Below are 57,671 nucleotides of genomic sequence, written 5' to 3' on the forward strand. Positions count from 1 at the left end.
TGGTCGAGTGACGCTGCGCCGAAAATGTATCGGGGCTAAACGATTCACCGAAGCTGTGGATGCATACTTTGAGTATGCGTGGTAGGAGAGCGTTCTAACAGCGTTGAAGTCAGACCGGAAGGACTGGTGGAGCGGTTAGAAGTGAGAATGCCGGTATGAGTAGCGAAACATGGGTGAGAATCCCATGCACCGTATGACTAAGGTTTCCTGAGGAAGGCTCGTCCGCTCAGGGTTAGTCGGGACCTAAGCCGAGGCCGATAGGCGTAGGCGATGGACAACAGGTTGATATTCCTGTACCACCTCCTCACCGTTTGAGAAATGGGGGGACGCAGTAGGATAGGGTAAGCACGCCGTTGGTTGCGCGTGTTCAAGCAGTAAGGCGTGTATGTAGGCAAATCCGCATACTATAACGTTGAGCTGTGATGACGAGCTCGTATGAGCGAAGTTCCTGATTTCACACTGCCAAGAAAAGCCTCTATCGAGGTGAGAGGTGCCCGTACCGCAAACCGACACAGGTAGTCGAGGAGAGAATCCTAAGGTGTGCGAGAGAACTCTCGTTAAGGAACTCGGCAAAATGACCCCGTAACTTCGGGAGAAGGGGTGCTTCTTTGGGTGCATAGCCTAGAGAAGCCGCAGTGAATAGGCCCAGGCGACTGTTTAGCAAAAACACAGGTCTCTGCAAAACCGTAAGGTGACGTATAGGGGCTGACGCCTGCCCGGTGCTGGAAGGTTAAGAGGAGCGGTTAGCGCAAGCGAAGCTGTGAATTGAAGCCCCAGTAAACGGCGGCCGTAACTATAACGGTCCTAAGGTAGCGAAATTCCTTGTCGGGTAAGTTCCGACCCGCACGAAAGGCGTAACGATCTGGGCACTGTCTCAACGAGAGACTCGGTGAAATTATAGTACCTGTGAAGATGCAGGTTACCCGCGACAGGACGGAAAGACCCCGTGGAGCTTTACTGTAGCCTGATATTGAATTTTGGTACAACTTGTACAGGATAGGTAGGAGCCAGAGATCTCGGAGCGCCAGCTTCGAAGGAGGCGTCGGTGGGATACTACCCTGGTTGTATTGAACTTCTAACCCATGCCCCTTAGCGGGGTAGGAGACAGTGTCAGGCGGACAGTTTGACTGGGGCGGTCGCCTCCTAAAGAGTAACGGAGGCGCCCAAAGGTTCCCTCAGAATGGTTGGAAATCATTCGTAGAGTGTAAAGGCATAAGGGAGCTTGACTGCGAGACCTACAAGTCGAGCAGGGTCGAAAGACGGGCTTAGTGATCCGGTGGTTCCGCATGGAAGGGCCATCGCTCAACGGATAAAAGCTACCCCGGGGATAACAGGCTTATCTCCCCCAAGAGTCCACATCGACGGGGAGGTTTGGCACCTCGATGTCGGCTCATCGCATCCTGGGGCTGTAGTCGGTCCCAAGGGTTGGGCTGTTCGCCCATTAAAGCGGTACGCGAGCTGGGTTCAGAACGTCGTGAGACAGTTCGGTCCCTATCCGTCGTGGGCGTAGGAAATTTGAGAGGAGCTGTCCTTAGTACGAGAGGACCGGGATGGACATACCGCTGGTGTACCAGTTGTCTTGCCAAAGGCATCGCTGGGTAGCTATGTATGGACGGGATAAGTGCTGAAAGCATCTAAGCATGAAGCCCCCCTCAAGATGAGATTTCCCATTACGCAAGTAAGTAAGACCCCTGAAAGACGATCAGGTAGATAGGTTCGAGGTGGAAGTGCGGTGACGCATGCAGCTGACGAATACTAATCGGTCGAGGACTTAACCACATTTTATTGCAAAAATTCAATGAACCGTTTATCCAGTTTTGAAAGAATGAAATTTCTTTTCAAGGGTTTCAAGACACTTCGTGTATTGAAAGCCAATTAAGGAACGTCTACTAAAAGCACCACGTCCTGTGGTAACGTAGACGCCAGCACATCCATGTGCAAGTGAAGTGATGATGGCAAAGAGGTCACACCCGTTCCCATACCGAACACGGAAGTTAAGCTCTTTAGCGCCGATGGTAGTTGGGGGCTTCCCCCTGTGAGAGTAGGACGTCGCTTCGCACAATGCAAACCCACTGAGAAATCAGTGGGTTTTTTGTTTATTTTCAATTTTTGAATTCAATTTATAGAACTCTATTTTTCTTTCAAGCTTTCCTAATCTTCATTTATAAGTTTCCCCATTTTCTATCCACCCCATATTAAAACTCCAGAACTGCCCGCAAGTTATTGATATAGGACTGACTTACTGGTAATTCTACGCCGTCTTTCAGCTGTACAATAAAATTTGAAGTCAGGTCACGCGAAATTTTCTTTATAAAGCAAATATTTATAATATAGGAACGATGAATGCGAAGAAAATTATTTGGTAGTCGAGTCTGTAATTCTTTAAGTGTAACAGCTGTTTTATATTGTTCGCCTTTGGAATAAAACCACGTTCGTTTTTGCAGACTTTCAATATATGAAATTTGATCAATTGAAATAGGCACCCAATCTTCCATTTGCTTTCCGGTTAAAAACTGGTACATATCTGAACTCTTTACTTTAAATAATGGGGGCAGGACAACAACTAAAGCACCTTTTTCGCCATTTAACAAAATCGGATAGCCGATTGCATAATAGGGTGTTTCAAAAAGTGTATTCTCCATAACAGCATCCACTTTTTGATTTGTTTGAAGTACTTTATAAGCAATACTGTCTTTCGGAACATCGGATCCAACTTTCAAAGAAAAATGATGATGACCTGTACTGAAATAAATAAAGCTATTGTTTACTGCTATTGCAATCGATGCATCTTGAGGAATCCAATCTTCTAAAATAGTTTTATACTGATTTAAAATGCTCTTTTCGATTTCAATATTTTGTAATGACAATGCAAATCCACTCCTTCTGTGTTATTGCCTAAATGACAATTCATCCTCCAAATATACCCATTCGTCCTAAATTAAAGTTAATTTGTCAGAAAATAATGAAAAGTTAAACATTCTGTTATACATTATATTACAGCAAGATGTTCTGTTATGGAACAGACAATTACAAATTTTTCTAAAAGAACATCCATACACAATGGGGAAGGTGGAAAATTATTATGTCAACTCGTCAAGAAAGAATCGAAGCTTTACAAAAGGATTGGGCGGAAAATCCGCGTTGGAAAGGTATTGAGCGTGGCTATACAGCAGAAGAGGTTGTAAAGTTACAAGGTTCATTCATCCAGGAGCAAACATTAGCAAAACGAGGATCTGCTCGTTTATGGAAGTCATTACACGAAGTACCTTTCATTAATGCTTTAGGGGCTTTAACGGGGAATCAGGCAGTACAGCAAGTAAAGGCAGGTTTACAGGCAATCTACTTATCGGGGTGGCAGGTAGCTGCAGATGCAAACCTTTCTGGCCAAATGTATCCGGACCAGTCTTTATATCCGGCAAACTCTGTACCTGCAGTGGTAAAACGTATTAACCAGGCGCTTCAGCGTGCTGACCAAATCGACCATGCGGAAGGCCGCGATGATGGTTTTGACTGGTTTGCGCCGATTGTAGCTGATGCGGAAGCAGGTTTTGGTGGTCCATTAAACGTATTCGAGTTAGTTAAAGGGATGATTGAAGCAGGTGCTGCTGGTGTGCATTTAGAAGACCAGTTAGCTTCCGAGAAAAAATGCGGTCACTTAGGCGGAAAAGTATTATTACCTACGCAAAATGCTGTACGTAACTTAATTGCTGCACGTTTAGCTGCTGATGTGGCAGGCGTTGATACAATTTTAATCGCACGTACAGATGCAGATGCTGCTGACATGGTTACGTCAGATATTGACCCACGCGATGCAGAGTTCTTAACGGGTGAACGCACTCCAGAAGGATTCTACCGTACTAAACCAGGCATTAAGCAAGCAATTGCCCGCGGATTGGCTTATGCTCCATATGCAGATTTAATCTGGTGTGAGACTTCTCACCCATCATTAGAAGAAGCTCGTGAGTTTGCTGCTGCAATCCATGCTGAATTCCCTGGGAAAATGTTAGCGTATAACTGCTCGCCTTCATTCAACTGGAAAGCTAAATTATCAGATGAAGAGATTGCAGAGTATCAGCGTGAGTTAGGGAAACTTGGATATAAGTTCCAATTTATTACACTTGCTGGTTTCCATAGCTTAAACTTCGGTATGTTCGAACTTGCGCATGACTACAAAGATAACGGTATGGCTGCTTACTCTAAATTGCAGCAAGCTGAATTTGCTGCTGAAAGTAAAGGTTACACTGCTACTCGTCATCAACGTGAAGTAGGTACTGGTTACTTTGATGAAGTATCACAAACAATTTCAGGTGGTACATCTTCGACAACTGCTATGTCCGGCTCTACTGAAACAGAGCAATTTGTATAAGATTGAGGTTTAATAGGCAGTGTTATGAAGAAAATCATAAACGGGGAACTGCTTATTCGGATTAACATATTCCTTTTCTTTTATCTTACCGTTTCAAGTGACATTGGGGAATGTGCACTTAGTAAATAGACGTTATGCCGAAGCGGCTATTGAAAGAAACATAGGATGTGGAAGAGGAATAATATTTTGAACTTGAACAGCTTGACTACTATGATATAAGCTAAATCGAATTGGAACGCGGTTTAGCATGGGATGCCTCCCAACATATAAGGAAAACTAAGGGGTTTTTATAGATGAATGTCTTTTTAGCTTGGATGGGGCTAAAAAGGCATTTTCTATTTTAGAGAATTAAAGGAGTTCTAATCACTTATAGAGAATATTATATAGATAGAATATTTTTATTATTTAGAAAAGGGAGTAATACCAATGAAAAATAAAGAATTATTATTAGTACCGGGGCCGACACCGGTAATGGATGAGATTTATGATGCCTTGGCAAGTGAAACGAGAGGCCATACCGATCCTCGATTTGTTGAAACCTTTAAAAACGCGCTGACTAATACGAAAAAGCTGTTTAATACAGACGGGGAAGTGTATGTAGTAGCGGGTTCGGGTACATTGGCAATGGAAATGGCAATCGTAAATACTATTGCAAAAGGTGAACGACTGCTAGTTATTAGCCATGGCTATTTCGGTGATCGTTTTACACCACTTGCAAAGGCTTTTGGAATTGAAGTTGATGTACTGCAGTCGACATGGGGAGAACGTGTAGACGCAAAGCTTGTGGAGGAAACGGTGAAGGCTAACAATTATAAGGCCGTAACAATTACGCATGCAGATACATCTACTGGCGTTGTTTCCGATTTAGAGACGCTTGTTCCGATTATTAAAGCAGCTGGTGCACTTGTCATTGTCGATGGGGTTGTCGCAACAGCAGCATTGCAAGAGGATATGAGTAAAGCTTATGGCGAAGAAGACTACAAAATTGATATTGTGCTAACAGGATCCCAAAAAGCGATTGGTATTCCTCCAGGACTGGCGATTGTTGCTTTCAGTAAGCAGGCATTGGCTGCCCGTGAACAAATCGAGACAGTGCCGGCCTATTATGCGGATATCTATAATTGGCGTGCTATTATGGATAACCCGGCGATGTACTTTGCGACGCCTCCGGTTAACTTAATTTACGCATATGATGTTGCATTAAATATTGTATTGGAAGAGGGCATGGAAAAACGTGAAGCGCGTCATATCGCATTTGGTAAAGCAATCCGTGCGGCGCTGCGTACATACGGAATGACACCACTGGCTAATGAGGAAGTAGCAGCGCCGACATTAAGCTGTATTTTATATCCTGAAGGTATTGAAGATGGCAAGTTCCGTGCTAGCTTGGCGAACCGCGGTATTATCGTAGCAGGTTCTTTAGCCCACTTGGCAGGAAAAGCATTCCGAATTGGACATATGGGGAATACGACATCAGAAATGCTGGAGCAGGCCATTGTTGCCATTGGTGAAGCACTGCAAGAGCAACAGCTGCAAGTCGATATTGAAAAGGCAAAAAGCGTATTTGCTCAAGAAATGGAAGCAGCAACGGTACAAAGCTAAAGATTAACTGGCAATGACCGGTGGAATATTTATGAAAGGGGGACGGTGCAATTTATGAGCGTTCTCCTTTTTATATACACCACATCCTATTCCCGATCGTATTAAATTCGGTTGAATAGCGTTCAAATAAATGATCTTTTTAAATATTTATAAAGGAGCATGCAAAATGGAGCAAGTCATTGTGATGATTCCAGCGTTAAACCCTCTACCGGCCCTTCTTCGATTTGTCAGGAAACTGAGTGCATTGCAGGTTTCTCATATTATTGTCATTAATGATGGCAGTGATCAAAAATATAATGGCCTGTTTGAACAACTGCAGCAAGAAGGTTGCGAAGTTTTAACACACGACAAAAACCTGGGGAAAGGCCGCGCACTTAAAACCGGGATGGAGTATGTACTGAAAACTCGGCTGCGGGCAAAGGGAATTATTACGGTAGGAGCGCATGGCCAGCATTCGGTATTGGATGTGGAGCAGGTGTTATCGAGTACGAAAATATTTTCGGACGGGATTATACTAGGTATTCGGGATTTCAAAGATTCAGATTACCCGTTCATTAGTAAACTGCAAAACCGCGCCTATTCGATGGTGTTTGAACTGTTTATCCGTAAACGTTTGCTCGATATCCAAACAGGATTACGCTATATTCCAAGAGTACATCTTCCATGGCTTTGTAAAGTTAAGGGGGAGTCGTATCACTATGATACGAACATGCTCATTGAGGCGATAAGAAGAAAAGTGCCTGTCTACGAGGTACCGATCGGTCATGCAAAGCTCCGGAAAAATTCAATTATCTACTATGACGAAGTGTTGAATCCGACGAAAATTTTTCAGCAGCTTTGGTTGAATTTCCTACATAAAAGGCAGAATATGAAATGAATCTTTTCTTATTGCGAAAACGTATAGGATTACGAGGTGGATATTTGAGGAATAATAAAATATCAGTAAAGAAAGGAGCATGAGTATGGGCGAACATTATAATTTCGAAAAAATGATTGAAGGCCAAGACCAACATTTTTCAGATAAAAAATTCTTGCATAAACTAAAAAACTTCGGTGGGGGTTTAGGCTATAAAGCAATGCAGGCAGCTGCGACACTATACGTTGCCCTGCGTAGTCCGGACATGCCTAAATCTAGTAAACTGGTTGTTTTAGGGGCGCTGGGGTATTTCATTTTACCGTTTGATTTAGTTGTCGATTTTCTCCCTTTAGTCGGTTTGACGGATGATGCATTTATCATTTTAACGGCGCTGGGAAAAGTGTATTTATCTATTACAGATGAAATGAAGGACGAGGCAAAAGGATTAATCGATTCAAAGCTGGGAAGTAAGGAAGACGTAGCGCAATAAAGGCAGAATCCCCTTTAAGCAAATGATGCTAAAGGGGATTTTTGTCTATTTTACAGACTTGGCACCGTTTAATTCACGTAAGCCGCGATTAAAAATAGCTTCAATCGGTCTTTCTTCGCATAGCTTTAACGTTATATTAGGATGTGTTGTTTGGAGCTGTACTGTGATTAATTCAACCAGCCCGGGATTATTTTTTAAAATCCCGCCATTTAAAAACAAGGTATGGGCTTTATTAGCATATCCCGCATTTTTTAATGTCGTTGCTGCCAATAAAACGAGTTCATCCGCTGCTTTTTGCATAATTTTCTGTGCGACGGCATCGCCTGCTTCGACCGCCTGTTTTAAATAGGAACTGAAGCTGGCCAATCGGGCATTCGTATAATCCTCTGAATAAATAAGATTGAATAATTCGTCTGTGCTGCCAACTTGATGACCTGATAAAACAAGCTCTGTTAATACGGTCGGCTTGTTACGTCCATCAGCAGCACGGAAAATTGCCTTCGCAATATGTTTTCCAATCCAGTAACCGCTTCCTTCATCACCAATCCGATGTCCCCAGCCGCCGCCACGGCTAATCTTTTCATTCATAAGACTAAAGCAAATAGCCCCTGTACCTGAAATAAGAAGGCTGATATCGTTTTTCCCTAGTCCCTTAAGTGTTGCTTCAACATCATTCTCAATAATAGTTTGACCGAAAGTAAAAGGTGAGCGAGTGATACTTTCTTCTATAATTTCCTCGATAATCTTTTTGTCCTGATCGGTATCAATGCCAGAGAGTGCAAAAATTGCTACATCAATGAAAAGACCCGGTAAATGGGCTGCTGCACTCCTGAGCAGGCCGGTAAATACATGTTGGACATGTTCGATTCCTTCAGCCTGGTAATTCGATCCTGTGGAAGTTGCGGTAAATAGTTCCCGCCCATCTGTCGAACGAATGGTCATTACTGTTTTTGAAGCACCACCATCAACGGCTAATACATAACGATTACTCATTTTCCGTCCACCCCTTTAAAATTTGTTCCAAACGAGTTTCGGCTTTTAAAATTGCCTCTGTTTTTTCTCTCAGCCAATTTTCGAGATGGACAGTATCATCTTGTGCCTGTTTAAGCGACTTTCGCATTGTTGCAGGTGCAGGCCCTCCCTTTAATGTTCGTATATTAACGAAGTATTCCGGCTGGATCGCCTGATAAAAGGCTATTTCATTAATTTGAAGCGGCTTTCCTGTAACTTCCAGGCATTTTTCGCTTGCTAAGTTCCATGTAAGGCTTGCGAGCGATTCTTTATTATTTGCCATTAGTTCCCGCACACATAGGCTGACGATTTTATGTGACTGGCGGAATGAAATACCTTCGGAGCGTACGAGGGAATCGGCAAGCTCTGTTACGTTGGCAAAGCTGTTTTGCGCACGTTTCAATAAGTTTTCCTTATTCACATCCATTGTGAGGATCATACCTGCAAATAGCTTATAAATCCCGACTAAACGGTCAATTGCCCGCCATAAGTAAGGCTGCATATCATCTTCCGTATCGACAATATCCCCAAACGGTGTATTATGGACCATCTGCAATACGGTTGCCGCATCCCCGACAACCGATGAGAGCAGTGAACGTGTATGCTCAATTGATACAGGGTTGCGTTTTTGAGGCATGATGGAACTGATCTGCACATATGGACTGGCAAGCTTAAATGCATTGAATTCCTGTGTTGCCCATAGTAAAAAATCCTGAGATGTGCGTCCTAAATTTAGTGCAGCGAGCTGTACGATGCTAGCCGCTTCCGCGATATAGTCAGCACCGGCAACCGCATCCCAGGCATTTTCGATTAAATCATCAAAAGCAAGCAGTTCCTGCACTCGTTCGCGGCTAATCGGGAACCCTGTAGTTGTCAAAGCAGCCGCGCCCATACTGCTGCGGTTAATCGTATTGTATGCAGCCTGCATTCGTTTATAGTCCCTGGTAAGCTGATCAATGACAGCTTTTAAATAATGGGCAAATGTTGTCGGTTGTGCCTGCTGAGTATGTGTATAGCCAATCATGATCGTCTCTACATGCTCTTCGGCAAAGACGAGCAGTGATTGACGTAAATTCAAAAGTTCTTGCATGAGCGAGAGCATCTTTTTGCGAAGGGTCATACGGTAAATGGCGATTCCCATATCATTTCTGCTACGTCCGATATGTAAATTTCCGGAAACGTCGCCTCCTAGTTCGATTAGCTTGTTTTCAATGCGGAAAAATAAATCTTCAAACTGCGGGTTATAATCGCGGGTTTTATAATATTCCAGATCAAGTTTCTGGATTGCCTGACCGATACGGCGTGCATTTTCTGGGGTAACCAATTCCTGTTCTTCAAGCATCTTTAAATGGGCAATATGAATTTGAAGCATCGCATCCAAAAAATGCTTTCGCGCCTCATCGTAAGCGGGCTGTAAAACCATTTGACGATAACTATTGGAAGGAAATAAAATTCCTTCTTTTTCATTTATTAGATTGCGGTAATTCTGAAAGAACATGTTGAATGGGCCTCCGATCAAATGATAGAAACTACTACCTCGTAATCTCATTCTACAATTATTAGAAAATTTTATCAATTCAAATAAATTGAGCGAATTAAAGAAAAACAGCCGTCCTAAAATTAGGACAGCTGCTGTGTTTGATCAATAATACGTACTTTTTTTGAAGCAAAATAGGATGGCAATACCATTCCGAACAGTACAAGTATGATACCGAAAACTTGGAGAAATGTTAAATTTTCATTTAATACAATGACCGATACTGTAATTGCTACAGGCAGTTCCATTGCACTTAAAATCGGGACAAGTGCACCGCCGACTTTTGGCGCGGCAATCGAAAACAGTAAAATCGGCAAAATAATACCGAAGAGCCCGAGTGCAAGACCAAATTTCCAAAGACCGCCTGTCAATTGACCGTTCCATACAATTTCAGGCGACAAAAAGATAGAAACAATAATCAGTGATACAACAGATAAAATAAATGTACGTCCGATCGTCGTCACCCCTTCAACAGGCTGAGCGTTAAATTGCATGAAGGCAGCAAAAGTAAAGGCGGCCAGTAAACCTAGTGCCCATCCTTGCCATGCAATTTGAGATAAATCTACATCAATTACACCTGCTGCAAAAATCGTTCCTACAAATAAAAATATTAAAGAAATTAATTCAATACGTGTTGGCAGGCGTCTTTTAAGGAAGCAGTCCATGAACAATCCGATCCATGTAAATTGGAACAGCATAACAACCGCCAATGATGCAGGCAGATAATTAAGGGACTGACCGTAAAAAATACCGGTAACTGCTGTACATACTCCGGCTAAAATTAAAGTAATCGTACCTTTCCTTGTTAGCTTTGGTAATGTGCGTTGTGTTACAACAAAGAGAACGAGTGCAAGTAAAAATCCTACGAAATATTGGCTCGTCACGGCTTCTGCCGATGTATAGCCGTGCTGCATCGCTACTTTTACAATTGTTGATAATACTCCGTAACTACTAGCCGCTATAATGATTAACAGCGGGTAAATCCAGTTTTGTTTCATTTAGTGTTTCTTCCTATTCTAAAGCGACTTCACCATATGATGAAATGGCTCATTAATTATTGTCCAGCTTTCAATTGTACGATAGCCTATTTTTTCGTACAAGCGTCGTGCATCGTGTTTCTCTAGTTCCACATTTAGAGAAATTTTCTCGAAGCCAAGCTCTTTGCCTTTTTGCTCTGCAAATTGCAAAAGGAGCGTGCCAATGCCATGACCGCGCGCTTTTTTCGAGACGCAAAGGGTATCGATGTAATATTCATCCATATGTGCTTCGACATCCAATGTAGTCTGTCTTCCTTTTTTGGCCAGCTGCTGTTCAAGCTGGCGGTCGAGCTTGTATCCGAGACGGCCATCATAAAGCACGACAATCCCAACTATTTCCCCTTGTTGTTCCGCTACAAATGTATTCAAATAGCTGTGTCGATTTGTCGTTTCTGTGACATACTGTTCTAAAGCAGCTAAAATCTGCGAAACTTCTTCTTCACCAGTCAAATTGTTTGCAATGTCTCCGATTGCGTCATAAATTAAAGGTGCGACAGCTTTCGCGTCATTTTGCCCTGCTTGTCGAATGGTAATGGTCATCACAATCAACTCCTTACCGAACAAAGTATAACAGAAAATAAATTCATTCGCGAAGAAAGCATTAGTTTCAGAATAGTATAAAGTTTTATAAATATATCTTTTCTATGGTAAATTAGTAAGAACATACAACGTCGGAGGTTAGACAATTAATGAGCCAAATAGACAAAGAATTCATCTTAGTTTATGGAGATGCATTCGTTGATTATATTGCAAATGATCAGACCAATACTTCATTTACGAAGTATTTAGGTGGCGCAACAATTAATGTTGCAGCAGGGATTAGTCGTATTGGGGCACCGTCAGCACTTATTACAATTACAGGCGATGACGAAACATCGGAATTTTGCCGTCAGCAGATTACAAAAGAAGGTGTGAACCTTGATTTCGCTGTATTTGATGCGAAGAAGCGTGTAAGTGGTGTATATGTGCATTTAACTGAAAAATGTGAGCGAGTATTTAAAGATTATGTCGATGAGACGCCGGATTTACAAGTAACACCTGAGCAGTTACAGGAAGAGGCATTCAAACGTGCTTCGATTTTAAATGTTTGTTCAGGAACAATGTTTGAAGAAACAGCATTAAAAACAACCCGTGCCGCAGTGGATATGGCCAAGGATAAAGGAGCGATTATCGCAATTGATGCGAATATCCGTCCGCTTCGTTGGGAATCCGAGGAAATCTGCCGTGAAACGATTACATCATTCTTTGAAGATGCCGATATTTTAAAGCTTACAGATGAAGAATTATATTTCCTTACAGAAACAACAACAATTGAAGAAGGTCTACAAAAGTTGGATGAACTGTTAGTACCGATTGTGTTGGTTACAGTTGGAGCTGATGGAGCATATGCCGTATTAAACGGTGAAGTAACACATGTTCCGGTTGAACGAGTTGTTCCGGTTGATACAACAGGCGCAGGCGATGCGTTTATGGCAGGCGTACTCCGTTATGTTCACTTCAATGGTTTACCTACAGTAAAAGAAGATTTATTCAGCTGTGTCGCATTCGGCAACAAGCTGGGCGCAATGGCGGCTACTAAAGCCGGTGCATTAACGGCACTGCCAAGCTACGAGGAAATTAAGCATTTAATTAAATAAATTTTATATAGAGCAAGCCGTCTCCGAAGTGTTTTTACATTTTGGAGGCGGCTTTTTTGTTGGTGGGGGGCAGTGCTGTGCGGTTATTAGAAGATTGCGGCCGTTTATTAGAAGTAGTCGGATGGTTATTAGAACAAGTGACGGGTTTATTAGAAGATGGGCAAGAATTGCGGGGAACGGGGGCTTCATTTAGTGGAGGACAGGGGAAAAAGAAGGGCGTTATGAATTTTATTAGAACAATGATCCAGGATATTAGAAAAAGCCGGAACGATATTAGAAAATGCAGAGGAGATATTTGAACAATACAACCGGATATTAGAACAATGAACGGTTATATTAGAAAATCCCACTTTTATTAGAACAAATAAAAATATATTAGAACTTTCCCCAGTATATTAGAACATCTCACCCCGCAAACCCTAACTTCATCCCCGTACGTAACCACTAGTTGACAAAATCTCCTTTTCGAAAGAATTAGTCGCTATTAAACAGCCAACTTTCTTTTTATAATAGGTGTAAGAGGTGAGGGGGATGACGAATTTCCAATTTGCGGCCATTTTTACAGAGCGCCGCAAGCAACTGCAAGTAACACAAGAAGAAATTGCACGACATGTCGGAGTATCAAGGGCCGCTGTTTCAAAATGGGAGAAAGGGCAAAGCTATCCAGATATATCACTGTTGCCGAAGCTTGCAACATTTTTCAACATTTCAATTGATGCACTGCTCGGTTATGAGCCGCAATTGACGGATGAACGAATTTTAAAAATGTATGCGGAATTAGCACAGCGCTTTTCAAAGGAACCATTTGCTGAAGTGGATACAGCAATTGATCAACTCATAGAAGAATATTATAGTTGCTTTCCATTTTTACTGAAGATGGCGCAGCTTTACGTCAATTACTTTAATCTCGCACAGGAAAAGGAAGTCGTTGCTGATAAAATCCAGGATCTTTGTAAACGTGTGAAGGAGTTCAGTGGAGATTACCGGCTGAATAACGAAGCGAATTTACTTGAGGCATATACGTATATATTAAAAGGGGAACCTCAGCATGTGCTCGAATTATTAGGGGAGAATGCTGTCGTTCAGCTTGGGACTGAGCAGCTTATCGCTACGGCACAAACGATGCTGGGCAATATAGAAAAGGCGAAGGAAATTCATCAGGTCAATATGTATCAGCATCTGCAGTATATGATAACGAATGCGAATGAAGCGCTTAGCTTGGAAATCGGAAATGTCCCGTATTTTGAACAGTCGGTCCGCCGGATTGAAACGATAATCGATACTTTTCATTTAGATAAACTGAATATACACAACACACTGCTATTTTATTTAAAAGCATCGAGCGGCTATGCAACACAAAATAATATAGATGAAGCAATTCGCTGTATTGAGCGCTATGTGAAAATTTGTACGCAAATCAAATTTCCGCTTCAACTCACAGGAGACGATTATTTCTACTTGCTGGATGGATGGATTGCAAAGGAAGTTATGTTGAGCACTCAAACACCACGGGATGAGGAATCAATAAAAAAATCAATTTATGAAAGTATTGCTGGGAATCCGATGCTGGCAAGTGTGCAAAACGATTCGCGCTATAAAAGTTTACTCGTCAATTTAAAACATCATCTGAAAATTTAAGGGGGATTTAAAATGGATCAATTATCGAATATTCCTTGGGGACTCATTGCGCCGTTATTAGTACTGCAATTCGTGCTTGCGGCGGTAGCGATTGTAGATATTGTACGCAGTTATGAGACGCGCGGGCCGAAATGGGTATGGGTGCTCGTTTCGCTGTTTGTTAATACACTCGGACCGATTGCATACTTTCTGTTCGGACGGAAAAGCCAATGATTTGTATTGAAGTGAATGGTCTTACAAAGCAATTTGGTGCAAAGAAAGTAGTGGATGATTTATCGTTCACTTTGCCGATGCATACTTCTACAGCGCTGATCGGTCCGAATGGCGCAGGGAAAACTACGGCACTTTCGATGCTTTCCAATATACTGGAGCCGACAAGCGGCAAAATCATTATGCCGGATGTAAAGGATATACGCAGTGCAATCGGATTTTTGCCGCAATATCCCCAATATTATTCCTGGCTGACTGCTCTTGAATATATGGAGATGGTAGCCAATTTAAGCGGTCTTGAAAAGCGTTCATTAAAAAGTGAATGCAAAAAGATGCTGGAATTTGTAGGTTTGCAGGATGCGATGAATAAAAAGACCGAGACGTTTTCAGGCGGAATGAAGCAGCGTTTAGGTATTGCCCAGGCAATAGTTCATAAGCCAAAACTCCTATTGCTGGATGAACCGGTATCGGCACTTGATCCGGTTGGACGTCGGGAAGTGATGAACTTATTGAAGGAAGTGCAGCAGCAAACGACGATTTTGTACTCAACACATATTTTGAACGACGCGGAGGAAATGACCGATCAGCTGCTGTTTTTACGGGACGGCAAACTTGTCGAGCAAGGGTCATTGACAGAGGTGAAGCAAAAGTTTGAGGATCCGCGTTATAAAATAACGTTCACAACTGAGGAAGAGGCACGGCAATTTGCTAGTCAGTCTACATTAGAGGCTGTTGCTGAAGGAATAGCGGCATATGTAGAAGTTTTAGATGAACGTCCGTCGATGCAACAGCTGCTTCAGCAGTTGGCGGCATCACCATATAAAGTAGTAAAAGTGGAGCGGGAAACGGCAAGCCTGGAAGAAATCTTTATGAAGGTGGCGGGGAAGCATGCAGCAATTTAAAGCATTACTTTTAAAAGAATGGCGTGAAAGTGTTCGCAGCTTTAAGATTTTATGGATTCCGCTTGTTTTTGTACTGCTCGGAATTAGCGATCCGCTCATGAACTATTTTATGGAAGATATTTTGCAGGCGGTCGGCAATATGCCCGATGGATTTATGATGACAATGCCTGAATTCCAGCCGGCTGACCTGCTTATTGCATCAACCGGTCAATTTCAATCAATTGGACTGCTCGTATTGATTACCGCCTATATTGGGTCCGTAAGCCGGGAACGTCAAAATGGTACTGCGACCCTTCTTTATGTACGTCCGATGTCTTTTACGGCATTGTTTTTCAGTAAATGGATTGTTGCAAGCACAATTGCGATCATCAGTGCATTAGCGGGCTATGCGGGGAGCATGTATTATACGGCTCTCCTTTACGGAACAGTGGATTTAACGAAATTTTTAGCGATGCTTGGTACGTATTGCATATGGTTACTGTTTGTCATGGCACTTACTGTTGCGATGAGTGCAGCCTTCCAAACATCTGTTGCTGCTGCTGTTACAATTATTCTCATCCCAGTCGGCCTGATTATTGACACATTAATCGGCAGCTTTTGGAGTGTTACACCTTGGAAGCTTGCAAAGTACGGAACAGGTCTTCTTACCGATAGCGTATTAATGGAAAATTATTGGTATACTTTCCTTGTAGTGGTCATCCTAATTGTTGTCATAGTGATAATCGGCATTAAGATGAGTAAGAAGAATATTCGTTATTTAAAAGTATAAATAGTAAGCAGAAATCGTTGTTTTCCAATTGATTTCTGCTTTTTTCTATTAACTTTCAAGAAAATTAAGAATATAATGTAAGTTAATTGTCTTTTTCAATGATTGAATGTTAAGAAGGCGGACTGGCATTTTTTATACTTATATAGAGCGATCCATTTTCTAAAATTTGCGCATAATAAACTTTATCGATGTCATGAATATTTTTTTTTGCTAATTTTTTTCTGAGCCAGTCTTCCGTAAGCTGGAGTTCGGTTAAATTCTTTTGAATAATTTGTCCGTCCGTAATCAGTTCCATTGGCAAGTATTGCGGGGCAGGAGCAGATACTGATACGTCTTCTGTTGTTGCGGTACGGGCAAGCGGCTTTTTCAGGACACTTAGTTCTCCATTTGTTTCAAAAACGGCATAAAGTACTTCGTCAAATGAGAAAATACTCTGTTCGCGCAAAAGCATAGCAAGTTCATCTGGATGAAGCCGTGCTTTTCTCAATTCATTATTTAAAATGACACCGTTATTAATGACAATCGCCGGTTTATCGTCAAAAAGGATGCGTGCTTTTGGTGATCTGAATGAAATATAACTGACGGCAATTGTTAATACAGCCCACACTACTAAAGAAACCATACCATCTAAAAAAGGGGTTTCAACTTGAGTCGAGACTTCGGCAGCAATCGAACCAAAAGTGATACCCGTGACATAGTGGAAGAAAGTGAGCTGACTCACTTGCTTTTTACCGATAATACGAGCGAGTATTAAAATTGCGAAAAATGAAAAGCTTGCACGTAAAATCATTTCGCCAAGGTTCAGTTCTATGATAATCCCTCCTTTTAAAGGGTAGTATGAATAAAAAGTGTTAAACTATGCACCCTTAACACATTCAATAAGAGAAGTGAAATTGAGGGGGATTTTTATAATAATCTTGCTGAATTAAAAAATTGTGCGTAATGTTATTGATCTAGCAGAAAGAATGTGAAAAAATGTCGACTACAACAATAAATCAATCAAACCCTGTCTATCCAATTATGGTCTCAATAGGGGTATGTCACTTAATTAATGATACGATGCAGGCTGTTATACCGGCAATGTTCCCATTATTGGAAAGGGACTTAGGATTAACGTTTACGCAGCTTGGAATGATTTCGTTTGTCCTGAATATGGTTGCCAGCCTTCTACAGCCAGCCGTCGGATTTATGACAGACAAAAAGCCATTTCCGTATGCACTGCCGCTTGGGATGGTGAGCTCGTTTATCGGGCTGACCATGCTCATATTAGCGGGCGAATACTGGATGATTTTAGTGTCGGTGCTATTCTTGGGACTTGGTTCAGCCATTTTCCACCCGGAAGGTTCACGCGTATCGTTTATGGCTGCAGGTAATAAGCGCGGCTTAGCTCAGTCCATTTATCAGGTAGGGGGCAATAGCGGACAGGCATTAGCCCCATTGCTAAGCGCATTTATCATTTTGCCATTCGGGATGTACGGCGTTTCCGTTATTCTCATTTTTACAGCGATCGGTATCTTTTTATTAACGAAAATATCGATGTGGTATAAACGTCAGCTCGAAGCGGAAAAGAGATCAAAAATCAAAAAAATGCTGATTTCATCCTTGCCGCCTTTAACGAAAAAGCAAGTTGGAATGGCTTTACTCGTGCTGCTGTTCATTATATTTGCCCGTTCGTTTTACGTTACGAATATAACAAGTTTCTATGTCTTTTATTTAACGGAACAATATGGGATGAGTGTTGAGCGCGGTCAGCTGTTTATTTTTATCTTCATGGCAGTGGGGGTTGTAGGTACATTTTTTGGTGGTCCATTATCAGATCGCTTCGGGCGGAAAAATGTTATATTGCTGTCGGTGATTGCACCGATTCCATTTTGCCTGGCACTTCCGTTTGTTCCTTTGCCGGCTGTAATGGTTCTACTCATTATTATCGGACTCTTGATTATGGTCAGCTTTACAGTGACGGTAGTGTATGCACAGGAACTTGTCCCATCGAAAATCGGTACAATGGCCGGTTTAACAGTCGGTGTTGCATTCGGAATGGGTGCAATTGGCTCGGTTGTTATCGGAATTCTTATCGACAAGATGGGCATTCACTTCACGATGAATGCGATATCGGTACTGACATTATTGTTGCTCGTAGCATTTTTCCTGCCGCGTGATCGAGTAGGGGAATAGTACGGGAATTAAAGTTTATGTATAAATTTATAAAAAAGGACTTTAGTGATAAAAAACTAAAGTCCTTTTGTAGTTTAAATAAAAACCCATAAAAACAAAAATAAAAAAATAATTATTGTTAAAAAATTATATTATTAATTTATTTGTGTTTTATAAACACATTAATAATAAAATTGTTATTTAAACATAATTATTCTGTAAATTACGATATTTTTGTAAATTTATAGTTGAAAAATATTCAGAAAATTGTTAAATTTAAAACAACATAAACAAAGGAGAACAAAGATGCTCAAAAATATCAGTCCTTGTATATCCCCAAATTTACTTAAAATATTGATGGAAATGGGACATGGAGATGAAATTGTTATTGCTGATGGTAATTTCCCTGCTGAATCCCATGCAAAAAAATGTATTCGAGCAGACGGATTAAAGATTCCAGAATTACTACAAGGTATTTTAGATTTGATGCCATTAGATAGCTATGTAGATAAACCAGTGACTTTTATGATGCCTGATCAAGGAATAGGACGTCCAAAAATTTGGGGAATTTATGAAGAAATAATTAATAAAGAATATATGTCAAATACCCCTTTGCTTCTTGAGAGATTTAAATTTTATGAAAAAGCTAAAAATGCATATGCGATTCTGGCTACATCAGAAGACCAACTTTATGCGAACATTATTTTAAGAAAAGGTGTAATTTCATTAGAATAGGAGAATTAGAGATGTTTGCCGAAGAAAGACAACAAGAAATTATTAAAATGCTTTATGAAAATGGTGCAATTAAAGTAAATCATTTAAGTAAAACTTTTCGCGTAACTGAAGAAACGATTCGTCGTGATTTAGAAAAATTAGAAGTGGAGAATAAGCTGAAGCGTACACATGGTGGAGCCATTGTGCTTGATACTAAAAATGATGATGAAATTCCTTTTAAAGAACGTGAAGTTTTAATGGCAAAAGAAAAACAAAGCATTGCAAATGAAGCTGCAAAACTGGTAGAAGAAAATGATGTCATATTTTTAGATGCCAGTTCTACAGCCCTCTACGTCGCGAAAGCGCTTCCAAATATACAGATGAAAGTACTGACAAATTCATTGATTGTTGCATTTGAGCTTTCTAAAAAAACTAATATAGAAATTATATTAACTGGAGGGAATTTAGTCCAAAATTCATTTTCATTAATTGGTCCAACAACAATTCAGTCTCTAAAAAATTATTATGTAAATAAAATGTTTCTATCATGTAAAGGATTTGACTTTTCTCTGGGTATTAGTGATTCCAATGAACAACAGGCAGCTGTAAAAAGAACAGTAATGGAAAGATCCGAGAAAATTATTCTAATGGCCGATCATTCAAAAATTAATAAAAAATCATTCGTTCAAATAGGATCAATTGATGTTGTTGATATTATTATAGTGGACGATTATGTATCTCGAGAATATTTCTCTTTCTACGAATTTAAAGATAAAAAAATAATTTACAGTAAACTGAATTAATTGTAAGGGTGGTGCAAAAAGTGAAGTTATTAGAAATGAAAAATATTTCGAAAGGTTTTCCTGGTGTTCAAGCACTATCGGATGTCTCAATTGATTTGAATCATGGAGAAGTATTGGCACTTGTCGGAGAAAATGGTGCAGGAAAATCCACACTCATGAAAATCCTTACAGGTATTTATGAGGCAGATCAAGGGGAAATTTTTTTGAATGGTCAGTTGATTCAAGTAAAAGACCCTAAAAAAGCTAGTGAATTAGGTATTTCGATTATCCATCAAGAATTGAATTTAATGAAGGATTTGACAGTGGCAGAAAACATATTTATCGGTCGAGAACCTAAGAGGATGGGCATATTCGTAAATGATCAAAAACTCTATCAAATGACAAAAGAGCTTTTTAATAAACTATCGTTAGATTTAAATATCCGAACTAAGGTAGAATTGCTGACAATTGCCAAGCAACAAATGGTGGAAATTGCGAAAGCGCTTTCATATGAATCGAAAATTTTAATTATGGATGAACCAACAACAGCATTAACAGAAACGGAAATCGATGTGCTATTTGAAATTATTAAAGCACTTAAAAAAGAAGGAGTAGGAATTATATATATTTCTCACCGTATGGATGAGTTAAAGCGTATAACCGATCGAATTACAATTATGCGAGATGGAAAACTTATTACTACCTTAAATACGAAAGAAACAGAAATGGGTGAAGTTATACGTTTAATGGTTGGTCGTGAAGTATATATAGAGTCACAGCCTACATTGGCAAATGAAGTAAGAGAAATTGTGCTCGAATTAAAAAATGTGACTACAAATACACATATTCAAGATATTACATTTGCTTTAAGAAAAGGAGAAATATTAGGTTTTGCGGGATTAATGGGATCAGGCCGTACAGAAGTGGCAAATGCTATATTCGGTGTAGATAAAATTAAATCTGGTGAACTCTATTTACATGGAGAGCGGGTGTCCATTAACCACCCCTCACAAGCGGTCGCGAATGGAATAGGTTATTTAACGGAAGACCGAAAAAATTTAGGGCTACTTTTAGATGAAAATGTCAAAACAAATGTAGCTTTAGCATCCATGTCTTATTTTAATAAGAGTGGATTTGTCCTTAATAAAGAGATTGATAAGACAGCTAAAAGTTATGTTGAGAAATTGAAGATAAAAACCCCAACTATCAATCAGCCAGTGAGATTATTGTCCGGGGGAAATCAACAAAAGGTAGTTATCTCTAAATGGCTGCATCGGGATTGTGATATTTTAATTTTTGATGAACCAACAAGGGGAATTGATGTTGGTGCAAAAGGGGAAATTTATAAATTATTAGATGACCTTACTAAAGAGGGGAAAGCAATTATCATGATTTCTTCAGAGTTACCAGAAATTTTACGAATGAGCCATCGTATTGCAGTTATGTCAGAAGGGCGAATAACAGGGGTTTTATCGGCAAAAGAAGCAAGTCAGGAAAAAATTATGGAACTTGCGACTGCTTATCGAAATTAAAGGGGGGGAAGTTAAATGGAAATTGTTAAACCAGAAAATCTAAAAACAAAGAATTTGAAGCTAGAAAATATGAAATTTGTAAATAGCAGTTTACAGCAATTTTTAGCTTTCGGTAGTTTAGTAATCTTAATAATTTTCTTCTCTATTGCATCTCCAAATTTTATGCAATGGAGTAATGTTATCGGTATTTTATTATCCACAGCAGTTATTGGTATTTTGGCCTTGGGTGCTACATTCGTCATTATAACAGGGGGAATCGATTTATCTGTAGGAACGGTAATGACATTATCCTCAGTTTTAACAGGTCTAATTGTAGTAACGGCTGACTTACCAATTATAGTAGGCATTATCGGAGGGATTGCAACAGGGGCAATTTGTGGAATGCTGTGTGGAGTCGCAATAACAAAGTTACAAATACCTCCATTCATTGCAACACTAGCTATGATGATGATTGCAAAAGGGCTTGCTTTAGTTTTGTCAGATGCTGCTCCTATTTACTTTACAGACCATCCTTCATTCTCGAAAATTGCGATGGGCAACATTATTCCGGGTATTGAAATTCCAAACGCTATTTTTATTTTTTTCCTCTTAGGAATTCTTGCTGCAATCATTCTATCCAAAACCATTTTAGGTCGCTTTAATTTTGCAATTGGAAGTAATGAAGAAGCAACCAAGCTTTCAGGAATTAATGTAGACCGCTGGAAAATAGGGATTTACAGTTTGGCGGGAGCATTTACAGGGATTGCAGGCGTTATTATGGCTTCCCGGTTAAATTCTGCTCAACCGGCGCTTGGTCAAGGATACGAATTAGAAGCAATTGCAGCCGTAGTAATTGGTGGAACATCATTAAGCGGAGGAAAGGGAACAATTGTAGGAACAATTATTGGGGCATTAATTATGAGTGTTTTAACAAATGGACTACGTGTTCTATCTATTCCTCAAGAATGGCAAACAGTAGTTGTTGGAATTGTCATTATTTTTGCCGTATTTATGGATATTTGGAGACGTAAAAAAAGCAAATAATAGTTATTAAGCCATAGCGGCCTAATATAAAAATTGGTGGGGGGAAGGTAAATGAGAAAAAGTTGGCTTTTTAGTATCATTCTTTTAGTTGGAGTAATCTTGGTTGCTTGTAATGGTGAGGCAGACGAAGGGACTTCTGCAGATAACATTTCAGCAGATTCGAATAAACCTTATGTTGCAATCGTTTCAAAAGGATTTCAACATCAGTTTTGGCAGGCGGTAAAAAAAGGCGCAGAACAAGCAGCAGAAGAATTTGATGTACAGATTACTTTTGAAGGACCTGAAAGTGAATCTCAAGTTGATAAGCAAATTGAAATGTTGCAAGCGGTATTGGATAAAAAACCGGATGCTTTAGGTTTTGCGGCTTTGGATTCACAAGCAGCAGTGCCTTTATTAGAAAAAGCGAAATCCTCAAATATCCCCGTTATTGCTTTTGATTCAGGGGTAGAAAGTGATATTCCATTAGGGACTGCATCAACAGATAATAAAGCTGCAGCAGCATTGGCGGCCGATAAAATGGCGGAATTAATTGGTGAAGAAGGCAAAATAGCTTTAGTTGTTCATGATCAGACTTCTGTAACAGGGGTACAACGTAGAGATGGCTTCGTAAATCAAATCGAAGAGAATTATCCGAATATTGAAATAGTTGATATCCAATACGGTGGTGGAGATCATTTAAAATCAACCGACTTAGCAAAGGCAATTATGCAGGCGAACTCCGATTTAAAGGGGATATTTGGCACAAATGAAGGATCAGCAATCGGTGTAGTAAATGCTATTCAAGAAATGAATAAAGTAAACTCCCTTGTTGTAGTTGGTTTTGACTCCGGTAAGCAATTAATAGATGCAATAAAAAATGGTGTAGCAGCAGGAGCTGTAACTCAAAATCCAGTTGGAATTGGTTATGAAACAGTAAAAGCGGCCGTAGCAGCTATGAACGGGGAAAGTGTAGAAAAAAACATTGATACAGGTTTTTATTGGTATGACAAAGATAATATCGATAGTGAAGAAATCCAATCAGCAATTTACGAATAATTAATAAAGAGGGAACTGTTTTAGAGTTAAACGGTTCCCTTCAAAAAGTGAGGCAATAGAATGGTTTTACGTTGGGGAATTATTGGCGCAGCTACAATCGCAAAGGAAAAGATAATACCCGCAATTTTAAAAAATGGCGGGAGTATACAAGCAATCGCAAGCTTTTCTCGCAATATTGATGGTTGGATCAGAGAGTTCGACATAAAAGAAGTCTACAGAGAATATGAAGCATTATTGAAAAGCGAAAATATTGAGGCCGTTTATATAGCTTTACCTAATTCACTTCACTATACATGGACGATGGAAGCATTAAAACATAATAAACACGTTCTAGTAGAAAAGCCAATTGTTTTAGATGTCGAACAAATGCAAGATATCAAAAGATTAGCTGAGAAGGAAAATTTAGTAGTAATGGAAGCCTTTATGTACAGATTTCATCCGCAAATAAAAGCACTTAAAGAAATGATGAAAAACAAAGAAATCGGAGATATCGTATCGATGTCGAGCAATTTTCACTTCGTTTTAGAAAATTGGAAAAATGACATACGTATTACACCTAATTTAGGTGGAGGTGTTTTGTATGACATAGGTTGTTATTGCATTAATATTCAACAATATATTCTAGGAGAACCGGTGAAAGAAGCAAAATTTATAACCGAGCGATATTTAGATGTAGATGTAAAAATATCTGGTGTAATTCAATATATGAACGGCATCGTAGGGCATATAGATTGTAGTTTTTCAGGAGAGTTTACAAATACATTTAAAATTATAGGTTCTGAAGGGGTGATTCATTTACCTCATGCATTTCGATCAGATATTCATAACCATTTAGGGGTTATTGAAGTATATAAAGAGCAGGAGAAAAATGAATATTACTTCGAAGGTGATGCTTACCAATTACAAATTGAAAATTTTGAACAGGCTGTAAGAGGTAAGAAACAACTTTATAGTTTAGAAGAGATGTTAGCACAAACCGAAGCACTTACCAAGCTTTATAAAATAATTTAGAAAGAAGGTATTTAATGTCAAGGATAATTGCGGATTTAAAGCACTATGCGAATGAGTTAGTCACTAGCGGTCTGGTTGTTGGCGCTGGAGGAAATCTAAGTATGCGAGATGATGAGTATATGTATATTTCTCCAAGCGGCTTTGATTTAAAAGAAATTAAAGATAACCAATGGGTAAAAGTCCATATAGATTCAGGAGAAATTGAAGGGGAACTAAGACCTTCATCTGAAGTCCTAATGCACTTAGAATGTTTTAGAAAACGTCCGGATATTAATGCTTGCCTACATGCACACCCTACATTTTCTGTGGCAGTTTCATCAACAGGAAACGAGATTCCCGCGCTATTTCCGGATTTTCCAGCAATGATTAAAAAGGTGGGCTATATCGATTATGTAGTTCCAACTACATCATTGTTGGCAAATAAAGTGGCAGAGCAAATAGAAGATACAAGTGTTCTAGTTTTTAGAAATCATGGTGTGTTAACAGTTGGCCGGACAATGAAGGAAGCTTTTTTTTTCATGCAATTGACTGAAGAGTCAGCAAAAGTATTTACATTTAGTAAGATAATCGGATCCCCTCGCATTTTAACAGAAGAAGAATGCGATGAACTTAGGAATCTATCCGCAGAACGGTATAGAGCAAATTTACTGGAGAAATAAAGGGGGAAATACGGTATGGTAACGGTCCTGGCGTATGATTTGGGTGCATCGAATGGTCGTTTAACAGCACAACACTTTAATGGTAAAACAATAAAGTTGAAAGAGGTGCATCGCTTTACAAATGAACCCTTCCAGAAAGAATTTCATTATTATTGGGATTATGAGAGATTAATAAAGGAGCTACATATTGGTCTTCAAAAAGCTGCACCAGATAAGGGGAAGTCCATAGGTATTGATACATGGGGGGTTGATTTTGCTTGTTTAAATAAGGACAGCCAATTAATTCAAAACCCTTTATCTTATCGGGATAAGTGCAGTGTACCCTATGTCGAGAAAGTTCAAAAAATAATTAATCATTATGATCTATATACAAGAACTGGAAATGAAATATCCAGTATAAATACTCTTTTTCAATTAATGGCTATTGATGATAATTATAATCAATTACTTGATGAGACAGAAAATATATTACTAATGCCAAGTCTACTGATGCATGCCTTATCAGGAGAAAAAATTAATGAGTTAACTATAGGTTCCACAACACAACTACTCAATTTAAAAAGTGAGAATTGGGATAACGAACTTATAGAAAAGTTATTTAATAAACAACTTCCTTTGTCACCCATAGGGCAAACACATGAAATAATAGGAAAGCTCATTCAATTTCCTACTATACAAATGGCTTTAGTTCCTGGTCATGATACAGCATGCGCCTTAAGTGCATTACCTATTGAGGATAAAAATGGAATATTTATTAGTTTAGGGACTTGGGGTTTAATTGGAATGGAATTAGAGGAAGCAGTTGTTTCTTTAGAAGCATTCCAACAAGGATTTACAAACGAAAGAACGAGTGAAAAAATGATTCGATTTCAAAAAAATGCTACTGGTTTTTGGATTTTACAGAAGTTGAGGAAAGAATGGCAGCAACAGCAAGTACACACAACATTTGAACACGAAGAACAAGCTTATTATGAAAATAAAGAATTCAGAGCAATTATCAATCCTGAGGATGAAGTATTCTTTAATCCGGTATCCATGGTAAACGCAATCCATGAATTTTGTAAAAAAACAAATCAGTCAATTCCCATATCCATTGCGGAGCAGATTCGCTGTTTTAGTGAGAGTCTTGCAATTTATTATGCCAATATTATTGATGATATTGAGCGGATTACAGGATATTATTCTCCGACTCTTTATATTGGGGGAGGGGGAGCCAAAAATAAATTATTGTGCCAACTAATTGCAAATGCCTCCGGTAAAAGAGTGGTTGCTGGTCCGGTAGAGGCAAGTTCTCTTGGTAATGGTCTCTCTCAATTAAGGGCTTTAGGAGAGATTTCTAACTTACAGGAAGGCAGAGATGTAATTAAAGCATCATTTACTGTAACGGAGTATGAACCTCAGGAAGCTGACGTATGGAAATCCTTAAAAGTAAAATATAAAAATATCTTTAGGAGGCAATGAAATGAAGGAAAACAGATTTATAGGTGACTTTCCAAAAATAGGAATCAGACCAACTGTAGATGGCCGACGCCGTGGAGTACGTGAATCAATTGAACCACAAGCTATGAATTTGGCAAATGCAGTCGCAAAGTTAATTAATGAAACATTAAAATATCCAAATGGTGATGCTGTTGAATGTGTGATTGCTGATACCTGTATTGGAGGAGTGACAGAAGCGGCACTTTGTGCAGAAAAATTCAAACGCGAAGGTGTAGGTGTATCCATTACAGTAACTCCGAGTTGGTGCTACGGGATTGAAACAATGGATATGGATCCGTATATACCAAAAGCGATTTGGGGCTTTAATGGAACAGAGAGACCCGGAGCGGTATATTTGGCTGCGGTTCTTGCAGCACATAATTATAAAGGATTACCAGCTTTCGGTATTTATGGGGAAGACGTAAAGGATATTGGAGATACGGAAATTCCAGCTGACGTAAGAGAAAAGCTTATTCGATTTGCAAAGGCTGGTCTTGCTGCTGCCATTCTACGAGGAAAATCGTATCTAGCTATTGGTGGAGTTTCAATGGGCATTGCTGGAAGTATTGTACGGGATGATTTTTTCCAAGACTACTTAGGGATGAGAAATGAATATGTAGAATCCGTTGAAATTTTACGTCGAATTGAATTGGGTATTTACGATAAAGAAGAATTTGAACGTGCCTATCAATGGGTAAAGGGAAATTTTGTTTTTGGTGAGGATATTAACGAGGAACAATACCAACGTACTGTAGAACAAAAAGAGCAGGATTTAAAAACCTCCATTTTAATGACATTAATTGTGCGAGATTTAATGCAAGGGAATGAAATTATCAAAGAAGCAGGTTTTATTGAAGAGGGAATGGGGCGTAACGCACTTATTGCCGGCTTCCAAGGGCAGCGTCAATGGACAGATCACTACCCTAATGGGGATTTCATGGAAGCCATTTTAAATTCATCTTTTGATTGGAATGGGAAACGTGCGCCGTATTTAGTAGCAACGGAAAATGATGCGATGAATGGGGTTACAATGGCATTTGGTCATTTACTGACAAATAGCGCGCAGGTTTTTGCAGATGTGAGAACATTTTGGAGTAGAGATGCAGTAGAACGTGTAACGGGAAAAAAACCTACCGGACGCTCAGAAAATGGTTTTATTCATTTAATCAATTCGGGTCCTGCTGCATTAGATGGGACGGGGCAGCAAAAAATTAACGGACAACCAGCCATTAAACCATTTTGGGAGGTAACAGATGCAGAAGTAGAGGCATGTATAAAAAATACACAATTACGTCCAGGAAATACTGGCTATTTCCGTGGAGGCGGTTACTCTACAGATTTTACAACAAAAGGAGAAATGCCGGTAACGATAGCACGCTTAAACTTAATTCGGGGACTAGGGCCTGTTCTCCAACTTGCAGAAGGTTATACAGTGGAATTAGAGGAAGAAATGCATGATTCACTCGATCTGAGAACAGATCCAACATGGCCCACTACATGGTTTGTCCCGAATTTAACTGGAGAAGGTGCCTTTAAAGACGTTTACTCAGTGATGAATAATTGGGGATCGAATCATTGTGTAATTTCTTATGGTCATATTGGGGCAGATTTTATTACGTTAGCATCAATTTTAAGGATTCCTGTAAATATGCATAATGTACCAAAAGAGAACATTTATCGTCCCAGTGTTTGGAATATGTTTGGAACACAGGAACAAGAGCAAGCAGATTTTAGAGCATGTCAGAACCTGGGTCCGTTATATAAATAGGAGGGGCTATGTATAGTATAGGTTTAGATTATGGATCCGAATCATGTCGCGCAGCATTACTTGACTTGAAAACAAAACAAATTACAGCTGTTGTAGAGCAAACCTATGAGCATGGGATAATTACAGAAAACCTTTACAATGTAAAAATAAAAAATAATAAGGTACTTCAAAATCCTAATGATTATTTAGACTGTATGGAAAGTTTAATTACACTTTTATTAGAGCAACAAAAGCTCCCATCTACTTCTATAAAATCTATTGGAATAGATTTTACCAGTTGTACAGTTTTACCGGTCGATGAATCATTTAACCCAATATGTAATCAGCTGGAATATAAGGAACGCCCACATGCATATGCAAAACTATGGAAAAGTCATAGTGCATATAAAGAAGCAGAGCATATTACCAATATATTGAGCAATCACCCGTACTTAAAAAAATATGGTGGAACTATTTCTTCTGAGTGGCTTTTGCCGAAACTTTTGGAATTGAAAAATGAAGATATGCAAATATTTGAAGAATGTAAGTATTTTATGGAAGCGGGAGACTGGCTGGTTAGTAAATTAACTGGCTCCCTGGTGAGAAGTAGCTGTCAAGCAGGCTTTAAAGGATTATGGCAAAGTGAAGATGGTTATTTAAAACCAGAAGTATTAAGCCTAATTGATGATTCATTTACAAATATTTATAAAACGAAATTAGCCGGAAAACCAATGCTTGCAGGAGAGTATGCAGGAAACTTAACTCCAGAGATGGCAGAAAAGTTAGGACTGCATACAGATGTTGTTGTAGCTGTTTCGATTATTGATGCTCATTCAGCTTTAGTTGGTGCAGGAGTAAGCAGGAGTAATGAAATGTTAATTGTTATGGGGACTTCTAGTTGTCATATGCTGTTAAGCAACGAAGAGAAAATGATTCCAGGTGTTTCCGGGGTAGTGAAGGATGGAATTTTCAAAGACTTATTTGCTTATGAAGCTGGGCAAGTAGCAGTAGGTGATATTTTCTCCTACTTTATTCGTGAACAATTACCAACTCGCTATATCGAAGAGGCAAAAAAGAAGGATTGTTCTGTATTTGAAATCTTAAATAGTTATGCGGGTAGGCAGTCAACTGGTTCACATGGTTTAGTCGTACTCGATTGGCATAACGGGAACCGTACCCCGTATGTCAATCCGAATTTAACTGCAGTAATGGTTGGTGAAACCTTACAAACAAAGGCATACGAAAAATATCGTGCATTACTGGAAAGTACCGCCTTTGGAACAAAGCAAATTGTTGAGTTATTTATAGAAAATGGTCTTGCAATCGATAAGATAATTTTAGCAGGCGGAATTCCGAAAAAAAACCCTTTACTAGTACAAATTTATGCAGATGTATTGCAAAAAGAGCTGATTGTATTAGAAGAAACCCAAATACCGGCATTAGGGGCAGCTATTCTCGGTGCGGCCGCTTTTGAAAGAGTTCCATTACACGAGGCAGCACGTAAATATGGAACAACTTGCGAAGTGATATTTAAGCCTAATAAGAAAAATGAAAAAGTATATGAAACACTATATAAACATTACCAAACGTTAAATGAAATTTTTTATAATAATCCACTCATGCCAATGTTAAATGAGTTGAAGATGGGAGAATATAATGATGGTGAAAAATTTATGGGACATGAATACAGCACCTCCTGAAGATTCGCTGGAGGAGCTGCGATACCGTTCTAACCTAATTGGGACTGATCGGTCAGTATGCAACTGGGGTGGAGGCAATACCTCATTCAAAACTCGTGCTGTTGATTTTAAAGGTAACGAAGTAGATATCATGTGGGTTAAGGGGAGCGGTTCTGATTTAGCAACGATGAGGGAAGAGAATTTCTCAAGTTTATTACTTCAAGATATGCTTGAGTTAGAACATCGTACTTCGATGTCTGACGAAGAAATGGTTGTATATTTAGAGCATTGTTTACTTACGAAGAATTACCCGCGACCATCAATTGAAACATTGCTACATGCTTTTATACCATATAAACATGTGGATCATACACATCCAGACGCTATTATAAGTATATGTTGTGCACCGGATGGTCAAAAAATTGCAGATGCGATTTGGGGGAATCGATATGTATGGGTTCCCTATATACGTCCTGGTTTTACACTTTCCAAAATGATTGCTGAAGGTGTGCGGAATAACCCTAATGCCGAGTTGGTATTGATGGAGAAACATGGTTTGGTTGTATGGGGAAATACAGCTCAGGAAAGCTATAATAAAACAATTGAAGTGATTAATGAAGCTGAGAAATTTATTGAAAACTACTCTATCAATCAAGTTTCAAGCGCTTTATCGATTCCAGAACCATCAATGGAAGAAAAACAAAATATTATTCATACGCTTTTACCTATAGTGCGTGGCGCGGCTTCATTCCATGAACGTGTTGTCACGAATATAGATACATCTGAAGAGGTACTAAACTTTGTAAATAGTGAAATAGCAGAAACGTTATCGCAAGTTGGAGCAGCCTGTCCGGATCATTTAGTGCACACTAAGCGTATTCCGCTGTTCATTAATTGGAGTGGTGACAAACAAACATTAAAGGATGAAGTGTTAGCAGGAATCACTCAATATATAGAAGATTATTCAGCATATTTTACTAAGTATGCTGAAAGTACAGATAAGATGTTTAATCCGGCACCACGTGTCATTTTAATAAAAGGGATAGGAATGATCACAACTGGCAAAAATCGTAACGCAGCAAAATTAAGTGCAGATTTATATAAACGGGCAATTGCTGTTATGGAAGGGTCCTATAAATTAGGAGGCTTTACCTCTTTAACTGAAGAAGAGTCTTTTGCTGTTGAATACTGGCCTCTAGAATTATATAAACTTAGCTTAGCGCCTCCAGAAAATGAATTTTCTCGACAAATCGCTCTTGTTACCGGTGGAGCAGGAGGAATTGGAAGCGAAACATGCCGATTATTTGCCTCTAAAGGAGCACATGTAGTATTAGCTGATTTAAATATAGCAGGAGCTGAAAAAGTAGCGGAAGAAATAAATGCTATGTATGGTGAGGAAGTTGCTATAGCAGTACAAATGGATGTAACGGATGAGGCACAAATTATTTCAGCATTTAATACTGCCATTGAAAGATTTGGAGGAATAGATATTCTAGTTAATAATGCTGGACTTGCGACATCCAGCAGCTTTGAAGAAACCTCGCTAGATGAATGGAACTTGAATATGAATGTACTTGGTACTGGTTACTTTTTAGTGTCCAGAGAGGCATTTAAAATTATGAAAAGACAGGATTTAGGGGGAAGTATGGTTTTCATTGCTTCGAAGAATTCTGTTTATGCAGGGAAAAATGCATCGGCCTATAGCGCTGTAAAAGCTCTTGAATTACATTTAGCCCGCTGTATAGCTGCAGAAGGTGGAGATTTTGGAATTCGGGCAAATTCTGTATTGCCTGATGCCGTTTTACAAGGCTCTGCTATTTGGGGATCAAATTGGCGCAAGGAACGTGCAACAGCATATGGAATTGAGGAGCAAGAATTAGAGGAACATTATCGACAACGTACAGTTTTAAAAGAAAATATATATCCTAGGGATATTGCAGAAGCTATTGCATTTTTTGCCTCGGAAAAAACAAAAAAAACAACAGGTTGCATGTTGACGGTTGATGGTGGTGTAACAGCTGCATTTACGCGATGAATATTCTCTGCTTCACTGAAGATGGGATGTAAATGGAAATTTAGGGGTATATATCTAGAATATGTTTTATAAATGATGCGCTATAAACTGATTGGAGTGAAGTCGGCGATTGTAGATACCGACTAAAGCATTTTACTACAGCAGAGCTTCCTGATTGAATAGTACGACACCGGCGGAAAGCGTCCCGGAATGAAGTTCAATTATATGCAGAGCAAAAAATCCCATTTTCTCCTTGAGGAAAGGTAGTGTACCTAAAAAGTTAGAGAAAAAACTAACTTTTTGGGTGTTTTTCTATGGCTTTATAAATATTATGCGCTATAGCAACGAGCGAATTAAACAAAAACTAGCCGGCATGATTTCGTTAAAATACTGAACTAATGCCAGCTATTGAGCTGCATAAAAAATCAGGGGGCATTACCAAAATAGTATTTTTGTGTTATGCCGCCACCTCTTTTTTAATAATCCTCCACCAAAATATACGTCATTCTTACCGGTCCGTGAACCCCGACAACTAAGTTCATTTCGATATCCGCGGAGTTGCTTGGTCCTGTAATGAAATTAATACAGGACGAAACATGGGACTGCTCTCGTAAATATTGGGCAGCTTGTGTCATACGGGGAACGATGCTGCTTTTTGGTATAATGGCAATTGAATTTTCAGGTAAAAATGAAAGCGTCCGGCCGACTTCCGGTGATGTTTGAAGCATAATCGTGCCGGATTCCGCTAATGTCACGGTGCTGATTACGACACCGACATTTGCCTGTTCAGCAAAATCGATATTTTCCTTACCGTTTGCAGATTGCCACTTTAAATGTTCATATTGCTCAAAAACCGGTAACACATTCAATACTTCAAAACGCGAATCATTGCTGTAAATTACTCGCCCGCCACCGTAATCTACAATTGTTTCATTTAATATTTCAGGCAATTGCTGCTGTGTGCATTTCTTTAATGTAGTGTGGATGTTCAAGCATTGTTCTCTCAACACTTCGATAAGTTCTTCCATCGAAGCGTCCTTCAATACTTCGTGTTGAGGGAGGTGCTTCCAGTTTCGCTTCGGTTTAGTTAAAGAAGGAGCGGATCTGCCAAGACGGGCAGCGATTGTTTGTAAAAAGGGCTCTCGATTTTGAATCATTTGGATTTGCCTCCCTTGTTATGCTGTTCAAACCAGTCACGGAAACGTTCTTTTTGCACAGAAGGGAAATCACGATACGCTGTCCAGTTTTTCAGTGGACCTGGACCATTAGAAATTTTCTCGTTTTTCGTGAACGGCTTCATAACGGTTGAAGCTACTTTAGTGCCTAATTGATAGATTGATTGTGAAGAAGTGCCCATTCCAAATGCCTGCATCAGCAAACTTTCACTGATCGGGGCACGGCCTTCCCGTTCAACGATCACCTCCCGATGCTTATGAAGCAATTGGTGCAACGGAATTTTCACTGGGCATACATCCGTGCATGCACCACATAAAGTGGAAGCGTAAGGCAGCTCTTTATAGTCATCGTAGCCTCCTAATAACGGTGATAATACCGCCCCAATAGGACCGGAGTAAATAGATCCGTACGTATGCCCGCCGACATGGCGATAAACAGGGCATGTATTAATACATGCCGCACAGCGAATGCACTGTAAAATCGACTGGAATTCGCCACCTAGAATCGAGGAACGCCCATTATCTACAATGACTAAATGAAATTCTTCGGGGCCATCGACTTCGAGCGCTTCTTTTATGCCTGTCAGCACTGTAATATAGCTTGTCAACTTCTGGCCAACCGCACTCCGTGTAAGCATACCGACGAGTACTTCCATTTCTTCAAATGTGGGTACTAACCGCTCCATCCCCATGACGGAAATTTGTGTTTTCGGCAAGGCTGTTACTAAATCCGCATTCCCTTCATTCGTTACTAAACAAACAGAACCTGTTTCCGCAACGGCAAAATTGCATCCCGTAATACCGATATCCGCCGTTAAGTAATGATCACGTAAAACTTTGCGGGCATGCAGGGCTAGTTCCTCTGGTTGGGAGGAAGCCGTATAACCAATTTTTTGTTCAAATACTTCCCGAATCTGATCTTTATTTTTATGAAGTGCCGGTGTCACGATATGAGAAGGCGGGTCATGGTCATCAAGCTGTAAAATATATTCGCCTAAATCAGTTTCAATCACTTCACATCCGAGTTGTTCCAAGTGTGAGTTTAAATTGATTTCTTCGGTTACCATTGATTTTGCTTTGACTATTTTTTTCGCATTTTTTTGTTTGGCAACGGTTGAAATGTAATCGGTAGCTTCTTCGGCAGTTTGTGCAAAAAATACATGACCGCCTCGCGCTTCTACATTTGTACTCAATTCATGTAAATAATAATCGAGATTTTCCAATACATGCTGCCGGATTTCTTCTCCATGATTACGCCATTCTTCCCAATCTAAAGGGTCAACAGCAGCGCTCCGTCTTGTTTGAAAACGATGTTGTGCGCCAGCTACCGCACCACGCATAAAATCATTTTCCAGGTTGGAGGAAAGACGTTCATTAAATTTTTGCTGACTGATTTTCATCGCCATTTGAAACACGTCCTCTCTATTAGCGGCTATTCAAAATTTCTGCGATATGCATTGTTTTAATGTCAATATTTTTCCGGTCAATCCGCCCGCCGATGTTCATGAGACATCCCGCATCAGCCCCTATTAAATAATGGATAGCAATCTGCTTGGCAGAAGCAATCTTTTCATCAACCATTTGTTCGGAGATCGGTCCCATTTTAATAGAAAATGTTCCGCCAAAACCGCAGCAATTTTCTTTTAAAGGCATTTCCAGCAGCTCAAGACCGTCTACATTCCGGAGCAGCGTGAGGGGAGCCTGCTGAACTTTCAATAAGCGCGTCATATGACAGGAAGGGTGATAAGTAGCCGTTCCGTTTAGTTTTGCTCCAACATCCTCAACTTTAAGTACATCAACAATAAATTGTGTCAGTTCATATGTCTTGTCAGCGATTTTTTGTGCCTTTTCCTGCCAAAACGGTTCATCTTTAAAAATATGAACATATTCTTTCAGCATGTACGCACAAGAACCTGATGGACAGACGATGACTTCTGCATCTTCAAATACTTTAATTGTATTTTTCATCGTTTCTTTAGAAGCTTTTACATAGCCGCTGTTATAGGCTGGCTGACCGCAACAAGTTTGGCCTTTTGGAAAATTTACTGTACAACCTAAGCGTTCCAACAACTCAACAGTGTTTTTCCCGATATTACTTTGAACCATATCGACTAAACATGTAGCGAATAATGATACATTCATCCAATCCCCCCTGTTCCATTAAATTTACAACTTTCTGATAATTAAGTCAACAGGTCATCTGATGACTAAATAAATTAGTATTCAACGAGAATAATATTGTATTAAAACATTATTGTCTGAAAAGTAATGACTCAACGGTTTTAAGGTGTTTTGCCATCGCTTTTTTAGCTTGTATATCATCTGCATTCGCTAAAGCATTGTAAATCGCGGTATGTTCTTCGTGTAAATCGTATAAAGCAGCATGATCTGTAGTGGATAAAATGGAACGGGTATGCTGGATTTGGCGTGCAATCGGCTTTGAAACACTTTGCAGCATCGAAACGAGGAGAGGGTTGTCCGCTGCTTCAGCGATGATTGCATGAAATTGCATGTCGGCGTTACTGCTTGCCTCAGGATCGATTAGAGCATCGTTCATTTTAATGAGCGCTTCTTTTAATTGTCCAAGGTGACGATTTGTTCTGCGTTTTGCGGCATTTTCAATTAATCCTAATTCCAAAATTTTTCGCACTTCAAATATTTGCTGTAAATCCTGCTCAGAAAAGGAGGCATATGTAGGAATATTTAATGAAATATCCTGGGCCGTTACTTTGCGGATATAAGTTCCTTCTCCTTGGCGGATTTCGATTATTCCACGTGCCTGAAGAGCCGTCAGAGCTTCACGAATTGCAGAGCGGCCAACTTCGAAATTTTTGGCAAGCTGTTCAACCGAATCCAACTTATCGCCAGGTGCAATTTCCCCGATCATAATTTTCTGTTCGATAATAGCGGCTATTTGTTCATATAATTTTTTTGTTTTTGGTACTTCAAATTTCATTTTAAAAATCCTTTCTTACTTTATAAATTCTAAAAAAAGCTGTTCCAATAACTTGGAAACAGCTTTCGTATTAAGGTTTTAGTGATGTAAAACGATCTTTAGGAAGAATTTCAGGGTTGTTAACAGTACCTTCTGTTATATCAGCCTCTAAAAGTTTCCCGTTATAATTGAACTTGAATATACCATTATCGAAGTCTGTCCCGATTTCCTTAAAGAAAATCCCTTCCAGTGCCACAATTTTAGGGCATGTAAACACGACTTTATAATAATCATTTTCCTGGATTAAATAAGCACGTACACCTTTTTCGTATACATCGATCAGTTCATCTTCAGAAGGACGTTTTACCGATACTATATGAAAATCTACGAATGGCACTTCTTTTAAGAGAACATTCAAGAAAGAACCTTTTGTAATTTCCTCCCAGCGACTTTGGGCACTTTGACCTACGATGATTTGGGTAATATTAAAGTTCATTGCAATTTCTGTAATGACTTTATGGAATGGACGCTTTTCATTATCTTTAATAATGAATTGTTCTACATCCAATTCATCAGTAAGTTCTTTCCACTGTTCGATATAGCCTGATTTTTCCGCATCAAATGCATCAAGTGGCTTTGAATCAACAGTCAACACATATAATGGACAGTCAAGTAAAGTAGCAAGCTTGTGTCCCCGGCGAATTAAACGCTCACCATTTTGTCCGTAATATACACAAACCAAAATACTTTCGTCTAATCGGCCTTTAACATGTTTCATTTTAGTTCGCACCTCTTTTTCTTATCCTATAATAATGAATTGAATCCGAATATATTTTGAGAAATTAAGCATAATTGAGATAAAACGAAGGCTATTACAGTGCAATACACCCATTATTATTGTATACTTATTTCTATGATGCATATTTATATTCAGTAAATTTTATGTTATTTTTTTGCTTTTGTAATTTTTCTTAAATTACTCTTGTTGGAAAATATATTCCCCATATGCCACATTATTATGAAGATAGTTATATAGATAGTCAAGTGTGATTGTTCGAATGCCGAACTTTACATATTTAATTGGCTTAATCGGTTAGGAGGTTATTGCTTTTGGTTATTGCTTTTTCGATTATGCTTCCGTTTCTTGCTGCAGCATTAATCCCATTCATATACAGGAGATTTAAGAATATACATTTAGGTTGGTTCGTATTAATTGTCCCTGTTGCATTGTTTTCGATTTTAGCTACATATATCCCTCGAATTGCCAATGGCGAAGTGTTTATTAAGACATTTGAGTGGATCCCCTCTTTCGGTATTAATATTACTACTTATTTAGACGGCTTGAGTATGATTTTCAGCTTACTCATTACTGGGGTAGGCAGTTTAGTAATACTTTACTCAATTTTCTATTTATCAACGAAAGAATCATTACACCATTTCTATTGCTACTTACTATTATTTATGGGCGCGATGTTAGGCGTCGTCTTTTCGGATAACTTAATGGTGCTTTATGTATTTTGGGAGTTAACGAGCGTATCGTCCTTCCTGTTAATTGCATTTTGGCATCATCGTAAAGCATCTCGTGCGGGTGCGCGAAAAGCAATGACCATTACCGTTTCTGGTGGTGTTGCGATGCTCGCAGGGTTTTTAATGTTATATGTTGCATCCGGAACGTTTAGTATTCGCGAAATTATTGCGAATTTGGATGTTGTGCAATCGAGTGTGTATTTTGTTCCGGCAATGTGTCTTGTACTTTTAGGAGCGTTTACAAAGTCAGCGCAATTCCCGTTCCATATTTGGCTGCCGGATGCGATGGAAGCACCGACACCTGTTTCCGCCTATTTACACTCTGCAACGATGGTAAAAGCGGGTATATATTTAGTAGCTCGTACAACACCGATTTTTGGCGGTCATGAAGTATGGTTTTGGGCAGTGAGCGGGGTAGGTCTTCTTACATTATTCTGGGGCTCATTCAATGCGGTTCGCCAGTATGACTTAAAGGCACTGCTGGCATACTCCACAATTAGTCAGCTTGGCCTGATTATGTCTTTATTCGGTCTTGGTTCTGCAGCGCTGCATTTTGGTTATTCAACACAATCGGTAATTTATACACAGGCTACATTTGCTGCATTATTCCATCTAATCAACCACTCGACATTTAAAGGCGCGCTCTTTATGATGGTCGGAATCGTTGACCATGAAGTAGGAACACGCGATATTCGCCGATTGGGCGGATTGATGTCGTTAATGCCGTTTACATTCACGATTGCTGTAATCGGCAGTGCCTCAATGGCCGGTTTACCCCCATTCAATGGCTTTTTAAGTAAGGAAATGTTCTTTACAGCAACATTAAAAATTACACAGCTTGATATTTTCTCACTTGATAGCATCGGTCTTTTATTCCCGATTATCGCCTGGGTGGCAAGTGTGTTTACGTTTATTTACTGTGTCATTATCGTCATGCGTACTTTCTTCGGGAAAATACAGCCGGATCGTCTGGAAAAGCCGCCACATGAAGCGCCATTTGGCATGCTGATTTCACCATTTGTTTTAGTGGCATTCGTAATTGGAATTTTCATATTCCCGAATGTTTTGGGACATTATATTTTAAGTCCGGCGATGGCAAGTATTTATCCAATGTTTCCTTCTGCAGAGGAATTGACGCCTCATATTTCAGCATGGCATGGTTTTAATACGGAGCTTATTATGACATTTGGTGTCATTGTTGTAGGGGTTTTCTTGTACCGTACATTAAAAAAATGGCGTCCGGTCTATCAGTTAATCCCGCAAAGCTTTACGTTAAATGCGATTTATGAACGTGTGATCAATTCAAGTGAGGATGTATCAGGACGTGTAACAAACCGTTATATGAACGGTAATCTAACTTATTATTTCGTATATATATATGTGTTTTTTGTAACTCTACTGGCAGGGTATATGATTTATGCGGACGTATTCAGCTGGAATCCTTCAAAAGACTCGGTGATCGAGCCTTATGAATTAGTTCTGGTATTCGTTATGATTGCTGCTGCAATTGCGATTATTTTTGCAAAGCAGCGTATTACTGTCGTGCTGTTGAACGGGGTACTCGGTTATTCTGTTGCCTTTTTCTTCGTAGTATTCAGAGCTCCGGATCTGGCGCTCACACAGCTTGTCGTCGAATCGGTCACAACAGCGCTGTTCTTACTATCATTCAAATATTTACCGAAGCTTAAAAATGAGTATATTTCGAAAAGCTGGCGTTTTGCGAAGGTGACCATTTCGATTGCGGTCGGAGCAACTGTGACACTGATCGGATTGGCTGTAATGAATTACGATCGTTTTGAACCAATCTCGAAATTCTTTGAGGACTCGTATGATCTTGCAGGAGGGAAAAATATCGTCAACACGATTTTAGGCGATTTCCGTGCATTCGATACGATGCTTGAAGTAGTTGTACTTTTCATTGCAGGACTTGGCGTCTACACACTTATTAAGCTTAAGGCGAAAAAGGGGGATGCAGACGTTGAAAGTAAATGATGTTATTTTAAAATCAGTCGTACGAGGCGTTGTGTTCATCGTCTTTACGCTTGGTATGTATTTATTTTTTGCGGGACATAATGCTCCGGGCGGCGGATTCATCGGCGGGTTAGTGCTTGGCTCTGGGATTGTCCTGCTATATTTGACGTATGACATTGAAACCGTGCATAAAGGCATGCCGTTCGATTTTAAAAAAGTTGCTGCAATCGGTGTATTGCTGGCGACAGGTTCGGCCATTGCCTCGGTTTTCTTTGATGTACCATTTTTAACACAGACAGATGGTTATTATAATCTCCCGTTAATAGGAGAAAAGCATTTGTCCACTGTTACGATTTTTGAAGCAGGTGTCGCATTGACGGTTGTCGGTACACTCGTAACGATTATTTTAAATATAAGTGAGGATGAATAGTATGGAATCATTAATGATTGTACTTGTCGGCATTCTAGTCGCAGTCGCTACTTATTTAATCCTCTCTCGTAGTGTCATACGCGTGATTGTCGGCACCGCCATTTTATCTCATGCCGTTCACTTATTGCTATTGACGGTCGGCGGGTTAAAGAAGGGGAGTGTGCCGTTATTAGGTCAAGCGGCTGCACCATATACCGACGCTTTGCCACAAGCGTTGATCTTAACAGCAATCGTTATCAGCTTTGCTGTTACGGCCTTTTTACTCGTACTGGCTTATCGTATGTATTTAATGAACGGAACCGATGATCTAGGGGAACTTGGAGGGTCATCAGATGAATAATATAATTGTTTTACCAATGATTGTGCCGATTATAACGGCCGCATTACTAGTATTTTTAAATAATAATATTAAACTTCAGCGAGTTGTAAGTTTAGTAACTATGATTTTTGTAATAGGTACTTCTGTTATCCTGTTACAGCTCATTCAGACAGAAGGTATTATGCGTATAGATTTTAGTGGTTGGGCGCCGCCGTTCGGTATATTATTTGTTGCTGATTCATTTTCGGTACTTCTTGTTTTAACGGCAAGCATCGTTACAGCCATCTGTTTAATTTATGCCTTTTCCACAATTGGCGAGCGTCATGAAAAAATGTACTTTTATCCGTTTGTCTTGTTCTTACTGGCAGGTGTGAACGGGTCGTTTTTAACAGGCGATATTTTCAACTTATTCGTTTGTTTTGAAGTAATGCTTTTAGCGTCCTATGTACTTGTCGCTCTAGGCGGGGGAAAAATACAGCTGCGCGAGTCGATTAAATATGTACTTATTAATGTTGTCGCATCATGGATTTTCCTCGTGGCACTTGCTTTCATGTATGGAACGTTAAAGACGCTTAATATGGCGCATATTGCACAGCGCGTTGCAGAAGCCGGCCAAGATCCGTTACTGACGGTTGTTGCACTTGTTTTCCTTATTGTTTTTGCTTTAAAAGGAGGCTTGCTGCTGTTCTTCTGGCTTCCAGGTTCATACAGTGTGCCCCCAACAGCAGTACAGGCTTTATTTGCTGCGCTTCTAACAAAAGTCGGCATGTATGCATTGTTCCGTACATTCACGCTCATGTTTCCGTTACAGCCGGAAATTACCCATACAGTTATTGGTGTGATGGCAGGGCTGACGATTATAGCGGGATGTATGGGCGCATTTGCCGGGCGCGACGTTCGGACAATTGCCACGTATAACGTCATCATTAGTGTTGGTTTTATATTGGTGGCGCTGGCAATTGGAACAGAATCAGCGATGGCTGGAGCGGTATATTACTTAATCCACGACATGCTTGGCAAGGCGCTGCTGTTTTTACTTATTGGAACAATGGTGCTTTTAACAGGGGAAATTGTCGTGAAAAATATGAATGGGTTAATTCGAATCTATCCGGTATTTGGCTGGCTGTTCTTTATTATGTTGTGTGCGCTTGTCGGAATTCCGCCGTTAAGCGGATTTATCGGAAAAGTATTGATCGGCCAGGGCGCGGTTGAAGCAGAGGCTTACATTTTATTGGCATTGGCATTCGGCTCCAGTATCATTGTACTCTATTCATTAATGCGTATTTTCCTTGCTTCATTTTTTGGAGAAACATCGATAAATGAAGAAGATAAAATTCGAATGCCACGCGGGGCGATGGTATCGTTTGTGCTATTGACGATCTGTATCGTTGCTTTAGGAGTTGGCGCTGAAGGGCTGGCAGTTTATGTGAATGATGCAGCTTACACATTATCAAACCCTTCTGTATACATTGATGCGGTTTTAAATACGAATAAATAAAGGAGGGTGAGCACATGCTAGGTCAATTTATTATTAATTTATTTATTGCGGCGCTTTGGTTTTTATTGAAGGACGATCCAACTGCAGACTTTACGACGTTTATGTCGGGCTTTTTAGTCGGAACATTGATTTTATATGCTATGCACCGGTTTTTCGGAACACAGTTTTACTTGCGTCGTGTATTAAAGATTATTAAGCTCATCCTCATATTTATACGAGAGCTGCTTTCATCAAGTGTTTCTGTATTAAAGCAAGTGCTGGATCCACAGATGAATTTTACACCGGGTATTTTTACTTATGAAACAGAATTAAGAGGAGACTATCAAGTAACGACATTGGCCCTGTTATTAACGTTGACACCGGGTTCTGTTGTAATGGAAGTCTCAGAAGATAACAGTACGTTTTATATTCATGCGATGGATATAGAAGAATCGAAAGAAACGGTACTCCGTTCAATCGGCAAGTTTGAACGTGCCATTTTGGAGGTGACACAATGATCGATTTGATTCTAAAGGCGGCACTTGTTCTATTTATGGTGGCAATCGGATTATCCTTATTTCGTGTTATAAAAGGACCATCATTGCCTGACCGCGCAATCGCTCTTGATACGATTGGTGTTAATTTAATTTCTGCAATCGCCATCGTGTCGATAGTTTTAAAAACAAAGGCATTTTTGGAAGCCATTTTAATATTGGGGATTTTAGCATTTATCGGAACGATTGCATTCTCGAAATATATAGAAAGAGGTGTCATTGTTGAACGTAAATCAGCTGATTGAATTAATGGCGGCACTTCTTATCTTGTTTGGGGCAATTGTGAGTGTCATTAGCGCATTCGGCATGATTCGTTTACCAGATGTGTACACACGCTCACACGCAGCAACGAAAAGTGCGACACTCTCTGTATTGCTTTGTTTGTTCGGCGGGTTTGTTTACTTTTGGATCCACGATGGCTATGTGAGTATTCGCCTGATACTAGGTATTATCTTCGTATTTATTACGGCACCTGTTTCCGGGCATTTAGTATGTCGTGCGGCATATCGTTCACGCGTACCGCTAGCTGAAGGTTCTGGAGACGATGCATTAAATGAAATACTGTTCGGCGAAGAAAACTTGCAGGTAAAAGAAGAAGTGGAAGCCACATTGAAAGAAATTAAATAATGAATGAAAAAGCATTTTGAAAGTGATGGCATGTCGCTTTTGGAATGCTTTTTTAGTGGATAAAAAATTGTATGATGTGGATAACTTGTAGATAAAGTTATAAATTTATCGAACAAAGGAGGACAGCTACTTATTTTTAACTGAACATGAATATAAGAAATTAAAAATATTCCTTTTTAGTATAAAAATAAAGAGACTTTACTAAGAAAAATGTGACGATTTCTAGAACAAATGAAAGTATATTCGAATATTTTTTTGGAATCTTGTTCTAAAATAGAATTCCAATATATTTTTTGTGGATAAGTATAATTCAATCTGTTGAAAAATCGTGATTAAATTGTGGATAATCAATGTTAATGTGTATAACTTTGTGGATAAACAGTATATGTGGATAATATTTCTTGATTTATTGACAAATAAGCTCGTTTTTTATATAGTACACTACAACACTAATGTACTCGATAACTCTGAAAGGAGGATTTCTTTGATTTTTAACACAAATAGTACAATTCCTATTTATATGCAAGTAGCAGAATGGATCGAAAATGAGATACTGGCAGGCAGGCTTCTTCCGGATGGAAAAGTATATTCCCAGTATCAGCTTGCTGAAATTTTTAATATTAATCCGGCAACTGCAGGAAAAGGCCTGACAATTTTAGTAGAAAAAGAAATTTTATATAAAAAGAGAGGGCTTGGAATGTTCGTGATCGGGGATGCAAAACATCGGATATTAACAACAAGGCGAAGCGATACATTGACGAAGATGGCAAAAGAAATTGTAGAAGAAGCAAAACGTTTAGGTGTGATGGATGAAGATTTGATTGAGCTGATCAAGCATATTCAAAAGGAGGGGTGAATTAACGATTGTGTGCCGCTATAGTTTATGAAAGGAACTCTTGAACTCTACCAAGTACGAAAGCTATAATCATCCACTCGACGAATTAATTGGTAAACGGATTTAACACTTGAATGTTACGAAACAGTTCAATATTATTGATAAAGATGGGTGGTATTAGTAGCTGCTTAAAACTCACAATGAATTGAGCGAATAAATTGAAAAAGTTATTGAAATTAATCATTTTTATAGGTGTTGTCTATCTATTTTTATATATAAATAATAATTGGCTTGTCACGACCGATTATGTACATGAATCAAATAAAATTCCGGCGAGTTTTGATGGATACCGGATTACCCAAGTGACCGATCTTCATGATGCGACATTCGGGGAAAATCAGTCACGGTTAGTAAAAAAAGTGCGGGCTACCAAACCTGATGCTATTTTCATAACGGGTGATCTAGTCGATAGCCGCCGCTATGACCTGGAAAACAGCTTGCATGCTGTCCGCCAGTTAGTCGATATTACGGACGTGTACTATGTGCTGGGTAACCACGAAGTTGCATTGAATTTAACAGATGAAATTTATTCGGCTTTAAATGGACTCGGTGTCCATGTAATGCCGAATGATGCGGTACAGCTGGAGCGTGACGGAGAACACATCGTCATTGCAGGTATTGAGGATCCGTTAATGGGAAAAGAAGTCGGCCAGTCGATTGATGAAGCCCTTTACAATATGGATCCGGACGCATTTAAAGTGTTATTGTCGCACCGTCCCGAGCTGTTTGAAACATATGTTGAAAAGGGAATTGATTTAGTGTTTACAGGGCATGCACATGGCGGCCAAATCCGCCTGCCACTTTTCGGCGGACTTTTTGCGCCAACACAAGGTTTCATGCCAAAATACACGGCGGGGATTTATGAAGAGCAGGAAACGGAAATGATCGTAAACAGAGGGTTGGGGAACAGTCTGTTTCCTTATCGAATTTTTAATCTTCCTGAAATCTATGCCGTTGAGCTGAAAAAGGAAAGCTAGTCGGTAGTTTTTTCTAATATATGCTGCATATTTTCTAATAAGCTTGAAAAAGTTCTAATATAATGTGGAAGTTCTAATAAATGATCAAGAAGTTCTAAAATAGGGTTCGGACCTTCTAATTAACAGGTGAACTGTTCAAATAAAGTATTCCATTGTTCTAATAAACTCAAAAAAGTTCTAATATAATCCTATAAGAGTGGGGATCCCTTTCTAAAAGCGCAAAATATTCGTAAGCTTGTGCAGAGTATCGTAAAATAAGTGAAAACAGATTTTAGGAGTATGCAAATGGAAGGGATTATTACACTTCTTGCAATGGTGGGAATTATTGCAATGATCGTGCGTTTTATGCCGAAAAAAGGCGTGAAATATATTACGACAAAAGAACTGCAGCCTTTACTGGACGATAAAAAGTATGTATTTGTGGATGTCCGGACAGAAAAAGAATATAAAGAGGCCCACATTCCTCAGTTTATTAATCGCCCTCTTGGAACGTATTTAGGGGATTTGCCGAAAGACCGGCCAATTGTTGTCATTTGCCAAAGTGGTGCGCGCAGTAATAAAGCGTGCAAGGAACTTGTAAAGCTCGGTTATACCGATATAACAAATGTTCGCCGAGGTATGAATGGACTGCGTGCAGGTTAAACAGAAGAAGCTAATGAATGGTACAATCCATCATTAGCTTCTTTTTCATTTATCCCTCATTAACAGGTAGTAAGACTTCAACCTCCACGTTTAGGCAGGCCAAAGGGATAGGCGAGAGATCAATTACCCGAAAAAGCCCGATTGGTTCACTAACAATCCGTGGGGGGTTTCCCCTATGAATTGAAGTTTCACTTTATTGAACGGCATCTTTCATAGCCTCAATGAGCGCTTCTACCGACACAGTCTTTTCACCGCCGCCTTGCACAAGTGCATCATTTCCGCCGCCTTTACCATTAATGAGCGGTAAAGCAGCTGCAGAAATATCTTTCATCGATTTAGTTTGCTCACTGCCTCGCGCCGCAACAAATTGTAGCTTGTCTTCATTATTGGCAACGAGCAGGGCAATTGCTTCACCATTTTGCTGTGTAATAAAACGAGCCAGCTTCTGCAGGCTTTGAATCGACCGGTTTTCGAATGTCGCTGCAGCAACGGTTTCGTTTGCCAATTCTTTTGCTTCAAATTCAAGAAGGGCATCTTGGGCTTCCGTTAAACTCTTCTCTGTTTGCTTGGCCGTTTTCGCGAATTTGCGCAACGCATCAGCAGCTTCCTCTTCCGGTGCGCTCAATTGGCGTGCCACATCGCTTAAAACCTGTTTACGCATAGCCAGCTGCTGTAATACGCGATTACCGCAGACGAAATGCACGCGAATCTGCTTCTTCATTTTCTCTGTAGCTAAAATCTTCAACAAGCCTACTTGTCCGGTAGAAGTAGGATGTGTACCGCCACAGCCGTTGTAGTCATAGTCAGGGATAATGACTAGCCGGATGTCTTCGTCGACTTTTACATCTTTCCGTAAGTTATATTGCGCTAATTCCTCTTTTGTCACCCATTTTGTTTCAATTGGACGGTTTTCCAAAATGATTTCATTAGCAAGTTTTTCCACTGCCGCCAACTGATCTTCAGATACTTCACCAACATTTAAATCAATTGTGACAAGCTCTGTTCCTAAGTGGAAGCTTACTGTCGCCATATCGAACAGTTCAACAAAGGCGGCTGTTAAAATATGTTGACCTGCATGTTGTTGCATATGGTCGAACCGGCGCGACCAATGAAGTTTCCCGGATATTTCCCCGGAAATATTCGACACATCGGCTGGCGTATAATGACGAATTTCCTCACCAATCTTCTCAACATCAGTAATTTCCGCTTCATTAATCCAGCCGGTATCATGGGGTTGCCCGCCACCAGTAGGGTAAAATGCCGTATTGTCCAGTACGATGAAATTTCCTGTTTCGTCTTTACCTGTTTTTACAACCTGTGCCGTGAATTCCTTCATCATTGCATCTTCGTAATAAAATAGATTTTTCAAGTCCATCACTCCTTAATTTCTAGTTTGTCATATGAAAACGTTGCTGTCACGGTGTAAATGAATGATTGTTATTTGACGCGCGGCAATTTTCGTTTATGATAAAATAGAAGCATTTCCCGGAAGGAGCATGAATATGAATATTACGCAATTTTCAATAGAAGAAATTTTAGATCCGACAAAAATTATTGAAGGTAAGCGTTATGAGTTTTTATTAGATGTAGAAGTGGATGAGGAAGATGAGCTATATTCCGCTGCAGGTCTGGAAATTCGCGTAATCGTTGGGGTAATTGATGACAATGTACGCATCGTGAACTATTTTATTATTGATAAAGCCAATAATGAGTTTTTGGATTTTGCATTGGAAGAAGACGAAGAAGCGATGATTTTAGCGTTTTGCAAAACGGAATTGTCTGCTGATTCAAATGAAACAGAAGCTGAATAACCGGTAAAAAAGGTAGCGCAATCGCTACCTTTTTTTTAATCAATATATTTAGTTTTCAGCTGGTCCGCACCGATCCCGCCGATTACCATTAAAGCTAACGGCAAGAAGTTCGATAGGATTTTTGGTAAGCCTTCAGGAATGATAACATCCATACCGGCAAAATGATTTAAGCCCATAATAATCAGTTTTACGACCAATAAAAATGCTCCCAATAAAAACACGCTATCAAAGAACGCTTTCCATTTCGGATACGCCAATTTCTTACTATCTCGAATTACTTTTTCTTTCAATTCTCCGTCACTCCTCAACATTTCATCGATCGTGATGCCAAACAAATCACTCAAATCAATGATTACTTCAATATTCGGATAGTTCTTCCCGGTTTCCCATTTAGAAACGGATTGGCGACTAACATGAATTTTTTCGGCAAGATCCGCTTGTGACCAACCTCTTTTTTCTCGCTCTTTTTTTAATCGTTCACTAAAAATCATGTAAGTCATCCCCTTCCTTGTTTTCAGTATTGATGAAGTGTACGGATAAAGTAAAGATAGTTATAGGTGCGTCAGGGCGCAACCTTGTGTTGACACTGACTTTTTCCAGTACCATCATAACTTATGATGGTCCAAAAATGAAAATATAAAAGGAGTATCCCGCAAATTTAATCAACGGGATACTCCTGTTTTGCTGTAATAATTATTACCAGGCGGCAATTGCGCCATCTGTACGTGGTTCTGTGCCGCCGTACAGCACGCCTGTCTTCTGGTCACGCCAAATAATCTGGCCGCGTCCGAAACTGCCGCCGTCGACTGCGACGTGAATGTCATGACCTTTCCGCTGCAATGCCTGCACTAAATAACTAGGGAAGTGGGGTTCGACTTCAATGCGTTTTTCCCCAATCCATTGCCATCTCGGCATATCAAGTGCTGCTTGCGGATTGAGTGCAAAATCGATTGTGGACGTAATGACCTGGAAATGCCCTTGAGGTTGCATATAGCCTCCCATTACACCAAATGGACCGACTGCTTCATTATCCTTCGTCAAGAACCCTGGAATAATTGTATGGTATGTACGTTTTCCGGGTTTCAGGAAGTTCGGGTGTGTTTCATCCAGCGAGAAGTCATAGCCGCGGTTTTGAAGTGCTATGCCCGTTTCCGGAATGACAATACCTGAACCGAAGCCCATATAGTTACTTTGAATATACGACACCATATTGCCATCTGCATCGGCTGTTGCCAAATACACCGTACCGCCTTTTGGAATGTCGAATGGTTTCGGATCAAGTGCTGTATCGCTGATTTCCGCGAAACGTGACTCTCCGTAAGATGTTGATAATAGTGTTTCGACATCTGCCGGCATTTCATTTGATTCTGTGACAAATGCTTTCCCGTCCGTATAGGCAAGCTTCATCGCTTCGATCTGATTATGTAGATTTTCCGTATCCTGCCACTTTGGCTCAGCATGCTGATAAATATTCAGTGCCATTTGTGCAACAATCCCTTGGCCATTCGGCGGGATTTCCCACACGTCATAGCCTTTGTAATGTACTTTAATCGGGTTTACCCACTCCGGCTCATAGCTTGCCAAATCTTCCTTTGAAATAAAGCCGTTATGTTTTTTCATGAAGGCATCGATTTTGTCTGCGATTTCGCCATTGTAGAAAGACTCGCCATTTGTTTTAGCGATTTTCCGCAATGTATCTCCGTGTGCCGGAGAATTCCATACTTCGCCGATTTCCGGCATCCGTCCATCGATTGAAAATGTTTCAAACCAGTGTTGGAATTCGTCGGATGTGAAATTCCTTTTATATTTTTTATAGGCAGATTGCCAGTATTGTCCAAGTGTCACGGAAATCGGATATCCCTCTTCTGCATATGAGATGGCAGGGGCCAATACTTCGCTTAACGGCAATTTCCCGAATCGTTTTGATAAAGCTGCCCATGCTGACGGTGCGCCTGGAACAGTAACTGGAATTACTCCATGCATTGGAATTTGATCTAATCCTCGCTCTGTTAATGCTTCTTTGGAAATCGACTTGGCAGAAGGACCTGAAGCGTTTAACCCGTAAAGTTCATCTTTCATCCAGACGAGCGCAAATGCATCCCCGCCGATTCCGTTTGATGTAGGCTCAACGACAGTAAGTGCTGCTGCAGTTGCGATTGCTGCGTCGACTGCGTTGCCGCCTTTTTTCAAAATATCCAGTCCGGCCTGTGCTGCGAGCGGCTGGGATGTTGCGACCATTCCACGATTGGCGATGACTGTATTACGCTTACTTGGAAATGGATAATGTAAAAAGTCCACAAAAAATCCCCCTTTGATTTGGTGACTCAATAAAATGAATATTACGACTATTTTAGTACAGAAGGGGGGTTTTTACAATTTAAATATTTCAGAATCCGAAATAAAAAACTGTTCGAAAAGGGAATAGGCTTTCCAAACAGCTTCAAAATCAAATTACTTCAACAATTCATCTATCCAGCGCTGTACTTTTAGGCCTTCCTCGAATGGTACGACAAATGCTTCCTCACCTAAAAGAACCTTTCGACATGCATCGAGCATTGTTTCAGGGGTTACGTTAGGAGTAATCTCCACTTCCGGCGCATAGGCTGCGCTTGTGTAAACTTCAGACCAGTTGCGTAATGTTACGACTTTTTCAGTTCCAAAAATTTTAAAGTCGATACGCTCTTCCTGTCCGATGCCTGCAAGTCCGTTAATGACCATCGGGATGCCGTTTGCTGTTTTCGCTAAAGCCGATACCCCAACTTCACAAAGTGCCTCATCTGCAGGGTAAGCTGTTTCATGCGCCAAAATTTCAACATCACCGAATAAATGGTGCGTTAATTGCAAATAATGCGGGAAAATCTCCCGAATAAACCCGCCTTGCTCACGTGAAGCGATCCAAGGATTTTGCTGCCATTTTCGTGGCCACTCAGGGAAGTATGTATGCAGTTCAATACGTGTAATATCACCCATATCTTTTGCCAGCTCTTGTTTAAGCTGATGGACTGCTGCCCCGTACATTAACGGAAAGTGCATTGCTGTTTGTACATTTGCCTCATTTGCGATGCGTACCATCGTTTCTCCGTCAGCAGCATCATGGGCAAGTGGTTTTTCCGATAAAATATGTAATTTGTGCTTTGCGATTTCTGCAGCAAGTGTTGCGTGGCTGACAGGCGGTGTGCCAATATACACCCAATCCGGTTTTAAATTCAATAGCGCTTGTAAATCATTCGTAGTGGGTACATTATATTTAGCAGCCAATTGTGCTGTACGTGTTTCATTTGTATCAAAAATAGCCGCAATTTCATAATGTTCGTTTTGCAGCGCCTGGTTAATGATGCGTTCACCGACAACACCAGTACCGATAATGCCGATCGTCGTTATTTTTGTCATTAAGATTGCTCCTTTGCGAAATGTAGGATTTTTCTGATAGTTAGTGTAACATATTTTGGGAATACATAGGATTACGAAACAATAAGAAGTGATAAGCTATTAATAGAATTAATTTTCGGTAGCATTTTAAAAAGAAAGAGAAAAGTGTATTGAGGAGTGGATCAAGTATGAAAGTTGTAATTATAGGCGGAGACGCGGCAGGAATGAGTGCGGCAATGGAAATTGTGCGTAATAATAAATCTGCCCAAATTGTCGTATTGGAAAAAGGTGAAATTTATTCGTATGGTCAATGCGGATTACCTTACGTAATTAACGGAAAAGTTCCTCATGCAGAAGATTTGATTGCAAGGGATGTCGAGGAGTTCCGCTCTAAGTACGGAATTGACGCACGTATTTTCCATGAAGTGACAGCAGTTGACACGAAACTGCAAAAGGTGAGTGGCATTGATGTAAACAGCAACGAGCCGTTCGAATTTATTTACGATAAACTGCTTATCGCTACAGGAGCATCACCAACAATGCCAAAAATCGAAAATGCCCACTTAAAAGGGATTCATACAGTAAAAACAATTCCGCAAATGAATGAACTGATGGAACAGTTGCCGAATATGAAGCATGTGACGGTCATCGGTGGAGGCTATATTGGTCTGGAAGTTGTTGAAACAGTAAGGGAACGCGGTTTGAATGTACGTCTTATTCAACGCGGAAGCACATTAATGTCGATTTTGGATGCGCAGCTGACCGATATTATTTATGAGGAAGCAGTCAAAAATGGTGTGGAAGTTTTATTGAATGAAGATACGATAGGCTACGAAGGAACCGAATTTGTGGAAGCAGTTCGGACAAACAGCGGCTTGCATAAAACAGACCTCGTTATCGTCGCAACAGGGGTACGACCAAATACACAGTTTGCCCAAGGATTTGCCAAACTGGAAAATGGTGCCTTTATCGTCAATGAAAAAATGGAGACTTCAATTGCTAATGTGTATGCAGCAGGGGACTGTGCCTCACATTTTAACCGTGTAAACCAAAAGGATGATTATTTACCGCTTGGGACGACAGCAAACAAACAAGGGCGAGTGGCCGGGTTGAATATAGCCGGCTTTAATCAGAAGTTCAAGGGAATTGTCGGGACATCCATTCTGAAGTTTTTCGATCTCCACATCGGCATGACAGGATTAAATAATGAAGCTGCAGATCGTTTAAATGCACTTGTTGAAGCGTATGAAATGGAAGTAAATGATATTGCAAGCTACTATCCGAATGTCCAGCCGATGAAGCTTCGAATGCTTGTCGAACAGCAAAGCCGCAAGCTTGTTGGGCTTCAAATAGTAGGGAAGCACGGCGTCGACAAACGAATCGATGTATTTGCGACGGCACTTTACAATGAAATGACCTTCGAGGAACTGCTGGATTTGGACTTAGCGTATGCACCGCCATTTAGCGGTGTGTGGGATGCGGTAATGCAGGCACCAAAACGCTATGGTAAAAAAGAATAATACATCAAAAGCACCAGCTACTATTGGGAAATAGCTGGAGCTTTTTGGTGCTTAACTTCTATTAGTAGCATCTTCCCACCTCTATGAAAGGTTGCAAGATGGCTGGAGGAAGTGTTTATATGTGCGTTAAGTGTGTGTTATAAACACTCGCTAAATGAAGTTAAAACCTCGGGTGGATATCCAACGTTTGGATATAATTACGCTGTGACGTAATCAGCAAAGAGGTGTTAGTCAAATTTGTTCAAATTAATTATGTATAGTTATGCGTTCACTCATGCTAGCAGCTGTGACTTTCTGCAAAGGTGGAATCATGGTGAAGGCTCACTACTTGTTTTGAACTTATCCATACTATAGCGCATAATTATTAGTAAAACGTCATTTTAATGAATATGTAAATAACATGTAAAATAGCAGATTTTATAGCAAAACCTTTTATATCAAGGGTTTAAAGGTATTTTTGGCTCTTTTTTAAGTTTTTCGCTGTATTTGTATAACAAAAATATGACATCTGTGACGAAATAAAGAAATATTATTTTGGAATAAATAAAGTGAAGCAAAACAAACTAAATTTATAATTGAAAGGGAGGAATCATGATGAAAAACGACAGACATGATGTTTTCAACAAAGGTTCGGAAAATGCGATAAGCTTAGGGAAAATGATTAACAATACAAAAGAAAATATTCACGAGGCTGAAATTAGCAAAGAGTTTGCATTTCCTGATGAACTGGAAAATATTGAAGAGAAAAATGCCCGTCGCAGAACAGCCATTGCCCAAATGGAAGAACAAATCAGAGAAAGAAAAGCAGCTAAAGCTAGAAGAGACTCATTTAAATAGTACTTTTAGTTTACAAATAATTAACCCATTTTAAACGTTAATCTTAATTTTTAGATTAACGTTTTTTTTATGTATAAGACAGAACCAAGTTTCAAGAGATTTTTGTTGGGAAGTTTTCATTTTCATACTAAAACTATCATACAGTGTTTTGGGAGAGTTCTTCTATTTTAGATGGGATTGCTCAAAATAGTTATTTGCACTAATCAAATGACTTTAAGGGGGTTTCAAATGAAAGTAACAGAATATTACCAAGCATCTGTACAAGAGGTAATGAAAAAGTTAGACGTCACGCAATATGGATTAACTGATTACGAAGTCCGTGGCCGCCAGAAAAAGTATGGCTATAATGAATTAAAAGAAGGAAAGCAGAAAAATATTTTGCAAGTTTTCTTCGAGCAGTTTCAGGATTTTTTAGTGCTCATTTTAATTGCTGCGGCAATAGTTTCAATCTTCCTCGGAGATATGGACAGTTCCATTGTCATTTTAGTTGTCATTCTATTAAATGCCATTCTTGGAACGGTTCAGCATGCACGAGCCGAAAAATCATTGAATAGTTTAAAAGAAATGGCAGCACCTGTTTCAAAAGTTAAACGTAACGGGGAAATTATTGAAATACCATCAAGAAATGTAATAGTAGGAGACCTGCTCATCTTGAAAGCGGGCGATTCTATCAGTGCTGATGGACGAGTAGTTGAAAGCCATAGTTTGCAAATAAATGAAAGTTCTTTAACAGGGGAATCTCTGGCGGTCGATAAAGTAGCCAATACAATTGTTGAAACAGAGCTTGCACTTGCACTGGGAGACAGAAAAAACATGGTGTACTCCGGCAGCTTTGTAACAAATGGTCGTGGGGCAGTGGCCGTCACTTCAATCGGAATGAATACGGAGATCGGGAAAATTGCCAAACTGATCGACAATGCGAAAGAGAAAAAAACACCTTTGCAAGTCAATCTGGATAAATTCGGAAAACGTCTTGCCATCGGAATCATCTTTATTTGCATTGTCATTTTTGCTCTGGATATTATCCGGGGGCGTGAGCTGATTGATTCCTTTATGTTTGCAGTTTCATTGGCAGTTGCGGCAATCCCTGAAGCGTTAAGTTCGATTGTGACGATTGTTTTGGCAGTAGGGACTCAAAATATGGCAAAAGAAAATGCGATTATCCGCAAATTGCCGGCAGTAGAAAGTTTGGGAAGTGTTTCGATTATTTGTACAGACAAAACAGGGACGCTGACTCAGAATAAAATGAAGGTTCAGGAAGTTTATACAGGAGAACAGTTTTTCTCTTCCAACGAGTTGGAGCCGACCAATCCTCATCATAAAAAACTGCTCGATTTTGCAATATTGTGCAATGATTCCACAATTTTAAGAGATAAAACGATAGGAGATCCGACAGAACTTGCGCTCGTAAAACTAGGCCGGGAACTTGAATTGAACGAGCAAATGATAAGAGGGCTTCATCCGCGTGTAGGAGAAATTCCTTTTGATTCAACCCGAAAATTAATGAGTACCGTTCACCGAATGGGGAACCGGAATGTCATGATCACAAAAGGGGCAGTGGACGAGCTTATTTCCCGTATTAGCCGTATTGATTCAAGCAGCAGTTCGATTATTACGAGCAAGCAGCTGGAACAGATTAATCAGGCGAATGCTGCATTTTCGAATGCCGGATTACGGGTAATTGCCATTACGTATAAAGAAGTCTTTTATTCCAAAATAAGTGAAAAGGACGAGCAAGGCTTAACATTTGTCGGGCTAATCGCGATGATGGATCCTCCGCGAGATGAATCGGCACAGGCAGTTGCAGACTGTATTGGAGCGGGAATCAAACCAGTCATGATTACAGGGGACCATAAAATTACGGCAATTGCGATCGCGAAACAGCTCGGTATATTAAAAAGCCCGGATGAAGCGATTGAAGGAAAGGAAATTGAAAAGCTTTCAGACCGGGAACTGAAAAATAAGGTGGAAAATTTCTCTGTCTATGCCCGTGTATCACCGGAGCATAAAATCCGAATCGTAAAGGCTTGGCAAGAAAAAGGACACGTTGTCGCGATGACGGGGGACGGGGTAAACGATGCTCCGGCGTTAAAACAGGCTGAAATTGGTGTGGCAATGGGGAAAACAGGAACAGAAGTGGCAAAAGATGCTTCTGCGATGATTTTAACAGACGATAATTTCTTAACGATTGTCAAATCGATCTCGAACGGGCGAAGTATTTATGCCAATATTAAAAACGCGATTAAATTCCTGTTATCGGGGAATGCAGGGGCAATTTTTGTTGTTCTATATGCGACACTTTTTGCTTTGCCGGCTCCATTTCTGCCGATTCATCTGCTGTTTATCAATTTATTGACGGATAGCCTGCCAGCGATTGCGATTGGTTTGGAACCGCATAATAAGAAATTGATGAAGGAAAAGCCGCGGAATATAAATGAGTCACTGTTAAATAAAAAGTTTGTCTCCCAAGTAGGATTTGAAGGGTTGATTATTGCGGCAGTCACAATTATTGCCTTCCAAGTAGGCTTATCGACAGGCGATACAGCGGTTGCTACAACAATGGCGTTTGCGACCTTATGTTTATCGAGGTTGCTGCATGGATTCAATTGCCGTTCGGAAGAATCCATTTTTAAAATCGGAATTTTCTCGAATTTGGCAGTTTGGATTGCCTTTTTACTTGGGTTTACAATATTGAATTTTGTACTGATCAACGGACTATTCGAGGTTGCTGAATTGACGAATAGCCAATATTTAATGATTTACGGATTATCGTTGGTGCCGTTAGTTATTATCCAGGTCCGCAAACTGTTTTTCGGTTCAGTTAAACAGTAAATCGAGAGTATAGGGAACCAAATGTAATGGTAACTTTTTTAGCCGGTTAACATAAAAATAAGGTTAACAAGGTTATGGAAGGATGACATTATCAACACGACAATTAAACATTTCTTTGGCCAGGCAATGACAGGGCAGGGTATTAAAAATATTTACAAAGAATTGATGGCTGAAGCGAAAGCTGTGTATTTATTAAAGGGAGTGCACGGCTTCAAAGTTTCGGAGTTACTGCAGAAAATCGGGTCGCATTACTATGAAAAAGGTGCACATATTGAGTTTTTCCATGATCCTTTATTTGAAAATACGGTTGAAGCAGTTTATATTCAAGCCCCTCATCATATATTAATTGTTCAAGCGACAAACCCGTCAATAGAACCGGTACTGCCAGGGGTACGTGATCATGTCATTTCCCTTTATGACTGTTTGGATGAACAACACATTGCATTAAGTGAAAATTTGTCCTTAGTAAACGAATCGAAACAAGCCTATTATGACTGGTGCTTTGCCAAGCTTTCTGAAGCAATTCACATACATGATGACTGGGAAGTGGAAACGAGAAAGCAGATGAAATGGAGTGGATTGGACCAGCAGTTTGCCGAGTTGTCGAACAATTTATTCGGTGAAACACATCGGCAGAAATCCGGCAAGCTTACTCACCGTTTACTTGGGACGTTAACACCAAAAGGAGCACAGGATACAGTAAAGAGTATTACGCAAAACCTTGAAAAGAGATTGTTTATTAAAGGGTATCCGGGAACAGGAAAGTCTTCGATGATGAAAAAGCTGGCGAACGAAGCGATAAGCAGAGGGTTTGATGTACAACTCGTTTGGTGCGGGCTAGATTCCAATTCAATTGATATGGTCATTATCCCCGAACTGAAATTCTGTATTTTTGACAGCACGGAGCCGCATGTATATTTCCCGGATGAAAATCGTCCTGGTGATGAAATTTTCGATATTGCCCAGCATTGCCATCCGACGGAAGTAGAAGAAAGGAATATAGAAGCAATCACAGAAAAGTACAAAGCAACGATGGCAGATGCAAAATATTTTGCAGCGAAATACGCAGAACAAGAAAGGAAAGTTCGTGAAGCAGTGGATGCTGCTATCAATTTGGATGAATTCAATAAACGAACAGCCGTGCTTTTTGAGCTTTTCTAATGAAAATCACAATTTTAATAGGCATGGGTCCGAATTCGTATCGGGTCCATGCCTTCTTTTATAATAGTCGAAATCGATACTGTTAATGATATTTTAGAATAATAAATAACTTTCAGAAATATTAATTTTTTTAGGAGCTATAAATTTCACTCAAACAGAAAATACTGTATGCTGATGGTGAGCTTTTCATTACAAAGGAGGACTACTCATGAATCGTTTTGAAGGAAAAGTTATAGTTGTTACCGGTGCAGGTTCGGGATTAGGACAAGCTGCCACACTACAGCTTGCAAAGGAAGGCGCAAAGCTTGTACTCGTTGATTTAAACCAGGCGGGACTGGATGAAACGAAGAAAAAAGTGCTGGAAGTTGCACCAAATGCTGAAACATTGTTAGTGACAGCAAACGTAGCGACGGAAAGTGAAGTTGAAAATTTTGTGAATCAAACGGTAGAAAAATTCAGCAAGATTGATGGTTTCTTTAACAATGCGGGAATTGAAGGGAAGCAAAACTTAACTGGAGATTACGGTATTGAGGAATTTCATAAAGTTATATCCGTCAATTTGAACGGTGTCTTCTATGGTATGAAATATGTGCTGAAAGTAATGAAGGAGCAAGGTTACGGCTCTATTGTCAATACAGCTTCAGTTGGCGGAATCCGTGGTGTCGGAAACCAGTCAGGCTATGCGGCTAGTAAGCATGGTGTTGTCGGGTTAACGCGTAACTCGGCAA

General features: G+C 39.8%; 53 protein-coding genes and 2 rRNA genes (2 of these 55 running past the window's edge). 40 read left to right on the plus strand and 15 right to left on the minus strand.

The genetic code is table 11. The annotated features are described in order from the left end of the window. A 23S ribosomal RNA gene (locus MKZ25_RS00590) occupies nt 1-1,779 on the plus strand (it extends 1,150 nt beyond the left edge of the window). Between the two features lie 163 nt (nt 1,780-1,942). Beyond that, nucleotides 1,943-2,058, plus strand: a 5S ribosomal RNA gene (rrf, locus tag MKZ25_RS00595). A gap of 137 nt (nt 2,059-2,195) precedes the next feature. Here rrf and MKZ25_RS00600 read toward each other — a convergent pair. Further along, nucleotides 2,196-2,867, minus strand: a complete 672-nt coding sequence (locus tag MKZ25_RS00600) for a LytTR family DNA-binding domain-containing protein (RefSeq protein WP_340799674.1) — start codon at nt 2,865-2,867, stop codon at nt 2,196-2,198. Nucleotides 2,868-3,082: 215 nt separating this feature from the next. Between MKZ25_RS00600 and aceA the strand changes: the two genes are divergently transcribed. The 4 genes from aceA (at nt 3,083) to MKZ25_RS00620 (ending at nt 7,314) form a co-directional block, all read left to right on the plus strand. Further along, nucleotides 3,083-4,366, plus strand: coding sequence for an isocitrate lyase (gene aceA, locus MKZ25_RS00605; RefSeq protein ID WP_340799675.1), 1,284 nt, complete (start codon nt 3,083-3,085; stop codon nt 4,364-4,366). A gap of 426 nt (nt 4,367-4,792) precedes the next feature. Further along, entirely contained in the window at nt 4,793-5,968 is a 1,176-nt protein-coding gene (locus MKZ25_RS00610; protein WP_340799676.1) for a pyridoxal-phosphate-dependent aminotransferase family protein, read from the plus strand. 166 nt (nt 5,969-6,134) lie between these two features. Next, nucleotides 6,135-6,845 (plus strand): glycosyltransferase, encoded by a 711-nt coding sequence (locus tag MKZ25_RS00615; RefSeq protein WP_340799677.1) that lies wholly within the window; start codon nt 6,135-6,137, stop codon nt 6,843-6,845. A gap of 85 nt (nt 6,846-6,930) precedes the next feature. Continuing rightward, nucleotides 6,931-7,314 (plus strand): YkvA family protein, encoded by a 384-nt coding sequence (locus MKZ25_RS00620; protein WP_340799678.1) that lies wholly within the window; start codon nt 6,931-6,933, stop codon nt 7,312-7,314. Between the two features lie 45 nt (nt 7,315-7,359). On the opposite strand, the gene MKZ25_RS00625 is transcribed toward MKZ25_RS00620, so the two are convergent. The 4 genes from MKZ25_RS00625 to MKZ25_RS00640 all read right to left on the minus strand — a co-directional run bounded on the left by MKZ25_RS00625 (nt 7,360) and on the right by MKZ25_RS00640 (nt 11,439). After that, nucleotides 7,360-8,307 carry an N-acetylglucosamine kinase gene (locus MKZ25_RS00625; protein WP_340799679.1) on the minus strand — a complete coding sequence of 316 codons (948 nt, stop codon included), beginning with the start codon at nt 8,305-8,307 and terminating at the stop codon, nt 7,360-7,362. Further along, entirely contained in the window at nt 8,300-9,823 is a 1,524-nt protein-coding gene (gene argH, locus MKZ25_RS00630) for an argininosuccinate lyase (RefSeq protein WP_340799680.1), read from the minus strand. The genes MKZ25_RS00625 and argH overlap by 8 nt, the downstream gene beginning before the upstream one ends. Before the next feature lie 122 nt (nt 9,824-9,945). Beyond that, the gene (locus MKZ25_RS00635) at nt 9,946-10,860 is read right to left on the minus strand and encodes an EamA family transporter (protein WP_340799681.1); all 915 of its coding nucleotides are present in this window, start codon (nt 10,858-10,860) and stop codon (nt 9,946-9,948) included. 18 nt (nt 10,861-10,878) lie between these two features. Next, on the minus strand, nt 10,879-11,439 hold the full coding sequence (locus MKZ25_RS00640; RefSeq protein WP_340799682.1) for a GNAT family N-acetyltransferase: 561 nt from the start codon (nt 11,437-11,439) through the stop codon (nt 10,879-10,881). Nucleotides 11,440-11,588: 149 nt separating this feature from the next. Between MKZ25_RS00640 and MKZ25_RS00645 the strand changes: the two genes are divergently transcribed. The 6 genes from MKZ25_RS00645 to MKZ25_RS00670 all read left to right on the plus strand — a co-directional run bounded on the left by MKZ25_RS00645 (nt 11,589) and on the right by MKZ25_RS00670 (nt 16,055). Continuing rightward, on the plus strand, nt 11,589-12,536 hold the full coding sequence (locus tag MKZ25_RS00645) for a carbohydrate kinase family protein (RefSeq protein ID WP_340799683.1): 948 nt from the start codon (nt 11,589-11,591) through the stop codon (nt 12,534-12,536). 77 nt (nt 12,537-12,613) lie between these two features. Then, a complete protein-coding gene (locus MKZ25_RS00650) occupies nt 12,614-12,835 on the plus strand; it encodes a hypothetical protein (RefSeq protein ID WP_340799684.1) in 222 nt (73 codons plus the stop codon). Nucleotides 12,836-13,067: 232 nt separating this feature from the next. After that, the gene (locus MKZ25_RS00655; protein ID WP_340799685.1) at nt 13,068-14,174 is read left to right on the plus strand and encodes a helix-turn-helix domain-containing protein; all 1,107 of its coding nucleotides are present in this window, start codon (nt 13,068-13,070) and stop codon (nt 14,172-14,174) included. Nucleotides 14,175-14,186: 12 nt separating this feature from the next. Next, entirely contained in the window at nt 14,187-14,387 is a 201-nt protein-coding gene (locus MKZ25_RS00660; protein WP_340799686.1) for a PLD nuclease N-terminal domain-containing protein, read from the plus strand. Continuing rightward, nucleotides 14,384-15,286: an ABC transporter ATP-binding protein gene (locus MKZ25_RS00665; RefSeq protein ID WP_340799687.1), complete on the plus strand. Its 903-nt coding sequence runs from the start codon at nt 14,384-14,386 to the stop codon at nt 15,284-15,286. The genes MKZ25_RS00660 and MKZ25_RS00665 overlap by 4 nt, the downstream gene beginning before the upstream one ends. Continuing rightward, nucleotides 15,273-16,055 (plus strand): ABC transporter permease, encoded by a 783-nt coding sequence (locus tag MKZ25_RS00670; RefSeq protein WP_340799688.1) that lies wholly within the window; start codon nt 15,273-15,275, stop codon nt 16,053-16,055. Before MKZ25_RS00665 ends, MKZ25_RS00670 begins: the two co-directional genes overlap by 14 nt. Nucleotides 16,056-16,164: 109 nt before the next feature. On the opposite strand, the gene MKZ25_RS00675 is transcribed toward MKZ25_RS00670, so the two are convergent. Further along, nucleotides 16,165-16,845, minus strand: coding sequence for a DUF421 domain-containing protein (locus MKZ25_RS00675; protein ID WP_340799689.1), 681 nt, complete (start codon nt 16,843-16,845; stop codon nt 16,165-16,167). Nucleotides 16,846-17,030: 185 nt separating this feature from the next. Here MKZ25_RS00675 and MKZ25_RS00680 point away from each other — a divergent pair, with 185 nt between their 5' ends. The 12 genes from MKZ25_RS00680 (at nt 17,031) to MKZ25_RS00735 (ending at nt 31,905) form a co-directional block, all read left to right on the plus strand. After that, nucleotides 17,031-18,230, plus strand: a complete 1,200-nt coding sequence (locus MKZ25_RS00680) for an MFS transporter (protein ID WP_340799690.1) — start codon at nt 17,031-17,033, stop codon at nt 18,228-18,230. Nucleotides 18,231-18,515: 285 nt separating this feature from the next. After that, nucleotides 18,516-18,944, plus strand: coding sequence for an RbsD/FucU family protein (locus tag MKZ25_RS00685; protein ID WP_340799691.1), 429 nt, complete (start codon nt 18,516-18,518; stop codon nt 18,942-18,944). Between the two features lie 11 nt (nt 18,945-18,955). After that, nucleotides 18,956-19,726: a DeoR/GlpR family DNA-binding transcription regulator gene (locus tag MKZ25_RS00690; protein WP_340799692.1), complete on the plus strand. Its 771-nt coding sequence runs from the start codon at nt 18,956-18,958 to the stop codon at nt 19,724-19,726. 35 nt (nt 19,727-19,761) lie between these two features. Next, nucleotides 19,762-21,237, plus strand: coding sequence for a sugar ABC transporter ATP-binding protein (locus MKZ25_RS00695; protein WP_340802943.1), 1,476 nt, complete (start codon nt 19,762-19,764; stop codon nt 21,235-21,237). A 15-nt stretch (nt 21,238-21,252) separates the two neighbouring features. Further along, nucleotides 21,253-22,260 (plus strand): ABC transporter permease, encoded by a 1,008-nt coding sequence (locus MKZ25_RS00700; RefSeq protein ID WP_445326846.1) that lies wholly within the window; start codon nt 21,253-21,255, stop codon nt 22,258-22,260. A 51-nt stretch (nt 22,261-22,311) separates the two neighbouring features. Beyond that, the gene (locus MKZ25_RS00705) at nt 22,312-23,295 is read left to right on the plus strand and encodes an ABC transporter substrate-binding protein (protein WP_340799693.1); all 984 of its coding nucleotides are present in this window, start codon (nt 22,312-22,314) and stop codon (nt 23,293-23,295) included. A 60-nt stretch (nt 23,296-23,355) separates the two neighbouring features. After that, a complete protein-coding gene (locus MKZ25_RS00710; protein WP_340799694.1) occupies nt 23,356-24,306 on the plus strand; it encodes a Gfo/Idh/MocA family protein in 951 nt (316 codons plus the stop codon). A gap of 14 nt (nt 24,307-24,320) precedes the next feature. Beyond that, complete coding sequence (locus tag MKZ25_RS00715) at nt 24,321-24,965, plus strand: class II aldolase/adducin family protein (RefSeq protein WP_340799695.1); 645 nt, start codon at nt 24,321-24,323, stop codon at nt 24,963-24,965. Nucleotides 24,966-24,980: 15 nt separating this feature from the next. Continuing rightward, nucleotides 24,981-26,426 (plus strand): rhamnulokinase, encoded by a 1,446-nt coding sequence (locus MKZ25_RS00720; RefSeq protein ID WP_340799696.1) that lies wholly within the window; start codon nt 24,981-24,983, stop codon nt 26,424-26,426. 1 nt (nt 26,427) lies between these two features. Further along, nucleotides 26,428-28,212: an L-fucose isomerase gene (locus tag MKZ25_RS00725; protein ID WP_340799697.1), complete on the plus strand. Its 1,785-nt coding sequence runs from the start codon at nt 26,428-26,430 to the stop codon at nt 28,210-28,212. Nucleotides 28,213-28,220: 8 nt separating this feature from the next. Continuing rightward, nucleotides 28,221-29,891 (plus strand): ribulokinase, encoded by a 1,671-nt coding sequence (locus MKZ25_RS00730; protein WP_340799698.1) that lies wholly within the window; start codon nt 28,221-28,223, stop codon nt 29,889-29,891. After that, nucleotides 29,851-31,905, plus strand: a complete 2,055-nt coding sequence (locus MKZ25_RS00735) for a bifunctional aldolase/short-chain dehydrogenase (protein ID WP_340799699.1) — start codon at nt 29,851-29,853, stop codon at nt 31,903-31,905. The genes MKZ25_RS00730 and MKZ25_RS00735 overlap by 41 nt, the downstream gene beginning before the upstream one ends. Before the next feature lie 455 nt (nt 31,906-32,360). Here the strand turns inward: MKZ25_RS00735 and MKZ25_RS00740 are convergent, their stop codons facing one another. The 5 genes from MKZ25_RS00740 to MKZ25_RS00760 all read right to left on the minus strand — a co-directional run bounded on the left by MKZ25_RS00740 (nt 32,361) and on the right by MKZ25_RS00760 (nt 36,772). Further along, the gene (locus tag MKZ25_RS00740; RefSeq protein ID WP_340799700.1) at nt 32,361-33,041 is read right to left on the minus strand and encodes a LutC/YkgG family protein; all 681 of its coding nucleotides are present in this window, start codon (nt 33,039-33,041) and stop codon (nt 32,361-32,363) included. Then, nucleotides 33,038-34,465 (minus strand): LutB/LldF family L-lactate oxidation iron-sulfur protein, encoded by a 1,428-nt coding sequence (locus MKZ25_RS00745; RefSeq protein WP_340799701.1) that lies wholly within the window; start codon nt 34,463-34,465, stop codon nt 33,038-33,040. Before MKZ25_RS00745 ends, MKZ25_RS00740 begins: the two co-directional genes overlap by 4 nt. A 19-nt stretch (nt 34,466-34,484) precedes the next feature. Next, nucleotides 34,485-35,201, minus strand: coding sequence for a (Fe-S)-binding protein (locus tag MKZ25_RS00750; protein ID WP_340799702.1), 717 nt, complete (start codon nt 35,199-35,201; stop codon nt 34,485-34,487). A gap of 109 nt (nt 35,202-35,310) precedes the next feature. Then, on the minus strand, nt 35,311-36,015 hold the full coding sequence (locus MKZ25_RS00755; RefSeq protein ID WP_340799703.1) for a FadR/GntR family transcriptional regulator: 705 nt from the start codon (nt 36,013-36,015) through the stop codon (nt 35,311-35,313). 70 nt (nt 36,016-36,085) lie between these two features. Beyond that, on the minus strand, nt 36,086-36,772 hold the full coding sequence (locus MKZ25_RS00760; protein ID WP_340799704.1) for a histidine kinase: 687 nt from the start codon (nt 36,770-36,772) through the stop codon (nt 36,086-36,088). A 332-nt stretch (nt 36,773-37,104) separates the two neighbouring features. Here MKZ25_RS00760 and MKZ25_RS00765 point away from each other — a divergent pair, with 332 nt between their 5' ends. The 10 genes from MKZ25_RS00765 to MKZ25_RS00810 all read left to right on the plus strand — a co-directional run bounded on the left by MKZ25_RS00765 (nt 37,105) and on the right by MKZ25_RS00810 (nt 45,413). Further along, nucleotides 37,105-39,513 (plus strand): Na+/H+ antiporter subunit A, encoded by a 2,409-nt coding sequence (locus MKZ25_RS00765; RefSeq protein ID WP_340799705.1) that lies wholly within the window; start codon nt 37,105-37,107, stop codon nt 39,511-39,513. Continuing rightward, the gene (locus MKZ25_RS00770; RefSeq protein ID WP_340716937.1) at nt 39,500-39,922 is read left to right on the plus strand and encodes a Na(+)/H(+) antiporter subunit B; all 423 of its coding nucleotides are present in this window, start codon (nt 39,500-39,502) and stop codon (nt 39,920-39,922) included. The genes MKZ25_RS00765 and MKZ25_RS00770 overlap by 14 nt, the downstream gene beginning before the upstream one ends. A gap of 1 nt (nt 39,923) precedes the next feature. After that, complete coding sequence (locus tag MKZ25_RS00775) at nt 39,924-40,262, plus strand: Na(+)/H(+) antiporter subunit C (RefSeq protein ID WP_008407452.1); 339 nt, start codon at nt 39,924-39,926, stop codon at nt 40,260-40,262. After that, nucleotides 40,255-41,739 carry a Na+/H+ antiporter subunit D gene (locus tag MKZ25_RS00780; RefSeq protein WP_340799706.1) on the plus strand — a complete coding sequence of 495 codons (1,485 nt, stop codon included), beginning with the start codon at nt 40,255-40,257 and terminating at the stop codon, nt 41,737-41,739. Before MKZ25_RS00775 ends, MKZ25_RS00780 begins: the two co-directional genes overlap by 8 nt. A 14-nt stretch (nt 41,740-41,753) precedes the next feature. Continuing rightward, nucleotides 41,754-42,236: a Na+/H+ antiporter subunit E gene (locus tag MKZ25_RS00785; RefSeq protein WP_340799707.1), complete on the plus strand. Its 483-nt coding sequence runs from the start codon at nt 41,754-41,756 to the stop codon at nt 42,234-42,236. Then, a complete protein-coding gene (locus tag MKZ25_RS00790; RefSeq protein ID WP_008407457.1) occupies nt 42,233-42,517 on the plus strand; it encodes a Na(+)/H(+) antiporter subunit F1 in 285 nt (94 codons plus the stop codon). Before MKZ25_RS00785 ends, MKZ25_RS00790 begins: the two co-directional genes overlap by 4 nt. After that, complete coding sequence (locus tag MKZ25_RS00795; protein ID WP_340799708.1) at nt 42,495-42,899, plus strand: Na+/H+ antiporter subunit G; 405 nt, start codon at nt 42,495-42,497, stop codon at nt 42,897-42,899. Before MKZ25_RS00790 ends, MKZ25_RS00795 begins: the two co-directional genes overlap by 23 nt. Before the next feature lie 484 nt (nt 42,900-43,383). Beyond that, nucleotides 43,384-43,755, plus strand: coding sequence for a GntR family transcriptional regulator (locus MKZ25_RS00800; protein WP_340799709.1), 372 nt, complete (start codon nt 43,384-43,386; stop codon nt 43,753-43,755). 197 nt (nt 43,756-43,952) lie between these two features. Next, nucleotides 43,953-44,771: a metallophosphoesterase gene (locus MKZ25_RS00805; protein WP_340799710.1), complete on the plus strand. Its 819-nt coding sequence runs from the start codon at nt 43,953-43,955 to the stop codon at nt 44,769-44,771. 285 nt (nt 44,772-45,056) lie between these two features. Continuing rightward, nucleotides 45,057-45,413, plus strand: a complete 357-nt coding sequence (locus MKZ25_RS00810; protein ID WP_340799711.1) for a rhodanese-like domain-containing protein — start codon at nt 45,057-45,059, stop codon at nt 45,411-45,413. A gap of 193 nt (nt 45,414-45,606) precedes the next feature. Here MKZ25_RS00810 and MKZ25_RS00815 read toward each other — a convergent pair whose 3' ends face one another. Further along, nucleotides 45,607-46,782 (minus strand): alanyl-tRNA editing protein, encoded by a 1,176-nt coding sequence (locus MKZ25_RS00815; RefSeq protein ID WP_340799712.1) that lies wholly within the window; start codon nt 46,780-46,782, stop codon nt 45,607-45,609. A gap of 133 nt (nt 46,783-46,915) precedes the next feature. Here MKZ25_RS00815 and MKZ25_RS00820 point away from each other — a divergent pair, with 133 nt between their 5' ends. Next, nucleotides 46,916-47,224 (plus strand): DUF6509 family protein, encoded by a 309-nt coding sequence (locus MKZ25_RS00820; protein ID WP_340799713.1) that lies wholly within the window; start codon nt 46,916-46,918, stop codon nt 47,222-47,224. Between the two features lie 35 nt (nt 47,225-47,259). Here MKZ25_RS00820 and MKZ25_RS00825 read toward each other — a convergent pair whose 3' ends face one another. From MKZ25_RS00825 to MKZ25_RS00835, 3 genes are all read right to left on the minus strand, one after another. After that, a complete protein-coding gene (locus tag MKZ25_RS00825) occupies nt 47,260-47,715 on the minus strand; it encodes a helix-turn-helix domain-containing protein (protein WP_340799714.1) in 456 nt (151 codons plus the stop codon). A 205-nt stretch (nt 47,716-47,920) separates the two neighbouring features. After that, on the minus strand, nt 47,921-49,522 hold the full coding sequence (locus tag MKZ25_RS00830; protein ID WP_340799715.1) for a gamma-glutamyltransferase family protein: 1,602 nt from the start codon (nt 49,520-49,522) through the stop codon (nt 47,921-47,923). A 153-nt stretch (nt 49,523-49,675) separates the two neighbouring features. Continuing rightward, nucleotides 49,676-50,614 (minus strand): Gfo/Idh/MocA family protein, encoded by a 939-nt coding sequence (locus MKZ25_RS00835; protein WP_340799716.1) that lies wholly within the window; start codon nt 50,612-50,614, stop codon nt 49,676-49,678. A gap of 167 nt (nt 50,615-50,781) precedes the next feature. On the opposite strand from MKZ25_RS00835, the gene MKZ25_RS00840 reads away from it, so the two are divergent. From MKZ25_RS00840 to MKZ25_RS00860, 5 genes are all read left to right on the plus strand, one after another. After that, nucleotides 50,782-52,113 (plus strand): FAD-dependent oxidoreductase, encoded by a 1,332-nt coding sequence (locus MKZ25_RS00840; protein ID WP_340799717.1) that lies wholly within the window; start codon nt 50,782-50,784, stop codon nt 52,111-52,113. Between the two features lie 591 nt (nt 52,114-52,704). Further along, nucleotides 52,705-52,950, plus strand: a complete 246-nt coding sequence (locus tag MKZ25_RS00845) for a spore protein Tlp (protein WP_340799718.1) — start codon at nt 52,705-52,707, stop codon at nt 52,948-52,950. Nucleotides 52,951-53,178: 228 nt separating this feature from the next. Then, the gene (locus MKZ25_RS00850; RefSeq protein WP_340799719.1) at nt 53,179-55,782 is read left to right on the plus strand and encodes a cation-translocating P-type ATPase; all 2,604 of its coding nucleotides are present in this window, start codon (nt 53,179-53,181) and stop codon (nt 55,780-55,782) included. Nucleotides 55,783-55,908: 126 nt separating this feature from the next. Continuing rightward, nucleotides 55,909-56,943, plus strand: coding sequence for a nucleotide kinase (locus tag MKZ25_RS00855; RefSeq protein WP_340799720.1), 1,035 nt, complete (start codon nt 55,909-55,911; stop codon nt 56,941-56,943). A 208-nt stretch (nt 56,944-57,151) separates the two neighbouring features. Then, nucleotides 57,152-57,671, plus strand: partial view of an SDR family oxidoreductase gene (locus MKZ25_RS00860; protein WP_340799721.1) — the 5' portion only. The gene runs 263 nt beyond the window's last position; the window shows 520 of its 783 coding nt (coding positions 1-520); the start codon lies at nt 57,152-57,154; its stop codon lies beyond the right edge, outside the window.

Source organism: Solibacillus sp. FSL W7-1464 (assembly GCF_038004425.1).
Lineage (GTDB): Bacteria > Bacillota > Bacilli > Bacillales_A > Planococcaceae > Solibacillus.

Excerpts from the sequence above, each read along its gene's own strand:
- MKZ25_RS00680 (WP_340799690.1), top strand. The coding sequence starts at position 17,031 with ATGTCGACTACAACAATAAATCAATCAAACCCTGTCTATCCAATTATG.
- MKZ25_RS00700 (WP_445326846.1), top strand. The coding sequence starts at position 21,253 with ATGGAAATTGTTAAACCAGAAAATCTAAAAACAAAGAATTTGAAGCTA.
- MKZ25_RS00760 (WP_340799704.1), bottom strand. The coding sequence starts at position 36,772 with ATGAAACATGTTAAAGGCCGATTAGACGAAAGTATTTTGGTTTGTGTA.
- MKZ25_RS00790 (WP_008407457.1), top strand. The coding sequence starts at position 42,233 with ATGATCGATTTGATTCTAAAGGCGGCACTTGTTCTATTTATGGTGGCA.
- MKZ25_RS00715 (WP_340799695.1), top strand. The coding sequence starts at position 24,321 with ATGTCAAGGATAATTGCGGATTTAAAGCACTATGCGAATGAGTTAGTC.
- MKZ25_RS00645 (WP_340799683.1), top strand. The coding sequence starts at position 11,589 with ATGAGCCAAATAGACAAAGAATTCATCTTAGTTTATGGAGATGCATTC.
- MKZ25_RS00735 (WP_340799699.1), top strand. The coding sequence starts at position 29,851 with ATGGTGAAAAATTTATGGGACATGAATACAGCACCTCCTGAAGATTCG.
- MKZ25_RS00750 (WP_340799702.1), bottom strand. The coding sequence starts at position 35,201 with ATGAATGTATCATTATTCGCTACATGTTTAGTCGATATGGTTCAAAGT.
- MKZ25_RS00695 (WP_340802943.1), top strand. The coding sequence starts at position 19,762 with ATGAAAAATATTTCGAAAGGTTTTCCTGGTGTTCAAGCACTATCGGAT.
- MKZ25_RS00625 (WP_340799679.1), bottom strand. The coding sequence starts at position 8,307 with ATGAGTAATCGTTATGTATTAGCCGTTGATGGTGGTGCTTCAAAAACA.
- MKZ25_RS00745 (WP_340799701.1), bottom strand. The coding sequence starts at position 34,465 with ATGGCGATGAAAATCAGTCAGCAAAAATTTAATGAACGTCTTTCCTCC.
- MKZ25_RS00675 (WP_340799689.1), bottom strand. The coding sequence starts at position 16,845 with ATGATTTTACGTGCAAGCTTTTCATTTTTCGCAATTTTAATACTCGCT.
- MKZ25_RS00785 (WP_340799707.1), top strand. The coding sequence starts at position 41,754 with ATGCTAGGTCAATTTATTATTAATTTATTTATTGCGGCGCTTTGGTTT.
- MKZ25_RS00780 (WP_340799706.1), top strand. The coding sequence starts at position 40,255 with ATGAATAATATAATTGTTTTACCAATGATTGTGCCGATTATAACGGCC.
- MKZ25_RS00850 (WP_340799719.1), top strand. The coding sequence starts at position 53,179 with ATGAAAGTAACAGAATATTACCAAGCATCTGTACAAGAGGTAATGAAA.
- MKZ25_RS00840 (WP_340799717.1), top strand. The coding sequence starts at position 50,782 with ATGAAAGTTGTAATTATAGGCGGAGACGCGGCAGGAATGAGTGCGGCA.
- MKZ25_RS00640 (WP_340799682.1), bottom strand. The coding sequence starts at position 11,439 with ATGACCATTACCATTCGACAAGCAGGGCAAAATGACGCGAAAGCTGTC.
- MKZ25_RS00775 (WP_008407452.1), top strand. The coding sequence starts at position 39,924 with ATGGAATCATTAATGATTGTACTTGTCGGCATTCTAGTCGCAGTCGCT.
- MKZ25_RS00635 (WP_340799681.1), bottom strand. The coding sequence starts at position 10,860 with ATGAAACAAAACTGGATTTACCCGCTGTTAATCATTATAGCGGCTAGT.
- MKZ25_RS00655 (WP_340799685.1), top strand. The coding sequence starts at position 13,068 with ATGACGAATTTCCAATTTGCGGCCATTTTTACAGAGCGCCGCAAGCAA.
- MKZ25_RS00705 (WP_340799693.1), top strand. The coding sequence starts at position 22,312 with ATGAGAAAAAGTTGGCTTTTTAGTATCATTCTTTTAGTTGGAGTAATC.
- MKZ25_RS00755 (WP_340799703.1), bottom strand. The coding sequence starts at position 36,015 with ATGAAATTTGAAGTACCAAAAACAAAAAAATTATATGAACAAATAGCC.
- MKZ25_RS00835 (WP_340799716.1), bottom strand. The coding sequence starts at position 50,614 with ATGACAAAAATAACGACGATCGGCATTATCGGTACTGGTGTTGTCGGT.
- MKZ25_RS00615 (WP_340799677.1), top strand. The coding sequence starts at position 6,135 with ATGGAGCAAGTCATTGTGATGATTCCAGCGTTAAACCCTCTACCGGCC.
- MKZ25_RS00810 (WP_340799711.1), top strand. The coding sequence starts at position 45,057 with ATGGAAGGGATTATTACACTTCTTGCAATGGTGGGAATTATTGCAATG.
- MKZ25_RS00845 (WP_340799718.1), top strand. The coding sequence starts at position 52,705 with ATGATGAAAAACGACAGACATGATGTTTTCAACAAAGGTTCGGAAAAT.
- MKZ25_RS00725 (WP_340799697.1), top strand. The coding sequence starts at position 26,428 with ATGAAGGAAAACAGATTTATAGGTGACTTTCCAAAAATAGGAATCAGA.
- MKZ25_RS00820 (WP_340799713.1), top strand. The coding sequence starts at position 46,916 with ATGAATATTACGCAATTTTCAATAGAAGAAATTTTAGATCCGACAAAA.
- MKZ25_RS00660 (WP_340799686.1), top strand. The coding sequence starts at position 14,187 with ATGGATCAATTATCGAATATTCCTTGGGGACTCATTGCGCCGTTATTA.
- MKZ25_RS00665 (WP_340799687.1), top strand. The coding sequence starts at position 14,384 with ATGATTTGTATTGAAGTGAATGGTCTTACAAAGCAATTTGGTGCAAAG.
- MKZ25_RS00685 (WP_340799691.1), top strand. The coding sequence starts at position 18,516 with ATGCTCAAAAATATCAGTCCTTGTATATCCCCAAATTTACTTAAAATA.
- MKZ25_RS00610 (WP_340799676.1), top strand. The coding sequence starts at position 4,793 with ATGAAAAATAAAGAATTATTATTAGTACCGGGGCCGACACCGGTAATG.
- MKZ25_RS00690 (WP_340799692.1), top strand. The coding sequence starts at position 18,956 with ATGTTTGCCGAAGAAAGACAACAAGAAATTATTAAAATGCTTTATGAA.
- MKZ25_RS00720 (WP_340799696.1), top strand. The coding sequence starts at position 24,981 with ATGGTAACGGTCCTGGCGTATGATTTGGGTGCATCGAATGGTCGTTTA.
- aceA (WP_340799675.1), top strand. The coding sequence starts at position 3,083 with ATGTCAACTCGTCAAGAAAGAATCGAAGCTTTACAAAAGGATTGGGCG.
- MKZ25_RS00710 (WP_340799694.1), top strand. The coding sequence starts at position 23,356 with ATGGTTTTACGTTGGGGAATTATTGGCGCAGCTACAATCGCAAAGGAA.
- MKZ25_RS00620 (WP_340799678.1), top strand. The coding sequence starts at position 6,931 with ATGGGCGAACATTATAATTTCGAAAAAATGATTGAAGGCCAAGACCAA.
- MKZ25_RS00825 (WP_340799714.1), bottom strand. The coding sequence starts at position 47,715 with ATGATTTTTAGTGAACGATTAAAAAAAGAGCGAGAAAAAAGAGGTTGG.
- argH (WP_340799680.1), bottom strand. The coding sequence starts at position 9,823 with ATGTTCTTTCAGAATTACCGCAATCTAATAAATGAAAAAGAAGGAATT.
- MKZ25_RS00740 (WP_340799700.1), bottom strand. The coding sequence starts at position 33,041 with ATGATTCAAAATCGAGAGCCCTTTTTACAAACAATCGCTGCCCGTCTT.
- MKZ25_RS00730 (WP_340799698.1), top strand. The coding sequence starts at position 28,221 with ATGTATAGTATAGGTTTAGATTATGGATCCGAATCATGTCGCGCAGCA.
- MKZ25_RS00855 (WP_340799720.1), top strand. The coding sequence starts at position 55,909 with ATGACAGGGCAGGGTATTAAAAATATTTACAAAGAATTGATGGCTGAA.
- MKZ25_RS00670 (WP_340799688.1), top strand. The coding sequence starts at position 15,273 with ATGCAGCAATTTAAAGCATTACTTTTAAAAGAATGGCGTGAAAGTGTT.